Source organism: Micromonospora sp. CPM1 (genome assembly GCF_023896895.1).
In the GTDB taxonomy this organism is placed as follows: domain Bacteria; phylum Actinomycetota; class Actinomycetes; order Mycobacteriales; family Micromonosporaceae; genus Micromonospora; species Micromonospora tulbaghiae.
In genome coordinates, this window is record NZ_JAMHIU010000019.1 from 1 (window position 1) to 55362 (window position 55362).

The window sequence follows — 55362 nt, forward strand, 5'->3', positions numbered from 1 at the left end:
CGCCCTCATCTGCCTCGCCCGCCGTCGCTGCGACGTCCTGTTCGCCATGCTCCGCGACAAGATCCCCTACCAACCCCGCCCCACGACGCCGATCGCCGCTTGACGAACCCCATAGGGACACCCCCCCCCGGCGGGCGGAGCTGCTCGCCGACGCGGACTTTTCCGCGCAGGGCTTCGGGCATGTGATGGTCGACGAGGCGCAGGACCTGCACCCGGCGCAGTGGCGCGTGCTGCGAGCCGCCGTGCCGCCCCGGCCCCGGCAACCTCTCATCACCGGTGACCCTCACCAGCGCATCTACGAATCACGGGTGTCACTGGGCTCGCTCGGCATTTCGGTGACCGGGCGCAGCAGCCGGCTGCGCGTCAACTACCGCAGCACCGATGAGATCCTCACTTGGGCGACCCAGGTGCTTGTCGACGCCCGGGGCGACGAACTCGGCGGCGACGGAAAGGACAGTCTCGCCGGCTACCGGTCGCTGCTGCACGTCCGTAAACCCGAGGCCCACGGGTACGTGTCGCCGCAGGCCGAGGTAGCCGCGCTGGTCGAGCAGGTGCAGCACGACAACGACCTGCTTCGGGAACAGTGCCGGCTGTTCGTCGCCGCCACCCGCGCGGGAGGCGCTGTACGCGTCGTGGCGCGGCGCGCCAAGCCCGTACCTGGCGTTCGCCGCCAACGACCGACCCCGATAGGAGAGGCATGAGAGAACCCCTCACTCTCACCCAGATACTGATGGTGCTCGACGATCCCCGGTCAATTGCCGACCTGCGGCGTTACTTCCTGAAAGCCGGTGACGAGGCCTATGCCGGCGGGCAGTTCGAGCGGCTCGGCGGTGGCGGAAGCCGCCCCGACATCGCCAACATCGTCACTGCCGCGGATCTCATCGCGGTGGAGTTGCTAAGCGTTCATCTTCCCCCGCATCGGTTGCTCGACCTGTTGCAGGGGCATCTCGGTGAGCGGCTCGCGGCCGAGTTGGCAAGGATCCCCGTAGAGGTCGAACTGAGAGACATGGATGCCGTTCCGCTCATCGCCGTGGGCGGCCCTGCCGACATCGCGTGGCGAATGCTGCGCGACACGGACGGCATCGGCTGGGTTCTCGCCGGCAAGTTGCTCGCTCGCAAGCGACCGAAGCTGGTGCCGGTTTACGACTCGGTGGTGGCTTGCGCGCTACGTACCGGCACCGGTTTCTGGGAGTGGCTGCACGGCAGGCTCCGGGAGGACAACGGCTCGTTGGCGCAGCGTCTCCGTGTGCTGCACCGGCAGGCCAACTTGCCTGCGGAGGTAAGCCTCATCCGTGTCCTGGATGTCGTGTTCTGGATGCGGCACCACCACGAGCACCAGGGCAGTAATTGCCGGGGATTGGAGCTGTCGTAAGCAGTACGGGTACGGGGGGAAGCGGCAGGCAGCGAACCATCACCGTGGGCCTCCGCGACGTAGAGCCCGAGAAGTATGCGGACATCGCGAACGCCGTGTGGATGTTGCTGGAGGCGATCGGCTGCGACTTCACCGTCACACCGGACGGGCAAGATGACGCAACCGCTCTCGACAAGCGCTGGGACGACTACAGCGACGTGTCGTGGAAGCACGGCGACCGGGGTGGGACACCGCAGGCGAAGGCCGCCAAGGTCGATCGGCAGCGATAGGCCAAGCGGTAGCAGCCGGTTACGCAGACCTGCGACGTCACACAGGGCCACCTCTCTGCAACTCCGAGACGTATTGTTCGATGTCTTTGAGGCTGGCAGGGGAGCGTCGTGCAGCTGCTGTCAGTGGATCCCTCGCGGAAGTGGACCTTGACCAGATGCCGAGCGCTCTCGGCAACCACGGCGTGGCGTGGCCGTAGACCAGGTGGTGCTGCCTCGTCGTGGCGCCCATCCCGCACGAACGGTCCGACAACCAAGATCGGTCCGCGCGGACACCGATCATCGTCGATCGGGGGCCAGCGGCGTGCGCGTGCGCCACGTAGGGTGGGCTTCGGACGTCTCCCGGTAATCGGAGTGCATCTTGAGCCTCAAGTACTACCTCTACCTGTCGCATCTCAAGATCGGGCTCCTTGCGGCACAGGTCGCCTCCTCCGCGCAGCACGAGACCGAGCTCGCCGTGGACCTGAAGGTCGTCCGCTACAGCCGCAAGGCGGTCCTGCCCGAGCGCCATGACCTCGACAAGCTGGAGAAGGTCATCCGGCACCTGCAGGACGCCGACCAGATCGGCGCCGCGGACGAGGAGCGCCCCTACGTCCAGGCCTGCCTGGAGATGCGCTGGCAGGTGTTCCCGACGGCCGGCATCGTGGTCTTCGCGGGGACGCTCGACGACCAGGTCATCGTCCTCGGCGGGTCGGCGTCGCACGTGGTCGGTGGCGGTGACGCCGAACCGGTCGGATCGGTCCCGCCGTACCTGTTCCGCAAGCTTCAGGAACTGCGAGCCGACCCGGGCGAGTTCGACGACGAGCGCTTCCACGAGTCGCTGGCGCAGATCGGGACCGCGCTCCCGGGGCCGGCGCAACGGGTCGAGTTCGTCGCGAAGCGGCTGGCCGAGAAGCCGGGCCCGAACGGCACGCTGCTGGGCAGCCCGATCTACGTGGCGCTCGTCGGCTAGGGCCTCGGCGTGGACGCGGGGCAGGTCATCCGGTGGCGGCCGGGGGAGACCGTCCTCGACACGTTCCGCATCGAGGAGGTCGTCGAGACCGGCGGTACGGGGTTCGTCTACCGCGCGCATCACCTCGCCTGGGGCGTCGACCTGGCGGTGAAGACGCCGCGCCCCGACCTTGCAGCGGCACCCGGGATCCTCGACCTGCTCGCGCAGGAGGCGCAGGCATGGACCGAACTGGACCCGCACCCGAACGTGGTCGGCTGCAACTACGTGCAGCGCGTCGGGGCGTACCCGGTGGTCTTCGCCGAATGGGTCGCGGGCGGCGACCTGACGGCGGCGGTGCGGGACGGGCGGTGCCGCGATCTCCCGCGGGCCCTGGACGTCGCGATCCAGATGCTGCGCGGCATCGGCCACGCGCACGCGGCAGGGCTGGTGCATCAGGACATCAAGCCCTCCAACGTCATGTACGACGGTGAGACCGCACGGGTGACCGACTTCGGAACGGCCAAGGCGAAAGCGTCCGTGTCGCACAGCGCAGCGGGTGGCGTCGAGACCTCGTACGCGACGCTCGGCGGATTCACACCGCAGTACTGCTCCCCGGAGCAGGTCGATCCGGACGGAAGGATCGGCCGGACCAGCGACATGTGGTCCTGGGCGCTGACCGTGATCGAGCTGCTGCACGGGCGCCGGCTCTGGAAGTGGGGACACGACGGTGCGGATGCGCTGGCGTCGCTACGCGGCGATCTCCCGCGGCCGCTGCGCGACCTCCTGTCCGGCTGCCTGGCGCGCGACCCGCGGTCGAGGATCGGCGACACCGCCGAGGCGGAGGCCGTCCTGCTGAGCGTCTACGCGGACTGCGCATCGGGTCCCTACCCGCACCCCGACCGGGTGCCGCCGTCTCTCAAGGCCGACGGCTTGTCAAACAAGGCGCTGTCCCTGTGGGACCTCGGCGACCAACGCCGGGCCATCGAGATGTTCGAGCGGGCCAAGGCGATCGACCCGCACAACGTCCGCGCGGTCTACAACCACGGGCTCCTCAGATGGGCCGACGGCCTGGTCACCGACGAGACCCTCCTGTCGGAACTGCGCGCCACGGGCGACTCCTGGGAGGCGGACTACCTGGCCGCGATGGTGCACATGGAACGCGGCGACGGCGTCCTCGCGGCCCGGCACCTGGCTGAGGCGGACCGCAAGCATCCGGGTTCGCCGGAGATCGCGGCCGCGCGGGAGCGCTGTGCCCGACTGGAGCCGAGGGGCACGCTCGAGGTGTTCGGGCAGCTGTCCGGCCAGGTCGTCGCGATGGCCTGCGATCACGACGCGACCCATGTGGTGGTGGCCGAGAAATCAGGGCGGGTGCGGGTCTGGGACGCCCTCGCGGGCCGGGTGGTCGCGGAACTCGCCGCCGCCGGCCCGGCTCCCGTCGACGTCGCGATCGACCACGCCGGAGCGCGGGTCCTCGTCTGCTACCAGGATTCCCGCGTCGAGCGGTGGCGGCTCGCCGACGGCACGGCCCACCTCGAAGGCCGGCTGGACGGAGGAACAGCCGTGGCGCTCAGCCCCGAGGGTGGCTTCGCGGCTGTGGGTACGGCCGACGGCCGCGTCCTCGTCTTCCGCACCGGCGCGTGGGAGCCGGTCGCCGGCATCCGGCCCCACGACGGCACTGTCACACGGGTGATCCTCGGTCCGGACGCCGAGGTGTGCGTCTCCGCCTCGCTGGGCCGTCCCGGCTCCGCTGTCGACCACCGGGTGGAGCAGTGGTGGCCCCTGCGGGACACGAGGATGCGGGGCCTGCACATACCCGCCGACGAGATGGACGGCGACGGCCAGAAGGTCGCCCTGGCACCGGACGGGTCGACCGTCCTGAGGATCGGCTACCAGTCCCTGACGGTGGTGGACATGCGGGTCTGGGACGAACCGCGACGGTGGGAGGTCCCCTGGCTGACCGGATACCGCATGCTCGGCGTCTCCGGTCGGGCCGGTTGGGCGCTGCTCGACCCCGGGACCGGCGACCTTCAGGTTCTCGAACTCGCCATCCGCCGATGCGTCCGCACCTTCCCGAAGGACTGGGCGCGGGGTGCACGTCGCGACGCGACGGCGTTCAGCGGGGACTGCGGCTACGCGGTCATCGCCGAGTCGCACGGCTACAGTGGCCAGACCTCGCTCTCCCGACTTCCCATGCCGCTCAGCGGACACCTCGCTCCCTGGTCGTACGCGCCGCCCCGCCCGGTCGGTGCCCTCGCGCGCGACGAGCGGGCGTTCGACCAGGTCATGGAACGCGTCGAGGCGATGATCGCGGCCGGAGAGGATCGGCGCGCGGCAGACGCGATCCGCGAGGCGCGTGCCGTTCCCGGCCACGAACGTCACCCGCGGCTACGCCGGGCCTCCGGGGCCCTGAGCCGGAACCTGCGGCGCACCGGACTGACCGGCATCTGGCTGGAGCAGGAGCTGTCCGATGTCATGCTCGCCCGTGGCACCTTCGACGTCGGCGTCTCCGGCCGGTTGTTCGCCTTCCCGGCCAACGTCGACGAGGTCGAGATCTTCGACCTGGAGACGCTGGAGAAGGCAGGCGGGGTCACCGAGCGGCGGAACCCCGCCACCAGCCTGTCCTTCGCCAGGGGCGGCCGGGACGTGATCATCGGCTACTCGGACGGATCGGTGGCCTGCCACGACACCCGGACGTTCCAGCCCCGGTTCAAGGTGGCCGGCGCCCTGCCTCGCGACGACGGGAACACCACGCTCGACATCACGGGCGACCTGTTGGCGGTCGGCTTCGGCCATGGATTGGCGACGGTGTGGTCGCTGGAGGCGGCCGCCTGCGTCGCGACGGTCCGCACCGGACCCGGCACGATCGTCGGCGTCACGGCCGACGAGGTGTCCCGCTCGATCGCCGTGCAGCTGCTGACCCATGACGCGGCCGCGGCCACCGTGGAGGTCCGGTCGATGAACACCGGAAAGCCCGTGAAGACTTTTGCGGACGTCGACCCGCACACGGAGATCCGCTTCGCCTCGGGGATGCTGCTGCTGGCCGAGATGACCCGCCTGACCGCGTGGCGACCGGGGGACAGGCGCCCGTCGTACCGGCTCGACCGGGTCAAGCACAGCTCGTCGGCGGCGTTGGCCTTCGCGGACTCCCGTCGGCTCGCCGTCATCGCCGGGCTGACCGGCTTCGTCGTGTGGGACGCCGCGAGCGGAGAGCTGGTGTTCGACGGTAGGGCTCTCGACGGCCCGGCCGGAAGCCTCTCCGGGGTCGAGGAGGTGGTGGTGTCGCCCGACGGGAGGTTCGCGGTGGCCGGAGACCCGGGAGAGCAGACCGTCGACGTGTGGGATCTGCGCGCCGGACGCCGGATCCGCTCCCTGCACGGTCACCACGTCCGGGTCAACGCGATACGCGCCGACGACGCGTTCGGCACCGTCGTCACCGGCGACCACCAGGGCAACGTCCGCATCTGGGGCCTCGACTGGGACTACGGAGAGTGATCCGATGACCGGACGCCGCCAGCGCGATGAACTGCGAGCCGCGTTCCTGGCCAACCGCGAGCGCGTCAGAACCTGGCTCGACGCCTGGGAGATTCCCGAAGTCGTGTGGACCGACGAGTTCAACGAGATCCCTCTGCCCTGGATCGTGCGGGAGCGGGAAAGGGAGAGCTGGCTCAAGCGCCACGCACCCTTCCTGGACGCGTACGACTGGTTGTTCGTCGGACGGCCGCTGACCCCGGGGGTCCGCGAGGTGCGGGCACTGTGGCACTTCGGGCCGGCACACCGGTTCGCGGAACTCGATCTGACGATCACCAGCGTCTGTGACCCCGAGTACCTGGCCGAGAAGCTGACCCTGGCGGTTCACCATGCCGGCTTGAAGGGCTGGCGTGACGCCGACGCGCAGCCGCTCTATCAATGGCTCGTCGAGGGTGTGCACACCATGCCCCTCGACAACGGTGTGCGGGGCAGCAAACGTTCGGGGTTCGTCCTGTTGCGTTTCACCCGCTTTCCGACCTCCGACGGCGACGTGATCGTGCGTCTGACCGCAGCGGAGACCGATCGCGCCCTGGACGGCTCACCCCTCGACGACGACGGGGTGTCGGTTCCTGGCGGCTAGACCAGCGGCACTGTGCGGCATGGCCGTGATCGGTAACTGGGCTGGGCCGACCGCGTCCGCGTCCGGCGAATCAGGCGACCAGGCCGGTCCGGTACGCGTACACCACCGCCTGCACCCGGTCCCGCAGGTCCAGCTTCGTCAGGATCCGCGACACGTACGTCTTCACCGTCTCCTGGCTGATCACCAGCCGCGCCGCGATCTCGCTGTTCGACAGCCCGTCGGCGATCAGCCGCAGCACCTCCAGCTCACGCGGCGTGAGCCCGACGTCCGCAGGCGTCCCCTCGGCCGGGCGGATGCGCGCGGCGTACCGGCCGACGAGCTGCCGCGTCACCTCCGGCGCCAGCAGCGCGGCGCCGGATGCGACGGTGCGGATGCCGTGCAGCAGCTGCGCCGGTGGGGCGTCCTTGAGCAGGAACCCGCTCGCGCCGGCGCGCAGCGCCTCGTAGACGTACTCGTCGAGGTTGAACGTCGTCACCACCAGCACCTTGACCGGGTGGGCGACGCCGGCGCCGGCCAGCAGGCGGGTCGCCTCGATGCCGTCGAGCACCGGCATGCGGACGTCCATCACCACCACGTCGGGCCGCAGGCGGCCGGCGAGGTCGACAGCGGCGCGGCCGTCGCCGCACTCACCCACCGCCTCCATGTCCGGCTGCGCGCCGATGATGGTGGCGAATCCGGTACGGATCAGGGCCTGGTCGTCGCAGACGAGCACCCGGATCGGCGCGGTCACGACGCGCTCCCGGTGGGGATGCGGGCCCGGACGACGAAGCCGTCGCCCGCCCGGCGTCCGGCGTCGAACTCGCCGCCGAGCACCGTGACGCGCTCGCGCAGCCCGGCCAGGCCGCGTCCGCTGCCGCCCGGACCCGCGGCGCGCGTGCCGGGACCGTCCGTGCTGATCTCCACCGTGATCTCCCTGTCGCCATGGTGTACGTGGACGGCGGTGGGGCGGCCGTGGGCGTACTTGAGCGCGTTCGTCAGCGCCTCCTGCACCACCCGGTATGCGGCCACCTCCGCGCCGCCGGTCACCTCCGCCGGGGTGCCCTGCTGCGTGAACTCCACCGGCTGCCCGGCCCGGCGGGTCTGCTCCACCAGGGCGTGCAGGTCGCCGACCGACGGGGTGCGTGCCTCCGTACCGTGGTCGGGGTTGAGCACGTCGAGCAGCACCCGCAGGTCGCCGATGGCGCGGCGGCCGGTGTCGGTGACGGCGGTCAGGGCGGCGTCGAGGCGGTCGGGCGCGGCGGTCAGGTAGCGGGCCGCCTCGGCCTGCACCACCATCGCCGTCACGTGGTGCGTCACCACGTCGTGCAGCTCCCCGGCGATGCGGGCGCGTTCGGCGGCGCGGGCGGACTCGGCGACGTGCCGGCGGCGCTCGGCCTCGGCGGCGCGGTTCTGCCGCAGCCACGACCCGGTGCCCCAGGCGAGCGCCAGCAGCAGGTAGAACGTGGTGAAGCCGACCACCCCTTCGGTCGACCCCTGCCGGTCGAGGGCGACGGCCAGTCCGACGTACGCGAGGGAGCCGGCGAGCACCGTGGTACGGCGGCCCCGTTCCAGGTGGGCGCCCGCGCTCACCAGCGCGACGGCGAGCGCGGCGCCCGCGAAGGTGTGGTACGCGCGCATCTGGTCGATGGCGAAGCCGAGCGACACCAGGGCGAGGGACAGCGCCGGACGGCTGCGGCGCAGCGCCAGCGGAAGGCACTCCAGCGCGACCACCACCACTGTGAGCGCGTCGAACGGCCGCGCGGGCAGGTCGCCGAGCTGCGTACCGATGCCACGCAGCGGTGGGGTCACTGATGCGAGCGCGATCACCAGCGCGAGCGGGAGATCCCGGACCGTGACGGGCCAGTGCCGCCACGAGTCCGGGAGCATCCGTCGGATGATCATCAGGAGACCGTAACGCTCTCCGCCGGGGCCTCGACCGCGCGGCGGCGGCGCCGCACGATGTGGCCGCGGCGGTGGGCCAGCCAGAGGAAGGCCACAGTCAGCGCCGCCCCGGCGGCCACCGTGTAGAGGCTGCCCTCCGGCCCGAAGTCGCCGCCGCTGAGCAGCGTCGAACCCGACGTGCTGGCGTCCAGCAGGCCCGTCGACTCGCCGTTGCCGGAGACGACGACGCTGAAGACGCCGCCGGCGGCGAAGTTCCAGCCGAAGTGCAGCCCGATCGGCACCCACAGGTTGCGGGTCGCGGCGTAGCAGGCCGCCAGCATGAACCCGGCCTCGATCGCGATGGCGGTCGCGCCCCACAGGCTGGCGTCCGGGTTCAGCAGGTGCATCAGGCCGAACAGTACGCCGGTCAGCAGCAGCGAGAGCCACGTACCGAGCCGTTCCTCGACCAGACGGAACAGCAGACCGCGGAACATCAGCTCCTCGGTCACCGCCGCGGCGGCCATGAACCCGAAGATGCCCACCGCGCCGGGCACCGAGCCGAGGCCGTGTACGTGGTAACCGCCCATGAGGGCGATGTTGACGATGACCGCCGCGAACATGGCGAAACCGATCAGCATCCCGCGATTGAGCCGGGCCGCCGCGCCGTCCCGGGCCAGCTCCGTGACCTCGCGGCGTTCGGTACGGCGCACCACCCACCCGTACACCATGATCGCCGCCGCGGCGGTCGCGACGCCGAGGATCAGGCTGAGCCAGGCGTTGTCCTGTGCCGCGACGACCGCCCAGCTGCCGACGAGACTGACCGCGACGACGGCCAGGAGCTGCTTCACCACACGCATGACGATTCCTTCGAGAGGTCCGCGGCCGGAACGCCGCGGTTCACCTGGAACGCTATGGATTCGCAGGCCGGGAATCGTCACCGTGCGGTGGACACTTGCGGGTAGCTCGCACGGGGGACGAGCGCGGCGTTCGGGGCGGTTCGGGGCGTGCCCTGAGCAGAACGGCTGGCCTCGGGACGGCCGCGGCGGGCAGGCTGCCGGCATGGCGACGGGCTTCGGCGGTGAGGTGGCGACCTACTACGCACGGCATCGGCGCGGCTATCCGCCCGAGGTGCTCGACGCGCTGGCGGCAGCCTTCCGTCTCGGCGGCGACGACACGGTGGTCGACCTCGGCTGCGGCACCGGTCAGTTGAGCCTCCCGCTCGCCGATCGGGTGGCCACGGTCATCGGCGTGGATCCGGAACCGGACATGCTGGCGATCGCCCGGCGTACCGCCCTCGACCAGGGCATCGGCAACGCCACGTGGGTGCTCGGCAGCGACAGGGATGTGCCCGCGTTGTCCCGGCTGGTCGGCGAGCGGACGGTCGGTGCGCTGACCGTCGCCGTCGCCATTCACTTCATGGACCGCGACGCCCTGTTCGCGGCGGCCCGGCCGTTGCTGCGCCCCGGCGGTGGCATCGCCGTCGTCACCAACGGCGACCCCCTGTGGACGCAGGACGCCGATTGGTCGCGCGCGCTGCGCGGATGCCTGGAGCGGATGCTCGGCCACCCCGTCACGGCGAGATGCCAGACCGACGAGGACGGGCGTCGGCGCAACCGGGAGGCGCTCGTGCGTGCCGGCTATCGGTACGAGGAGACGTCGGTGCGGTACGACGCGCCGCTCACCGTCGACGACATGGTCGGCGGCGTCTTCTCCGCCATGTCCGCCGAACGGCTTCCGACTGACCAGCAACGCGAACGCTTCGCCGCCGACGTGCGCGACGCTCTCGGCGGAGTGGACGTGGTGACCGAGCGGGTCACCGTCCGGTTGCAGTGCGGGATCGCCGGCTCATAGCCGATCGCCGGACGGGGTTCAGCTACGTCACCAGGCGGTAGTTGGGGATGCCTCTGGTGCGTTCCTCGATCGGTGCGGCAGTGGACAGGGCCGTCACTCCGGCGGGAACCGGCGCCCGGGAGACGTGGATGCCCTCAAGGCAGGTGTCGCACCAGAACGAGACGTAGCCGTGCCCGGCGCCGGGCGGCGTGGTGAACACCATGCGCAGGGTCCGGTGACCGCAGTTCGGGCACTGGTGGTCGGACTCGGCCGGCAGGGCGCCATAGACGCTTCCGTTAGCGTCCAGCAACTCGTCGAATGTAGCCACCCTGTACTCCTCGGGTCTGACCGGCGGTTTCCGACCATCGGTCTCGTGAGCACCGGATCACCCCTGGAAAGTCCTAGGTAGGGATCTCGCTGAGCTTGTCCGCGGTGAGTGCGACGCTGCTGACCGTGCGACCGTTCTCGTCGGCGAACTCCACCTCGTAGGCGCTGTCGTGTCGGTGGCACACATGGACGGTGCCGACCGTGCCGGCTGGGAGGTTCTCCTCGGGCAGGGCCTCCTTGATCTGGACCACGTCGTGCAGACCCAGGGTCATCGCTATTCCACCGGTAACCTGTAGGTCGCCGCGACGAGTTCTCGAAGGTGTGCCACCACGTCGGATTTCTGGTCCGTCTCCGGCAGCTCCCGTTCGCCCTCCGCGACCAGAGCGGCACGCCAGTGGCTGACGACTTCGCGCCGGGCCTCCGGCGATAGGTCTTCCAGCCAGAACGAGCCGAGGTTGTTGTCGATGATCTCTTGGAGATGATCGGCGGCTCGTCTGTCCGACAGCCGGGAAACGAGAAATTCCAGTGTCCAGTCGAACAGACCCCCGGTCGCTGTCCAGTCGATCCCGGGCCGGAGGACGATGAGACCGGCCATCACTTCCCCACGATGAAGACGCGCGGGCCGAGCCCGCGATCGGCTATGAACACTTCGACCATGGCTGCCTGCTGGGCCGAGAATCTGGAGACGTCGACCGGAACGAGATCGGCCTTCTCCAGGTGCCTTTCGATCTGATACTGAAGTTGTGGCCACTGCCGGTCGAAATACTCACCGGGGAAGTTGCCCACCGCATCATAGGTGCGTCCTGCCTCGTCCACCCAGTCCGCAGAGGAGTCCGACGGTGCCCGCCGCAGCCGTACCCCGAGTTGCTGCTCGATCCTGACGGCCGTCTCGGCCTCGGCCGGCCGGAATCTGCCGGTCGCAGGGTCCATGCCCAGATCGCGAACCCGCTGTTCCTCATCCATTTTCGGGATCCGGGGAGGGGCCGTATCCCCGCCGGGTTTCGCCGGGCCGGGCGTCGGCTCCGGTGACCGGTGTGTCAGTCGGCGCAGCGCCTCCTTCAGCTTCTCGATCAGGTCGCCGAGGCGCCGCATCTCCGGCATCAGCCGCCGCAGACTCGCCAGCAATCCCCGCAACAACCGCCCGATCCGCGCCGCCCACGACGCCACAGTCGTCGTCACCTGCTCCACCACCAGCGGCGTCCCCAGCCCGGCCGTGGCGACCAGTTCGGCCGCGTACACGATCAGCCGGGACACGCAGGCGGCGATGGCGTCGTGGACCAGCAGCCGCACGGCCGCGACCAGGCCGGCGGCGCCCTCGGTGATCGCGGCCATCGCCTCGGCGCCCTGCGCCAGACCGGTGACGGCCTGCTGCTGCTCGGCCGCCCAGCGGCGGTAGCCGGTGGCGGCGGTGCCGGTCCAGCCGGTGACCTCGGTACGCACGGCGTGCGACAGCTCGGCGGCGTCCTCGCGCAGCGACGCGGCGACGTTGCGCCAGGTCTGCGCGTGCGCGGTGATCTCGGCGGGGTCGCCGGCGAGCCAGTCGAGGGCCTCGCTGAGCGGCTTGACGTGCTCGATGAGCCAGGCGATGCCGTACTGGAGGAGGACCCCGGCGGGGTCGGACACGAGGGCGAGCGCGTCGAGGCCGGCGCTGACGACGCCGAGGCTGCCGTCGATCCAGCTGCCGGTGCGGACGCCCTGGGCGATGAGTTCGATGTCCTCGCAGATCCACACGCCGGCCCAGGGACTCGGTCCGGAGTCCGCCGCGGCGGCGACCAGCGGGTTCGTGGTCACCGCCGCTGCCGTACCCGGTCGAGCAGGTCGGCGGCGTGCGCGTCGGACGCGCGGTAGCGCTCGGCGCTCGACCGCAGCCTCCCGGCGGTGTCCCGGACCGAGGCGGCGGCGGTGCCGATGCCGTCGGTCAGGGTCCGTTGGAGGCCGTCGAGCAGGACCGGCATGATCGCGCAGAGCTGCCCGTACGCGTCGGCGCTGAGCCGGACGTGCTGCCCGGCCTGCCGCGCGGTGTCGATGCTGTCGGCGCAGCGGCCGAGGTGGGCGGCGTGTGCGGTCAGGTCGTCCGGGTCGACCCGGAGGCCGTCACCGGCCGGCATCCGGCGTGCCCGGGTCTGGGTCGAGACGCCGCTGGTGGGTCTCGACGATGGCCCGCGCGGCCGGGTCGTCCGCGCCGAGGGCGTCGGTGGTCGCCTCGGTGAGCCGCCGCAGCAGGTCGGCCCGGGCGTCCCGGGTGACGGTCAGGATCTGCCGGGCGGTGTGTGCGGCGGAGTGCTGCCGGACGCGCTCGTCCAGGCGCAGATCCGCCAGCAGCCCGTTCGCGTCGACGGTGACCTCGATCAACCCGTCGGCGGTGCGGGCGGTGCCGGTGAGCGCCTGTGTGCGGGCGGACAGGTCGCGGGCGCGCTCCGCCCGTTCGGCCAGCGACGACTCCCATTCGTCGAGCCGTCGTGCCGCCGCGTCCAGCGCGGCCTCGTCCGCCCACATGACGACCCTCCCCAGAGGACTGCGGTCACCGGCACGGTAGCAACCGGTCGCGCTGCGTGTGGGCCCCGTGACGTCACGGCGACAAGCGCGCTCCCCTGTGGAGGGACGTCCCGGCGAGCCGGGCGTTGCTAGGGTCTGGTTGACCGTGACGGGGAGGCAACGGGATGACACAGGACGCCACGGCCGACGACTACGCGGCGCGTGTCTCCGGCTACCGCGAGGAGCTGGCGGCCCTGCGCGCCGGCGGGCCTGCTGCCGCCGGCGTCACCGCCGAGGCGCACGGCCGCGCCGCCGACGGCCAGGTCGAGGTGACGGCGGAGGACGGGCGGCTGCGCTCGGTGGAGCTGGCGGCGCCGTTGATGCGGCTGTCCGAGGACGAGTTGGGCCTCCTGGTCGAGCAGGCGGTGAACGACGCGCTGACCGCGTCCCGTAGCAGCCTGGCGAGCAGCGAACCGGCGCCCGACCTGCCCGCGCTGGCTGGAAGCCTCGGGGCCGTCCTCGCCGAGAGTGAGGCGGCGATGCGCCGTCTCCACGGCGCGATCGCCGAGGCCGTCGCCAAGGCCGGTCCGGCGACCGGGCTCGGCGGGGATCTTCCGGCGAACGGGCCGGCGGACCTCCTGCACCAGGTCATGGGCGTGCTGGGCGCGGCGACCGGCGCGACGGCCGACGACGGCGGGGCCGAGCGGTGGAGCGGGTCCGATGACGCCGGGACCGTGCGCGCGGAGGTCGACGGCTCGGCTCGGCTGACCCGGCTGGAGGTCACCCGACCGCCCCGCCGGCTGTCCTCGGCGGAACTCGGCGAGTCGGTGGTGGTCGCGGTCAACCGCGCGCTGGAGCAGATCCCCTCGGCGGCGGCGCCGCAGGGGATCGGCTCGGCCGCGCTCGACGCGCGGCTGCGCGAGCTTCAGGAGTCCAGCGTCCGCCAGATGTCCGCGCTCACCGGCGCACTGACCGGCGTGATGCAGTCCATCCGGGAGCCGGGACGATGACCGACGGAGAGGAGCGCTGATGGCTCGCGAGATCGAGATCGATCCCGAATCGATCATCGGGGCGGGTGACGACATCGTCGCCTCCGCGCAACGTCTGCGTGCCGCGCTGTCCGCGTTCGACGCCGAGCTGGCGGCCTTCGGCACCCCGTGGGGCAACGACGACCTCGGCTCGCTCATCGGGATGGTGTACGAGACGATCCGCGACCTGGCGCTGGAGAGCTACGACGCGAACCTCGTCGAGATCGAGGACATCGGCAAGCTGAGCCGGGTGATGGGCCTCAACTACCAGGAGACCGAACGCATGATCACTGAGAGCCTCGGCCGCTTCCGTGAGGTGCTCGGCTGACATGGGAATGACCCTGCCCGGAGAACTGGTGTCCCTGCTCGGCATGCTCGGCTACACCTGGCCGGAGGCCGACGAGACGAAGCTGCTGGAGATGGGCCAGGCGTGGCTCGCCTTCCCGGACCGGCTCCGTGCTCCGGTGGCCGACGCCGACCGGTCGGCGCAGCAGATGTGGACCCAGAACCGCGACGACGCCATCGAACGCTTCCAGACGAGCTGGCAGGCGGCCGACTCGGCGAAGACCAACCTGGACGACGGGGCCTCCGCGGCGGCGCTCATCGGGACCGGGCTCATGGTGTGCGCCGGGATCGTCCTGGCGTTGAAGATCAACGTGATCGTGCAGCTGACGCTCCTGGCCATCCAGATCGCGCAGGCGGTCGCCACGGCGGTGGTCACCTTCGGTGCCTCACTGCTGGAGATCCCGATCTTCAAGCTCATCACCGGTGTCCTCATCGACCAGTTGCTGAACATGGCGACCGAAGCGGTGCTCGGTGGGTAGGCGGGGAAAGGCCGGTCTCTTCACGCCGGTGGAGAAGTGGCTCCGGGCCCGGATGCGGCACCGCCGCTACGCGCACATCTTCCGCGGTCACGTGAACACCAACGCCAATCCGCCCCGGGGTACCGGCTTCCACCACCGGTTCATGGGGGAGAACCCGCCGGGTGCCCGGGTCCGCGTCGACGCGGACGGCCGCGAGATGATCCTCGAACGGCACGCCGACGGCACGTACCGCGCCCGCGTCGACGTGCAGGACGACGGCGGCGTCTGGCGTCAGAAGCGCGGTTCGAGCACCTTCTTCCCGGACAACTGGACGCCGCAGCGGGTCGACGAGACCATCGAGGGCGCGTTCCGGTCCGGCGGCCCGCACCCGGACGACCCGAACAAATGGCAGGGGAGGGCCAACGGGCTGCTCGTCGAGGGCTTCTACAATCCCGGTGGCACGACGTGGTACTCGGCTTGGCCGGTGGGGGGACGCTAGCTGTGGGTGACATCCAGTTCGGGCGCAATCAGAACGGCGCGCCCACCATGACCAGCGGCGACGCGCGTTTCCGCCCGTTCGCCTCCCAGCTCGTCAGCGACATCCAGACCTACGCCCCGGACTGCCTCGAGCTGCTGCAGTGCATCGACGACGTGATGTCCGGGCGCTCGGACTACGAGGAGTACGAGGGCAACTCCGCGGTGGTGCGCTGCACGCCGACCGGCGTCAACGTGGACAGCCTCGGACCGGTGCCGTCGGGGGCGTCGTACACGGTCGACGAGGCCCGCACGGTGATCCTGGCCTACTTCGACTTCCTCGCGCCTACGCCTGCGGAGAAGAAGCGTCACCTCGCCACCTGGGAGCGGGAGCACGGCGGCCCCTTCCCCGGGCGGCACCTGCTGCGTCTGGCCGGCTGACGCCGCTCAGCGGGCCAGCCGGGCGATCGCCGCCACCGACCGGTCCACGTCGGCCTCCGTCGTGGTCGCGTTCGACACCGAGATCCGCATCAGCCGCCGGCCCCGCCACGTCGTCCCGCCCGCCCAGCACGTCCCGTCGGCCTGCACGGCGGCCACCACCCGGTCGGTGCGCGCGTCGTCGCCGAACCCGACGAGCACCTGGTTGAGCACGACTTCGTTCGCCACCTCGAACCCGGCGGCGGTCAGCCCGTCGGCGAACCGCCGGGCCAGCGCGCAACACCGCTCGACAAGGGCGGCGACGCCGTCGCGGCCCAGCTCCCGCAGGCCGGCCCAGACCGCGAACCCACGGGCGCGGCGGGAGGACTCCGCGGTCAGGTCCGCGCCGGCGGGCACGCCACCGGAACCCACCAGGTACGCGGCCGTGTACGACATGGCCGCCGCGTGCACGTCGGGCCGGGCGCAGAACGCGAACGCGGTGTCGTACGGCACGTTCAGCCACTTGTGGCCGTCGCAGGCCCACGAGTCGGCCGCCTCCAGCCCGTCCACCAGGTGCCGGGTGGCCGGACTGGCGGCCGCCCACAGCCCGAACGCGCCGTCCACGTGCGCCCAGCCGCCGTACCGGTGGACCAGGTCGCAGGCGCGGCGCAGGTCGTCGCACGCGCCGGTGTTCACGTTGCCCGCCTGCAGGCAGACGATCGTCGGTCCGGGACCGGCGTCGCGCAGCGCCGCCGCCAGCGCGTGCGGGTCGATGGCGCCCTGCGGGCCGGTCGGCACCGGGCGCAGCGCGTCGGTGCCGAGGCCGAGCAGCCGCAGCGACCTGTCGATGGTGGCGTGCCGTTCGGCGCCGGCGAACACCCGGACCGCCGGTGCGCCGTGCAGCCCGCGTCGTTCCACGTCCCAGCCGGCGTCGGCGAGCACCTGGTGGCGGGCGGCGGCGAGCCCGGCGGTGTTCGCGGCCTGCCCGCCGGTGACGAACCCGGCCGACGCGGTCGCCGGGATGCCGAGCAGCTCTTTGAGCCAGGTGCCGGCGGCCGTCTCGACGGCCACCGCGGCGGGGGAGGTGACCGCGTTGAACGCGTTCTGGTCCCACCCGGCGGCCAGCATGTCGGCGGCGGTGGCGGCCGGCGAGGCGCCGCCGATGACGAAGCCGAAGTAGCGCGGCCCGGCGGTGGCCACGAGTCCCGGTTCGGCGGCGGCCACCAGCTCCGCGAGCACCTGCTCGGGCGGGGTGGGCGCGTCCGGCAGCGGGCCGGCGAACGCCCTGTGCAGCGCGGCCTGGTCCACGGGTACGCCGACCGGCCGGTCCGGCAGCGACAGCCGGTAGCCGGCCGCGTGGTCGGCGGCGCGCCGGAACAGGTGCCTCAGCTCGTCCATCGCCGCACCCTAGCCGAGGACACGCTCCTTGCGAGCCGCCCTCATGAACGGTCCTGGCCGTCGGACCCGCCGAGTGCGGCGCCGAGGCGGTCCAGGTGCGCGGCGACCGGCCCGGCGGTGAGCAGGCCGCTGCCGGCCCCGGCCAGCTCCGGCGCCGCCGGGGCGAGCGCGTCCCGCGCCCGGAGCATCGCGTCCCGGTCACCGAGCGCTATGGCAGCGCGGCCGGTCAGGCACCACAGCGCCTCCAGCAGCAGGTCACGCGGTGGCGCCGGGGTGCGGCGCAACGCCGTGGCGGCCTCCTTCCGGCGGCCGTCGGCGAGCAGGAGCAGCGGGCGGGCCCAGGGCGCGTACGGGCCCCAGTCGGTGTCGCCGGGGAAGACGGCCGGCAGGTCGTGCCACACCCGCAGGCAGAGCAGCGCCAGCGGCAGCAGTCCGCGTTCCACGCCGGGCATCCCGCAGCCGGCCAGCGCGGTCGCCCACGACCGGTACGCCGCCTCCGCCTGCGGGTACGCGGCGCCGGTGGCGGCGGTCCGCATGGCCCGGTAGCCGCCGGTGAACACGCCGACGAGCGGGCTCTCGTGCCGGGCGGCGAGCCGGTCCGCCGCGTCGGCGTGCGCGTCGGCGGCGGTGAAGTCGGCGAGCGCGCCGCGCGCTTGCACCCGGATCAGGTGCCCGAGGATCTCGGCTGTGGCCAGGCCGTGCCGGGCGGCGAGCGCGACCAGTTCGGCGCCGATCGCGTCCCGCTCGGCGGCCAGCCCGGCCCGGTGGAACGTCTGCATGTACACGCCGTTGAGCGCCTGCGCCAGCAGCGCCGGGTCGGCCACCCGGCGGGCGATCGCCTCCGCCTCCCGCGCCGCCTGCGCCGGGCCGGGCGACGCCGTACCGCGCGACTCGATGGCGACGGTGGCCAGCAGCCGGGCGCGGGTCGCCTCGGGCGCGTCCGGGCCCAGCCCGGCGAGGGCCCGCTGCGCCGCCGCGACCACCCGGGCGGCCTGCGCCGGGTCGTCCGAGCGGGTCCAGATCGCCGGTACGTCGTACCCGCCGATCACCCGCGCGGTGAACTCCGGGTCGCCCAGGTGCTCGGCCGCGGTGATGGCCGCCTCACGCTGGTCCCGGGCGGCCTCCAGTCCGCCCGGCCCGGTGACGGCGAGGCTGCGCAGCATTCCGACCGTCGACTCCAGCCGGGCCCGCGCGCCGGGCACCACACTGCGCTCGTACGCGGCGGCGGTCTCCGCCCAGACCCGCGCCGGGCCGGTCGGTTCGGGTTCGGCCTGGCGCAGCAGGTCGGTCTCCAGCCGCCGCAGCCGCGGTCCCGGGTCCAGGCCGAGCTGGTCGCGCAGCAGTTCCCGGGCCCGGCGCAGCACGGCGAGCGCGTCGGCCTGCCGCCCGGCCCGGTAGAGCGCCGACGCCAGCAGCGCCCACCCCTCTTCCCGCCACGGGTACGCCGCGACGTGGGCGTCGAGATCGGGTACGGCGTCGGCGGCCCGGTCCAGTGCCAGCAGCGCCTCGGCCCGCCGCTCCACGGCCGTCAGCCGGATCTGGTCGAGCCGGGACCGTTCGGCGTGCGCCCACGGCTGGTCGAAGTCGGCGTACGCGGGTCCGCGCCACCAGCTCAGCGCCTCGTCGAGCCGGTCGAGCGCGGCCCGGGGCAGCGCCTCGGCAGTCGCGGTGACGGTGTCCTCGAACCGCCAGGCGTCGACGGTGTCCGGGGCGGCGCGCAGCGCGTACCCCGGCCCGTCGGTGACCAGCAGCCGGGCCGGCTCGCGTGGCGGACGGTGCGGTTCCAGGCGGCGGCGCAGCGCCGCGACGAACGTGCGGACCGCGCCCACCGCACCGGCCGGCGGGTCGTCCCACAGGTCGTCGACGATCTGCCCGACCGGCACGGTCCGGCCCCGGGCGGCGACCAGCCGCGCCAGCACGGCCCGGTGCCGGGGCCCCTTCAGGTCGACCGGCGCACCGGCGTCGTCCCAGGCCGTCACCGGACCCAGCACACCGAAACCGACAGTCACCGACCCCCCTCGACCAGGGGTCACCGTATCGCGCTCATCGGTTGCTCATCCGGCGCCGCCACGCTGGACCGGTACGACGAGACGAAAGAGGGATCGAGATGAGCACCGCCATCGCGGGATTCGACTACCAGCGCGTTCCGGTCGCCGAGGGCGTGACGCTGAACGTGGCAGTGGGTGGCTCGGGCAGCCCGGTCGTGCTGCTGCACGGCTTCCCGCAGACCCACCTGATGTGGCGGCACGTCGCCGCCGACCTGGCCGGCGAGCACACGGTGATCTGCCCGGACCTGCGCGGCTACGGCGCCAGCGACAAGCCGGCCGCCGCCACCGAGGACACGTACAGCAAGCGGACCATGGCCGCCGACGTGGTGGCGGTGGCCCGCGCGCTCGGCCACGAGCGGTTCGCGCTCGCCGGGCACGACCGGGGCGCCCTGGTCGCGGTCCGGGCCGGTCTGGACCACCCGGACACCGTCACCCACCTGGCGTCGCTGGACGTGCTGCCCACCCTCGACATGTGGGACGTGCTGCACGGCGTGTCCGCGTCGGTGGCGTTCCACCTCTACCTGATGGCCCAGCCGCCCGGCCTGCCCGAGAAGATGATCGCGGGCAGCGCCGACGCGTTCTTCGGGCACTTCCTCGACGCCTGGGCCGGTGACCCGGCGGCCATGCCGGCCGAGGTGCGTGCCGAGTACCTGCGAGCCTCCCGGGAGGCGGTCGACTCGATCGTCGCGGACTACCGGGCGTCGGCCGGGATCGACGTGGCGCACGACCGGGCGGACCGGGACGCCGGGCGACGGCTGGCCATGCCGGTCACCGTCATCCAGCAGGACTGGGGCGCCGCGCTCGGCTACGACGCGGCGGCGGTGTGGCGGGCGTGGGCCCCGGACCTGGAGCACCGCACCACCACGGCCGGGCACTTCATGGCCGAGGAGGCGCCGGGCGAGATCGCCGAGGCGCTGCGTGCGCTGCTGAAGCGGTAGGTACGGCGGTCCGGGCGCGCGTGGCGCCCGGACCGTCCGCCCCCGTCGGCTCAGCCGGCCCGTCTCCGGACGTGCCACAGGCCGAACGCCGCCAGCAGACCGGCCGCGCCGAGGTGGAGCGCCAGCTCGATCCACTGGAACGCCCAGAACCGGCGGTTCGGCTGGTAGGCCAGGTCCACGTGCAGGTCGAGCTTGCCGAGGCAGACCGCGGTGTCGCCGAACGTGCCGCTGGCGCCGGTGCGCGGCGGGTCGCGGAAACAGGTGCCGAACGCCGCGTCGGAGAGCTGCCGCCCGTCGGCGGTCCGCAGCGGGCTGATGTCGGTGACCCACGCGCCCGGCACGTCCAGCCCGCCGACGACCGGCGAGCCGGTGATGCTGCCCAGGTTGCGGGCCCGGTTGACCGCCTCCGCGGTCATCGGCACGGTGACCCGCTCCGGTGGCAGGTAGTGCGGGCGCAGCAGGTTCGGCACCGCGAGCTGCACCACGACCACGGCCAGGAACACCACGGCCATGGCCGGCAGCGTGCGGCGCAGCACCAGCCCGGCCACCACGCCGAGGACGAGGCCGAACACGGCGTACCCGGCCGGCGCGATGCCGCGCGCGCCGAACAGCACGGTGCTGAACCGGTCGCCGGCGACCCGGTCGACCGGCGCGGCCGCCCAGGTCAGCAGCGCGCCGAGCACACCGGCGACGAGCGCGGCGGCCACCGACGGCACCGCCAGCTTGACCGCCAGCCAGCGGCGGCGCGGCACGCTCTGGTTCCACACCAGCCGGTGCGTGCCCTGCTCCAGTTCCCGGGCCACCAGCGGCGCGCCCCAGAACGCGCCGATCAGCGCGGGCACCAGCGCGAACCCGCCGGCGAGGAACAGCATCGTCTGCGCGTACCGGTCGGGTAGCCGGGCCGGATCGGGCACGGCCCGGATGTCCGCGCCGAGACGCAGCAGGTAGGCGCCGGCCAGCACCAGCGCGACGGCGCCGACGAGCGCCGGAAGGCGGAACTGCCGCAGCGTCATCCGGATCATCGGGTCACCGCCGGGCGGGCGGCGGCCCGGGACAGGTACGCCAGGACCAGCTCCTCCAGCGTGACCGGCGCGCCGTCACGTACCGCCGGGCCCCGGACCACGACGCGGCCGGGCTCGGCCCAGACCACCTCGGCCCCGGCGGGCGCGGCGGCAGTCTTGCGGTGCGTGGCGAGCAGGTCCGGGACCGGGCCGGCCACCTGGACCCGGGCGGCGCAGAGCACGACCAGGTGGTCGCAGACCTGCGCCACGTCGCCGAGCAGGTGCGAGGAGAGCACCGCCCCGGCACCGAGTTCCCGCACGAAGCCGGCCAGCCCGTGCATGAACTCGCGGCGGGCCAGCGGGTCCAGCGCGGCGGCCGGCTCGTCGAGGATCAGCAGCTCGGGACGCTTCGCGGCGGCCAGCGCGAGGGCCAGTTGCGCGCGCTGGCCACCGGAGAGCCGGCCCGCCTTCTGCGCCGGGTCGAGGCCGACCTCGGCGACGCGCCGCCGGGCCAGCGCCGCGTCCCAGGACGGGTTCAGCCAGGCGCCCATCCGCAGGTGCTCGGCGACGGTGAGGGAGGCGTACACCGGCGTGTCCTGGGCGACGAAGCCGACCCGGGCCAGGTGCGCGGCGTCGGCGGCCGGCGGCGAGCCGAGCACCGTCAGCGAACCCGAGGTGGGCGCGATCAGCCCGCAGGCCAGTTGCAGCAGCGTGGACTTTCCGGCGCCGTTGGGGCCGACCAGGCCGACCACGTGCCCGCGCGGAACGCTCAGGTCGCAGTCGGCAAGCGCGGTGCGGCGGCCGTACCGTTTGGTCAGCCGCTCGGCGTGCAGGGCGAGTGGTGGATGCATGCGGCTCATCCTGGGCACGCCACGACCGGCGGGCATCGGTCCGGAGCAGGGTCCGGCGCGCGGGGGCCCCTACTTTCGGCCGGTTCGACGCCGGCCCGCGATCTCCTAGCGTGCTGGGCATGGCTACCGAACGGCTCACCCGGGTGGCGGCGACGGCGGGGCTCGCCGTGGTGCTGCTCGCCGCGATCGGCGTCCAGGCGGTCGCGATCGCCGCGAGCTGGGGACTGCGGTACTGGCTCGCCGGCGGCACGGCCGCCGTCGTGGTCGGCGCGCTCGCTCTGGTACGCCACCGGCAGCGCGTCGTCACGGCCGTTGCCGGACTCGTCGTCGCCGGGTCGGCAGTCGCCGCGGCCCGGCTTTTCGACCTGCCGACCGAACCGGGGCCCGCGCTGGCGCTGGCGTCGGCCGTCCTGGTCGGATCGGCGGTACGCGCGCTGCCGCCGCTGCCCGCCGGGCTGATCGCCGCGGGTGGGCTCGTGGTGGCGGCCGGGGCGTGGCCGGCCGCCCGGCCGGGGGCTGGCGGGTCCGGGGTGGTGGCGCTCAACGCCCTGTGCTGGCTCGGCGGGGTCGCCGCCGGGCTCACGTTGCGGCTGCTCGACGAGCGGGCGAAGGTCACCGCCGAGCGGGTACGCCGCGACGAGCGGCTGGAGCTGGCCCGGGAACTGCACGACGTGGTGGCCCACCACGTCACCGGCATGGTGGTGCAGGCGCAGGCCGCCCACCTGGTCGGGCGCCGGGATCCGGCGCTTGCCACGGAGTCGCTGGCCGGCATCGAGGCGGCCGGCGGCGAGGCGATGCGGGCCATGCGCCGCCTGGTCGGGCTGCTGCGAGACACCGCTGACGCGCCCCCGGCCTCGGCCGGTCCGGAGCAGATCGAGGAACTGGTCGAGCGGTTCCGCCGGCAGGGCCCGCCGGTGCGGCTGCGGCTGCCGGAACAGACGGCCTGGCCGCCGGAGGTCACCAGCACCGTGCACCGGATCGTCCGCGAGGCGCTGACGAACGTGGCCCGCCACGCGCCGCACGCCGCCCAGGTCACTGTGGACGTGGCGCGGGAGCCGGACGCCGTCGTGGTCGAGGTGACCGACGACGCGTCCGGCGCGCCCGCCGAGTCCCGGGGCGGATACGGCCTGATCGGCCTGCGCGAGCGGGTCGAGGCCCTCGGCGGCACGCTGCGCGCCGGTCCCCGCCCGGATAACTCCGGGTGGTCGGTGCGGGCGGTAGTGCCGAACGGGAGGGCGTGATGACGATCCGGGTGCTGCTCGCCGACGACCAGGCGATGGTCCGCGGCGGGCTGCGGCTGATCCTGGAGGACCAGCCGGACATCTCGGTGGTGGCCGAGGCGTCCGACGGCGTCGACGCGGTCGCCCAGGCCCGCCGGCTGCGCCCCGACGTGTGCCTGGTGGACATCCGGATGCCGCGGCTCGACGGGCTCCAGGTGACCCGGGCGCTCGCCGGGCCCGGGGTGGCCGACCCGCTGCGCGTCGTCGTGGTCACCACGTTCGACCTGGACGAGTACGTCTACGGCGCGCTGCGCGGGGGAGCGGCCGGGTTCCTGCTCAAGGACGCCGGACCGGCGCTGCTGGTGGAGGCGGTGCGGGCGGCGTACCAGGGCGACGCGCTCGTGTCCCCGTCGGTGACGGTCCGGCTGCTGCGTCACCTGACCCCGCCCGCGCCGCCGCGTGACGAGCGCCGCCCGGCGCTGTCGGAGCGGGAGGTCGAGGTGGTACGCGAGATCGCCCGGGGCCGGACGAACCTGGAGATCGGCGCGGAGCTGTTCATCTCGCTGAGCACCGTCAAGAGCCACGTCTCCGCGGTGCAGACGAAGCTCGGCCTGCGCAACCGTACCGAGATCGCGGTCTGGGCCTGGGAGCACCGCATCGTCGACTGAAATCATTGGCGGACGGCCTACCGTACGTTGTACGTTAGTGCCCTCGTCGACGGAGGGGGCACAGACGTGGAACACGCGATCCTCGCGGAGGGGCTGCGCAAGCGGTACGGGGACACGGCCGCGCTGGACGGATTCGACCTGCGGGTGCCACCCGGCACCGTGTGCGGGCTGCTCGGCCCGAACGGCGCCGGTAAGACAACAGCCGTACGCATCCTGGCCACGCTGCTGCGCTTCGACGCCGGGCGGGCCGAGGTCGCCGGCTTCGACGTGGCGGAGCAGGCCGATCGGGTACGCCACCGCATCGGCCTGGTCGGGCAGCACCCGGCCGTGGACGAGGCACTGAGCGGGCGGGAGAACCTGGTCATCTTCGGCCGCCTGTTCCACCTGGACCGGGCCACTGCGAGACGGCGCGCCACCGAACTGCTCGACCGGTTCGGGCTCGCCGACGCCGGCGGGCGGCCGGTACGCACGTACTCCGGTGGCATGCGCCGCCGGCTCGACCTGGCCGCCGGCATGATCCTCGCGCCGTCGGTGCTGTTCCTCGACGAGCCGACCACCGCGCTCGACCCGCGCGGGCGCAACGAGGTGTGGGAGGCGGTACGCGACCTGGTGCGCGCCGGCACCACGGTGCTGCTCACCACGCAGTACCTGGACGAGGCCGACCAGCTCGCCGACCGCGTCTGCGTGCTCGACGCCGGCCGGGTGATCGCCGAGGGCACCCCGGACGCGCTGAAGTCCCGCCTCGGCGGCGACCGGATCGAACTGGTCGTCCGCGACGTCGCCGACCTCGCCACCGCCGCCGGGCGGCTGCGCGCGGTCGCCCACGCCGAACCGGCGGTCGACCCGGACCGGCGGGCGGTCAGCGCCCAGGTCGGCGACCGGGCCGGCGCGCTGACCGAGGTGCTGCGCGCACTCGACGCCGACGGCGTGGGCGTGGCCGACGTGGCGCTGCGGCGACCCACACTGGACGAGGTGTTCCTCCAGCTCACCGGCGCGCCGTCCGCCGCCCGTACCGGCGTGGAGGTGACCGCGTGACCGCGACGGTGACCCCGGCCCGGCGCCCGTCCCTGGCCGGTGACGGCCTGACGCTCACCGGGCGCGCGCTGGCGCACTGGCGGCGCGAGCCCGGCCCGCTGATCGGCTCGCTGGGCTTCGACATCCTGATGGTGCTGATGTTCGCGTACCTGTTCGGCGGCGCGCTCCAGGTGCCCGGCGGCGGCAGCTACCGCGAGTTCCTGATGCCGGGCATGTTCGCCATGACCATGGTCTTCGGCATCAGCATGACCACCATGGCGGTCTCGGCGGACCTGGACCGCGGCGTCACCGACCGGCTGCGGTCCATGCCGGTGTCCCGGCTGGCCCCGCTGCTCGGCCGCGCGGCCGCCGACCTGATGTTCGCGGTGGTGACGCTCGCCGTCATGCTGGGCGTCGGCCTGGCGGTCGGGTGGCGGGCGCGCGGCGACCTCGGCGACACGCTCGCCGCGCTCGGGCTGATCCTGCTGCTGCGGTTCGCGCTGGTCTGGGTGGGCATCTTCCTCGGCCTGACCGTGAAGGGGCAGAGCGCGGTCACCGCCGTGCAGACGCTGGAGTTCCCGCTCGGCTTCCTGTCCAGCGCGTTCGTGGCGCCGTCCACCATGCCCGCGTGGCTGGGCGCGGTCGCCGAGTGGAACCCGCTGTCCGCGACCGTCGGGGCCACCCGGGAGCTGTTCGGCAACCCCGGCTGGGGCGGCGACTCGTGGGTGGCCGCACACCACCCCCTGCTGGCGGTGCTGTGGCCGCTCGTGCTCGTCGCGGTGTTCCTGCCGCTGTCGCTGCGCCGCTACCGGGCGCTGAGCCGCTGAGCCGGACCCCGGGGGCGGCAGCGTGCCGCCCCCGGGGCGCCGGTCACGGCCCGGTGAGCACGACCAGCTCGCCGGTGGCCCGGGTCATCGCGACGTACCGGTCCACCGCCCCGGCGATCCCGTCGCCGAACGACTCCGGGTCGACCAGCACCACCAGGTCGAACTCCAGGCCCTTGGCGAGCACCGGGCTCAGCGACCGGACCCGGTCCGAGGCCGGGAACGCCGGATCGCCGATGACGCACGCGACGCCCTCGGCGTGGGCGGCGAGCCAGCCGTCCACCACCGCGCGCAGCTCGGCGCGGTCGCCGTACCGCACGGGCGCGCCGTCGCGGATGGACGTGGGCACGTTGGCGTCCGGGAGGACGGCCCGGATCACCGGCTCGGCCGCCGCCATCACCTGCGCCGGGGTGCGGTAGTTGACGGTCAGCGTCGCCACCTCGACCCGGTCGAACCCGGCCCGCGCCAGCCGCTCCGGCCACGACTCGGTGAACCCGTGCCGCGCCTGCGCCCGGTCACCGACCACGGTGAAGCTGCGCGACGGGCAGCGCGCCAGCAGCATCTGCCACTGCGCGTCGGTCAGCTCCTGCGCCTCGTCCACCACGACGTGCGCGAACGGCCCCGCCAGCAGGTCCGGATCCGCCGCGCTCAGCGCGCTGGAGTCGACCAGGCTGGTCCGCATGTCCTCGCCGTACAGCATGGTCATCAGACCCTCGCCGTCGTCGTAGGCGTGCGACGCGATCAGCGCGTCGACCACCGTGTCCATCTCGACGCGCTGCGCGGCCAGCACCGCCTCGTCGCGGCGCCGCCGCAGCGACGCCTCCGGGTCACCGACCCGCCGCCGGGCCGCGTCCAGCCACGGCAGGTCAGCCACCGTCCAGGCCCGGGCGTCGGCCCGCCGCAGCGTACGGATCTCCTCGACGCTCAGCCAGGGTGCGCACCGGCGCAGGTAGGCCGGCACCGACCACAGGTCGGCGACCACGTCGAGCGGGTCGAGCAGCGGCCACGCCCGGCCGAACGCGGTGGCCAGTTCGCGGTCGCGCCCCAGTGCCCGGCGCACCGCCTCCTCCGGCTCGTCGCCGCGGTACTTCTCCACCAGGATCGTCAGCAGTTCCTCCCACACGTCGTCGCGGGCCTCGTTGTGCGGGACGCCGGGCCCGGCCGCCTCGAACGCCGTCGTCCAGTCGTCGGCGGTCAGCCGCAACTCGGCGTCCCCGACGCCGACTGTCATCCCGGTCCCGGGCGGCTCCTCGTAGAACCGGACCGCGGCGTCGACCGCCCGCACCGGGTCCGCGGACGCCTTGAGCCGGGCCACCTCCGGGTCGGTCTCCGGCGCCGCCGCCGCGCCCTCCGGCACCAGGTCGGCCAGGGTGCAGATCTGCACGTCCTCCTCGCCCAGGCTGGGCAGCACGTCGGAGACGTAGTTCAGGTACGGCTGGTGCGGCCCGACCACCAGCACCCCGCCCCGGCGCTCGCCCAGCCGCGGGTCGGCGTGCAGCAGGTACGCGGTGCGGTGCAGCGCCACCACCGTCTTGCCGGTGCCGGGACCGCCGTCGACCACCAGCGCGCCCCGGGAACCGGCCCGGATGATCGCGTCCTGGTCGGCCTGGATGGTGCCGAGCACGTCGCGCATCCGCACCGACCGGGTCGCGCCCAGGCTGGCGATGAACGCCGACTGGTCGTCCAGCGCGGCGTGCCCGGCCAGACCGTCGGCGGTGAACACCTCGTCCCAGTAGTCGGTGATCCGGCCTCCGCTCCACCGGTACCGGCGGCGGCTGACCAGGCCCATCGGGTCGGCGTGGGTCGCGCCGAAGAACGGCTCGGCGGCGGGGGAGCGCCAGTCCAGCAGCAGCCGGCCGCCCGCGCCGTCGGTCAGGCCCAGCCGGCCCACGTACACCGGGGGCGCGCCGTCCGCACCGACCATCCGGCCCAGGCACAGGTCCAGGCCGTAACGGCGCAGCGTACGCAGGCGCGCGCTCAGCCGCCGGACCTCCTGGTCCCGGTCGACCGCCTGCCGGCCCCGGCCGCCCGCGGCCCGGCGCGTCGCGTCGAGCCGGTCGGTCAGGTCGGCGATCGAGCGGCGCAGACTCTCCGCGATGGCGGCGAAGTGCCGCTCGTCGGCGGCGATCAGGTTCGGGTCGGCCTTCGCCGACAGACGCTCAGGAAGATCGAAAACGCTTGTGGTGGGCAGATTCAACTCGTCTCCGATCACGGGCACGGCCGAGCCTCCGCTCTTCGCGGCTTTTCGAATGCCTCGGCAATGGGTTACGGCCGGCAATTGTGCGCCGTCACCCGGGTCTTGCGGCAAGACCGGGGGTGCGCTATATGTTGGTAGTGGCGGGAGAACCCGCCATTCTTTTTGCGCGAACAATTCTCGGGCTCTCCCTTTCCGGCGTCCCGCCGGCGGCCGGTGCCCGGCGCGGCCGGTAGGATGACGGCACCATGTCGAAGGAGCGCCGGCGCAAGGCCGATCCCGCCCGCAGCCTGGCCCTTCTCTGGCGTACCCGGGAGCCGGCCAGCCGCGGCGCCGGTCCCGGCCTCAGCGTCGACCGGATCGTGCGCACCGCGATCGAGATCGCCGACGCCGAGGGCATCGACGCGCTCACCATGCGCCGGGTCAGCGAGGCGCTCGGCGTCGGCACCATGTCCGTCTACACGTACGTGCCGGGCAAGGCGGAACTGCTCGACGTCATGGTGGACACCGTCCTCGGTGACCTGCCGCGCCCCGCCGACGTCGCGGGCGGCTGGCGCGGCCGGCTGGAGCGCATAGCCCGGGACAATCTCGCGCTCTACCGGGCCCACCCGTGGCTGCTGCGCGCCGAGACGACCCGGCCGGTGCTCGGCCCGAACGTGCTCGCCAAGTACGACTACGAGCTGCACGCCGTGGCGGACATCGGGCTCGACGACGTGGAGATGGACGCCGTTCTCACGCTCCTGCTGGGGCACGCCAAGAACGCGGCCCGGGGCGCGCTGGACGTGGCCGAGCTGGAACGTGAGACCGGGATGACCGACGACCAGTGGTGGCAGACGCACGGGCCCTGGCTGGAGAAGTTCATGACCGCCGGCAGTTTTCCGCTCGCCGCGCGGGTCGGCACCGCCGCCGGGATGGCGCACGGCGGGGCGTACGGACCGGACCACGCCTTCGAGTTCGGTCTCCAGCGGGTGCTCGACGGCATCTCGGTGGTGGTGGCCGCCCGTGCCGCGGACGAGCCGGAGCCCGGGAAGACCTTGTAATCCTACTAGTTAAGTAGGAAACTCTCACTGGGTCGATGATCCCCCGTCACCCGTCGCCTCCGGCTGCCCTCCGTCGCCCGCGCGTACCCGTAGGAGCCCCTCATGAGCACCGCGCCCACGCCACCCGAACCGCCCACCGCAGGCACGTCCCGGCTCGCCTTCAGCGAGGACTGGGCCGCCACCGTCCTCGGCCTCGCGCTGCTGCTCCTGGTGCTGGCCGGCGCGATCCCCGCCGGGCTGGTGCCGTGATGGCCGCCGCCCCGGAGCCCGCCGTCCACACCACCGCCGCCGGGCCGTCCGCGGCCTCCACCGCGGACGCCCCGGCCACCGCGACCCCGGTGGACCGACCCGCCGGTACGCCCGCGGTCGCGCCACCCCGGGCCGACCTGCGTACCGGCGCGTTCTGGGCCTGGACCGGCCTGGGCCTGCTGGTGGTGCTCGGTCTCGCCGCGCTCACCCGGTACCTCGAACAGAACGTGCCGGTCTGGGCCGAGGGCAGCGCGATCGAGGACGTGGCCGGCGCGGTCGAGTACCCGGTCTACGCGATCCTGCTCGGCCTGCTCGGCAACCTGGTCGTCACAGTGACCGGGCTGCGGGACCGGATCTCCGCCGCGTTCCGTACCGAGTTCTTCATCAAGACCGGTCTGGTGCTGCTCGGCGCCTCGATCAACCTCGCCGTCATCGGGAGCGCCGCCGGACCCGCCATCGCCCAGGCGCTGCTGCTGATCAGTGGCGTGTTCCTGTTCACCTGGTGGCTGGCCGGGCGGTTCGGCCTGGACGAGAAGCTGCGGGCGCTGCTCGCCTCGGCGGTGTCGATCTGCGGTGTCAGCGCCGCCATCGCCGCCGCCGGCGCGGTACGGGCACGCCGGGAGCAGCTCGCGTACACGGCCAGCCTGGTCATCGCGTTCGCGCTGCCGTCGATCTTCCTGCTGCCGTGGCTGGCCGACGTGCTCGGCCTCTCCGACGCGGTCGCCGGCGCCTGGATCGGCGGCAACATCGACACCACCGCCGCCGTCACCGCGGCCGGCGCGCTCGCCGGTGAGGACGCGCTCCAGATCGCCAGCATCGTCAAGGTCACCCAGAACGCGCTGATGGGCGTGGTCGCGGTGGCGCTCACCGCGTACTTCGCGCTGCGCGTGGAGCGCCGACCGGACGCCCCGCGCCCCGGGCTCGGCGAGCTGTGGCGCCGGTTCCCGAAGTTCGTCCTCGGGTTCGTCGCCGCCTCGGTGATCGCCACCTGGTATCTCGACGCGGCCGGGTCGGACGGCAAGGCCACCATGGCGATCGTCACCGACCTGCGGGTCTGGTTCCTCATCCTGGCCTTCGTCAGCATCGGCCTGGAGGTCCGCGTGTCGTCGCTGCGCGAGGCCGGCTGGCGGCCGGTGACCGTGTTCGGCGCCGCCACCGTGTTCAACCTGGTGCTGGCCCTCGGGCTGGCGTCGGTGCTGTTCCACGGCTTCACGGTCTGACCGCCGTCCGTCCCCGTACACCTTGGAGGAACGTCGTGCCCGAGCCCGCCGACACCCCGGTCGACGCCGACGCCGACGCGCTGCGGACGCTGCTGCGCCACCAGGCCAGCACCGTCACGGTGGTCACCGCCGCCGGCCCGCCCGCGGCCGGGTTCACCGCCACCTCGTTCACCGCGGTGTCGCTGCGACCGCCGATCGTCTCGTTCTGCCTGGACCTGGGCTCGTCGAGCTGGCCGGTGGTGTCCCGGGCGCGGCACGTCGGTGTGCACCTGCTCGGGCACGGCCAGCACGAGGTGGCCCGGAGGTTCGCCACCAGCGGGATCGACCGGTTCGCCGAGCCGACCCGGTGGCGGCCCGGCCCGGAAGGGGTGCCGGTCCTCGACGACACGCTGGCCTGGCTGCTGTGCCGGGTGGTGGACCGGGTCGTCGTCGGGGACCACGCCGTCGTGCTGGCCGAACCGGAACTGCTGCGGCACGCCGACGTCGGTTCGCCGCTGCTCTACCACCGGGGGCGGTACGCCGGGCTCGCCGACACGACCGACCCCGGCGACCGCCGCTCCGCGGCCTGAGCGCCCGGGACCGGGCGTCGCTATCGTGGCCGCGTGATCACCTGCGTCGTGCACTACACGATCGACCCCGCGCAGATCGAGGCGTTCGAGCGCTTCGCCCGCGCCTGGATGCGGCTGGTGGCACGGCACGGCGGCGTGCACCACGGCTACTTCCTGCCCGCCGAGGGCGCCAGCGACCGGGCCGAGGCGCTGTTCAGCTTCGAGAGCCTGGCGGCGTACGAGCAGTACCGGTCCCGGTTCGGGGTGGACCCGGAGTTCGTCGCCGCCGACCGGATACGCGACGAGTCGGGCTGCGTCCTGCGGTACGAGCGCACGTTCATGCGTCCGCTCCTGCCCACCGACTGACACCCCGACCGGCCCGGCTACCGAGGCGGGCCCGGGGGCTCCGCCGCGGCGGCGTAGCGGCGGGCCAGGCGGGCGAACGCCTCCCGCAGCTCCGGCGGCCCGATCACCTCGATGTCGGCGTCGTAGCGGCCGAGCACGGCGGCCAGCCCGGGCCACGACCAGGCGCCGAGCACCAGCCGGCAGCGGTCCGGGCCCAGTTCCTCGACGATCCCGTCGCGGGTCCACCCGGACACCACGCGGGCGGGCAGGTCGAGGATCACCTCGCCCCGGCAGGGCCAGTCACCCGGCCCGGTGGCGCCCTTGAACCGGCCGGCGACGTACGCGGCCACGTCCCCGCCGGGCAGCGCACGAGGCGTGAACCGGGGGCCGGTGGGCGTACGCGGGCTGATCCGGTCGACCCGGAACGTGCGCCAGTCGTCGCGGTCGAGGTCCCAGGCGACGAGGTACCAGCGCCCACCCCAGGTGACCAGGTGGTGCGGCTGCACCCGGCGCGGCGGCCGGTCCGGATCCGGTGGCGCGGTGGACACCGCCTCGTAGTCGAAGCGCAGCTCCTCGCGGGCGTGCACGGCGGCGCTCAACGTCATCAGCAGCGCCGGTTCCACCCGGTGCCGGACCGGTGTGCCGGCGCGTTGCACGTCGACCACCCGCAGCGCGTCCACCCGGTGCCGCAGCCGCGCCGGCATCACCTGCCGCACCGTGGTCAGCGCCCGCGCCGCCGCCTCCTCGATGCCGGTCACGCCGCCGGCGGCGGTCTGCAACGCCACGGTGAGCGCGACCGCCTGCTCGTCGTCGAAGAGCAGCGGCGGCAGCGCCGAGCCGGCGCCCAGCCGATAGCCGCCGTCCGGGCCCTTGGCGCTCTCGATCGGATAGCCCAGCTCCCGCAGCCGGTCGACGTCGCGGCGCACGGTACGCGGGCTGACCCGCAGCCGTTCGGCGAGCAGCGATCCGGGCCAGTCGCGTCGCGCCTGCAACAGGGACAGCAGGGAGAGCAGTCGGGCGGAAGTCTTCGGCACGACACGCATTCTGCCGCGAGAAGAGGACACTTCCTGACCGCTGTGCCTGCGAGGGTGGACCCGTACCCGATCAGGACCGGAAGGAACGATGACGATGACCGGCACCACCACGACCCCCACCACCCTCGACGCCGAGCGGGCCGACCTGTTGGCCGAGCTCGCCGACGCCCGGAACATGCTGATCAACACGGTGCGCGGCCTCACCGACGAGCAGGCCGGGCAGAAGCCGACCGCCAGCGCGCTCTGCCTGGGCGGGTTGATCAAGCACGTCGCGTCCACCGAGGAGGCGTGGCTGCGGTTCGTGGTCGAGGGCCCCTCGGCGATGTCCTTCGCCATGCCCGAGGGCGTCACCTGGGAGGACTTCATGTCCGGGCAGGCCCGCGAGCTGCCGCAGTGGGCGATCGAGCGGGGACGGGACTTCCAGATGCTGCCCGAGGACACGCTGCCGGCCATCCTGGACCGGTACGCCCGCATCGCCGCCCGTACCGAGGAGATCGTGGCCGGCGTCGAGGACCTGTCGGCGACCTGGCCGGTCCCGGACGCGCCGTGGAACGAGCCCGGTTCGGTCCGCAGCGTCCGGCGGGTGCTGATCCACGTCATCGCCGAGACCACCCAGCACGCCGGGCACGCCGACATCCTGCGCGAGAGCATCGACGGGCAGACCACCACCTGAGCCGGCCGGAGACCGGGACCGTGACAGTGCTCGACCGGCGCGCGCTCAACCGGGCGACGCTCGCCCGGCAACTGCTGCTCGACCGCGCCGACCTGCCGGTGGCCGACGCCGTCACGCACCTGTGCGGGTTGCAGGCACAGGAGCCGCAGGAGCCGTACGTCGGGCTCTGGTCGCGGCTGCGGGCCTTCGATCCGGCGGTCCTGTCGGACCTGCTGGTGCGCCGCCGCCTGGTGCGTACCCACCTGATGCGCCGCACCGTGCACCTGCTCGCCGCGGACGACGTGCTGGCCTGGCGGTCCCGGCACGACGCGATGCTGCGGCAGCGGGTGCTGGGCGTCTACCGCGGCGAGTTCGACGGGGTCGACCTCGACGAACTCGCCGCGGCGGCCCGGGACGTCCTGGCCGACGGCGAGCCGCGCACCACCGCGGAGATCGTGGGGGCGCTCGCCGCGCGCTGGCCGGCGGTGGATCGCCGGGCGCTCGGCGAGATCGTGCTCGCGCTGGTGCCGGCCGTGCAGGCGCCGCCGCGCGGACTGTGGCGGACCACCGCCGGCGTCCGTACCGTCGCTCTGGCCCGGTGGCTGGGCCGCGACGCCGACCCGCCCGGCCCGGACGGCGACGACCCGGCCGGGCGGGCGCTGGTGCGGCGCTACCTGGCCGCGTTCGGGCCGGCCGCGTCGGCGGACCTGCGCGCCTGGTGCGGCCTCGCCGGGCTACCGGCCGCGGTGGCCGCGGTCCGCGACGAGCTGGTGACCTTCCGGGACGCGCGCGGCCGCACGCTGCTCGACCTGCCGGGCGCGCCCCGGCCCGACCCGGACACCCCGGCGCCGGTACGGTTCCTGCCCGCCTTCGACAACGCGGTGCTCGGCTACCATGACCGCACCCGGATCATCGACGACGCCCACCGCGACCTCTCCGTGGCGGGGGCCCGGTTCGTGCTCGTCGACGGCCGGGTCGCCGCCACCTGGACTGTCGACGCGGGCGTCGTGGTGGTCACGCCGCTGCGCGCCCTCACCCGCGCCGAGCACGCGGCCGTCACCGCCGAGGGCGGCGCCGTGGCGTCGTTCCTGTCCGAGGGCGACAACCAGGGGGTACGCGTCGTCGCCCGTTGAGCCGCTTCACCGGCTGCGGCGCGTCTAGCCGACCGTGAGTGCCAGCTTCCCGACATAGTGATCATCCAGGGCGCGATGCGCCTCCTCGGCCCGCTCCAACGGGAAGGTCCGGGCGACGTGGACCTCGAAGGAGCCCGCTTCGATGATCGCGTTCAGCCGATCGGTGGCGGCGCGGCTCCGATCCCCGTCGTAGTGGTGCACCGGCGCACCCGGCGGCGACGCGAGCGCGGGCAGGACGCCGTTCGGCCAGGCGATCCGCCCCGAGTTCCGGACGGCGCGGAGAGCGCGTTCGGCGGCTTCGCCGCCCACGGTGACCAGAGCCGCATCCAGCCCGCCTGGTGCGAACTCCAGCGCCGCGGCCGGGACATCGTCCCTGCGGCCGTCGACCGCGTCGTCAGCACCAAGCCTCCGGGCCAGGGCGACGCCGTCGTCACCGGAGGCCACGGCCAGCACCCGGATGCCGCGGTGCCGCGCCAGTTGCACCGCCATGTGCCCGATGCCCCCGCTGGCTCCGAAGACCATGAGTGTCTCGTCCGTCCGCAGGCCGAGGAGGTCGAGGCCGCTCAGTGCGGTCAGGGCGTCCCAGGCCATCGCGCCGGCCTGTCCGGTCGGCATCCGGTCGGGCACGCGCGCGACGAACTCCGCCCCGACGACGGCGTACTCGGCGTAGAAGCCGCCGCGCGGCACCGGCATCGTCGCGGCGTAGACACGCTCGCCCACCGCGAACCCTGTGACGTCTCGTCCGACCGCTGCCACCGTGCCCGAGCCGTCCCAGCCGAGGACGTAGGGGAAGCTCGACGGGACACCGAAGACGCCGTCGTATTCCCCCTCCCGCTCGCCCGCGTCCCAGGACCCGACCCCCGCGGACTCCACCCGGATGAGGACGTCGTCGTCGCCGACCTCCGGGAGCGGTATCCGGCGCGGCGAGAGTTCGCCGACTCCACCGAACCGATCCAGGACGACCGCGTTCATCTGCGGCCCCGCGACCGCGCCGCCCGCTGTGTGCTCGGCTCTGCCGTCCATCCGACCCCCCTGTTGTTTGAGTGAATCAAGGATCATTGGAGCACAGCTGTTTGAGCGAATCAAGCAACTGTCCTACGCTGGGGCCATGGCACTGCCGAGCGGACCCGTGACCACCTCGTCGGAGGCCGAGGCCGCCTTGTTCGACCTGGTCGACGTGTACGACCGCGCCTACGAGACGGCCGCGGCCGAGTTGTCGCTGAGTCCGGCCCAGGCATGTGTGCTCGGACGGCTCGACGCGCGGCGCGGCATGGGTGCTCTGGCCGAGGAACTGGGCTGCGACGCCTCCAACATCACCCAGATCGTCATGCGGCTCGAAGCGCTCGGCCTCGTCACCCGCGAACCGAATCCCCGGGACCGCCGCGCGCGGCTCGTCGCGCGAACCCCCCGTGGCGATGAGATCTACCAGCGGTTCACCGCCGCCTTCACCTTCGCCCGTTCGGCTGTCGGACGACTGTCACCCCAGGAACAGGACCAGCTGACGGCGCTGCTGCGCAAAGCCCTGGGCTGACACGCACCCGGGGGTCTCCCGCACACGCTCTCAGGCGCGCGTCGCGCGGCCCATCCGGGTGACCGCCTCGGTGAGCACGGCGGGGGAGGTGGCGAAGTTGAGCCGCACGAACCCGGCACCGCCGGAGCCGAAGACGTGCCCGGAGCTGAGCGCCACCCGGGCCCGGTCGAGGAACATCCGCGCCGGACCGGCCACGTCGCTCGCCACGCCCGGTCCGTCGCCCGCCTCGGTGGGTACGCCGAGGCGCCGGCAGTCCAGCCAGGCCAGGTACGTGCCCTCGGGCGGCCGCCACGAAACCGTCGGCAGGTGGTCGGCCAGCAGCGATCCGAGCAGCGACCGGTTCGCGTCGAGGCCGTCGAGCAGCCGGTCCAGCCACGGCCCGCCGGCGCGGAACGCGGCGGTGTGCGCGAGCACCCCGAGGTGGCTGGGGCCGTGGCTGACCTCCTCCGGCATCCGGGCCAGGTCGTCCGCCGCGTCCGGCCCGGCGACCGCCAGCGCCGCCTTGAGCCCGGCCAGGTTCCACGCCTTCGACGCCGACAACAGCGCGAACGCGTTCTGGGCGCCCGGCACCGTCAGGTACGGGGTGAACCGCGCACCGGGCAGCGCCAGCGGCGAGTGGATCTCGTCGGCCACCACCCGTACGCCGTGCCGGGCGGCCAGCTCGGCGACCGTGGCCAGCTCGTCGGGCCGGTGCACCACACCGGTCGGGTTGTGCGGGTTGCAGAGCAGGAACGCCGGCCGGTCGCCGATCGCGCGGGCGCGCCGGAACGCCTCCTCCAGCGCGGCCGGGTCGAGCCGCTGGTCCGCGCCGAGCGGCGCCTCGATCACCTGCCGGTCGGCGTGCGTGACGAACGCGTAGAACGGCGGGTAGACCGGGGGAGTGACCACCACCGCGTCACCGGGGCCGGTGACCAGGCGCAGCACCTCGACCGTACCCATCATCACGTCCGGCACCAGCGAGGTCCGGCCGACCGGGAAGTCGGCCCAGCCCCACCGCTGCGCGACGAACCCGCCGACCGCCTCGGCGTACGCGGTGCCGTACGAGTAGCCGGTGTCGCCCAGCTCGACCGCCCGGCGCAGCGCCTCGGCCACCGGCGGCGCCAGCGGCACGTCCTGCTCGGCGACCCACAGCGGCAGCACGTCCGGCGGGTACAGCCGCCACTTCACGCTGGTGCGCTGCCGGAGCTGGTCGAGCGTGAGCTGAGTGAGCGGGTTGCCGTCCTCGGCGGAAACGACCATGCGACCCACCCTAGGTTCCTCCTACGATCGCCCGATGACCCACCCGGTGTACCCGGTGCGCACGTCCCGGCTGCTGCTGCGCCCGGTCACCGTCGACGACCTCGACGACGTGCACGCCTGGCAGCGCCGCCCGGACGTGGTCCGCTGGATGGCGGGCGCCGCGCCGCGTACCCGGGCGGAGTCCCTGGCGTCGGTGACCGCGATGGCCGGCGAGGACGCGCTGCGCGCGGAGGGCGACTGCCTGACGCTCGCCGTGGTGCGCGACGGGCGGGTGATCGGCGCGGTCGAGCTGGTCTGGCGCAGCGCGGCGGACCGCACGGCCGAGCTGGGGTACGTCTTCCACCCCGACCACGGCGGCAGTGGGCTGGCCACCGAGGCGGCCGGCGCGCTGCTGGACTGGGGTTTCGGCGGGTTCGGGCTGCACCGGGTGATGGCCCGCTGTCACGCGGACAACGCGCCGTCGGCCCGCCTGATGGCCCGGCTCGGCATGCGGCGGGAGGCGCGACACGTGCGCAGCTACCGGTTCCGGGGCGGCTGGGCCGACCAGCTCGTCCACGCGATCCTGGCCGACGAGTGGCGTCGCCGCTGAGCCGCCGGATCAGGAGACGGCGACCGGGTCGCCGGCCCGGATCTCGCCGGTGGTCAGCGGGACCAGGCGGACGCCGAACCAGGTCTTGCCGTCGTGGCGCCGGTGCCGGGCCAGCGTGCGGATCGGCTCCTTCCCGCCGGCGAGGGTCTCCGGGTCGATGAGCGTCACCGAGCAGCGGTCGCAGCGTTCGGAGACCCGGAAGTCCACCGCGCCGATGCGCACCCGCGTCCAGCCGTCCTCGGCGAACGGTTCGACCGGCCCGTCCAGCACCACAGTCGGCCGGAACCGGGCCATCGCCAGCGGCTCCGGCGCGGGCTCGCCGCGTTCCAGCGCGCCCTCGACGATCCAGTCCCGCAGCCGCCGCAGCGACGGCAGTGTGGCCACCAGCAGCGGTCCGGCGTCGGACAGGTTCAGCGGATCACCGGGCCCGCCGCCGTGCTCGGCCGACATCGGCCGGCGGCGCGGGTCGTCCAGCCAGGCCAGCCGTACGGGTCGGCCCAGCCGCGCGGAGAGCCAGTCGTGGGCCTCGTCGGCGGCGAGCCGGACCGTGTCCAGCCGGGACACGTCGGTGGCGACCGGCGGCCCGTCCACCGGTTCGGTAACTGTCAGCGACGAACCGTCGCGGGCGGTGAGCGTGATCGACCCGGGGCCGGGGGCGGCGGTCAGGCCGAGCAGCGCCGGTAGGGCGGTCGAGCCCAGTTTGCCGCCGTCGGGGCGCAGCACCAGCCAGCGGCGGTCGTGACGCAACCCCCACGGCTCGACGTCGGCCCGGTCGACGTCGACGCCGCCGAGGGACTTGACCGGGTACAGGTGCACCGAGGCGAGTCGCGTCACCACGCCCTCAGCCGATCTTCGGGGTGGCGCGGTCGATGATCGCTGCGAGGTCCAGCCCGCCCGGCAGCGTCCCGTACGCCTGACCGTGGTCGCCGTCGAGCCGGGAGGCGCAGAACGCGTCGGCGACCGCCGGGTGGCCGTGGCGCACCAGCAGCGCGCCCTGGAGCACCAGCGCCAGCCGCTCCACCACCCGCCGGGCGCGCAGCTCCAGGTCGGTGTGGTCGGCGAGTTCGTCGCGCACCCGGCGCACCGCGGCGTCCAGCCTGGCGTCCGCGCCGGCCGCGGCGGCCACCTCCGCCTCGTACGCGGCGAGCACCTGCGGTTCCCGGGTGAGCGCGCGCAGCACGTCCAGCGCGGCGACGTTGCCGGAGCCCTCCCAGATCGAGTTCAGCGGCGACTCGCGGAACAGCCGCGGCATGCCGGACTCCTCCACGTAGCCGTTGCCGCCCAGGCACTCCAGCGCCTCGGCGGCGTGCCCCGGCCAGCGCTTGCACACCCAGTACTTGCCGACGGCGAGGGCGAGGCGCTTGAACGCGGTCTCGCCGTCGTCGCCGCGCGCCGACCGGTCGGTCGCCCCGGCCAGCCGCATCATCAGCACTGTGGCGGCCTCGGACTCGACGGCCAGGTCGGCCAGCACGTTGCGCATCAGCGGCTGGTCGGCGAGGTAGTCGCCGAACGCCCGCCGGTGGGTGGCGTGGTGCACGGCGGTGGTGACGCCGTGGCGCATCCCGGCCGCGGCGCCGATCACGCAGTCGAGCCGGGTCAGGTTGACCATGTCGATGATGGTGCGCACGCCCCGGCCCTCGTCGCCGACGCGCCACGCCACCGCGTGCTCGTACTCGACCTCGGCGGAGGCGTTGGAGCGGTTGCCGAGCTTGTCCTTGAGCCGCATCAGCCGCATCGGGTTGCGGCTGCCGTCGGGCAGCACCCGGGGGACCAGGAAGCAGGTGAGGCCGCCGGGCGCCTGCGCGAGGGTGAGGAACAGGTCGCACATGGGCGCCGAGGTGAACCACTTGTGCCCGACGAGCCGGTAGCTGCCGTCCGGCTCCGGCCGGGCCGTGGTGGTGTTGGCGCGGACGTCCGAGCCGCCCTGCTTCTCGGTCATCGACATGCCGGCGAGCAGCCCGCGCTTGGTCTGCGGCGGGCGGAGCCCGAAGTCGTACTCGCGGGTGGTGAGCAGCGGCTCGTAGCGGGCGGCCAGGTCCGGGTTGTGCCGCAGCGCGGGCACCGCCGCGTACGTCATCGAGATCGGGCAGCCGTGCCCGGCGTCGGGCCGCCACAGGTAGAAGCCGGCGGCCCGGGCCACGTGCGCGCCCGGCCGGTCGTCGGCCCACGGCGCGGCGTGCAGACCGTGCCCGACGGCGGTCCGCATCAGCTCGTGCCAGGACGGGTGGAACTCCACCTCGTCGATCCGGTGGCCGTACCGGTCGTGGGTGCGCAGCACCGGCGGGTGCTCGTTGGCGAGCCGCCCGTGTTCGGCGGCCTCCTCACCACCGGCGAGCCGGCCCAGCTCGTGCAGCCCGGACAGCGCCCAGCCGGCGCCCTCGCGGGCCACGCCGTCGCACAGCGCCGGGTCGTCGGCGGTGTCGTGGCCGACCATCGGCGGGACCTGGTTGACGACCTCGTGTGTGGTCACGGCGGCAACTCCCAGCGCTGGTGGCGGATCAGGTCGGGGCCCGGATTGAACCACCGTTCACTCCGCACCGGCAAGCACTCGACGACAAGTCAATTTGGCTGGATTCGTTTGACATGATCCGGCTCGGAGAGAAGACTCGCCGAAACTTTCTTTTGTCCGGGAAGTCGCTAGGGGGGCCTGTGTCCAGGAAGAAGCTCGGCGCGCTCGGCGCCGCACTCACACTGACAGTCGGCGTCCTGTCCGGATGCACGGGCGGCGAGGCGGTCGACGTCGGTGGCGGGGGGAACGCCGGCGGCGCCGGCGGGGTCCTCAACGCCGCGATCGGCGGCGAGCCGGACCAGCTCGACCCGCACAAGACCTCGGCGTACTACAGCTTCCAGGTGCTGGAGAACGTCTACGACACGCTCGTCGAGCCGGACGCCGACCTGAAGATGGTGCCGTCGCTGGCGACGAAGTGGACCACCAGCGCCGACCAGCTCACCTGGACGTTCACGCTGCGCGAGGGCGTCACGTTCTCCGACGGGTCGCCGCTGACCTCCGAGGACGTCGTCTACTCCTTCGAGCGGATCATCAAGGAGAAGCTGAACAACGCGTACAAGTTCGCCACCGTCAAGTCGGTCGCCGGGCCCGACCCGGCCACGGTGGTGGTGACGCTGAGCGCGCCCACGCCGAACCTGCTGGCGAACCTCGGCGGGTTCAAGGGCGTGGCGATCGTGGAGAAGTCCAACGTCGAGTCCGGCAAGGTGAAGACCGCACCGGTCGGCAGCGGCCCGTTCAAGGTGGCCGGCTACACCTCCGGCGACAGCGTGAAGCTGGTGCGCAACGACTCCTACTGGGGCGAGAAGCCGAAGCTGGACGGCGTCACGTTCACCTTCGTCAAGGACCCGACTGTGGCGTTGCAGAACCTGCGCAGCGGCCAGGTCCAGTGGACCGACAACCTGCCGCCCCAGCAGGTCGGCTCCCTTAAGGACGACGGCGACATCACGGTGAAGTCGGCGCCGTCGACCGACTACTGGTACGTGGCGCTCAACGAGGCCCGCAAACCGTTCGACAACCCCGAGGTGCGGCGCGCGATCGGGTACGCGCTGGACCGCGAGGCGATCACCAAGGCGGCGAAGTTCGGGCTGGCCACCGTCAACCAGACCGCCATCCCGAAGGCGAGCGCGTTCTACTACGACTACGCGCCCTACAGCCACGACCCGGGCAAGGCGAAGCAGATGCTCGGCCAGGCCGGCGTGAGCAACCTGACCATGGACCTGATGGTCACCAGCGAGTACCCGGAGACGGTCACCGCCGCGCAGGTCATCGCCGCGCAGCTCAAGGCCGTCGGCATCACCGTCAAGATCCGTACGCTGGACTTCGCCCAGTGGCTCGACGAGCAGGCGAAGGGCAACTTCGACGGGTTCATGCTCGGCTGGCTCGGCAACATCGACCCGGACGAGTTCTACTACGCCCAGCACCACAGCGGCGGCACGTTCAACTTCCACAAGTACAAGAACCCGGCGGTCGACAAGCTGCTCGACGACGCCCGCACCCAGACCGACCAGGGCGCCCGCAAGCAGGCGTACGAGCAGGCCGCGAAGCAGATCGTCGACGACGCCAGCTACCTCTACCTCTACAACCCGGACGTGGTGCAGGGCTGGTCGAAGAAGGTCTCCGGCTACGACGTGCGCACCGACCGGGCGATCCGGTTCCGGTCGGTCGCCCTGGCCAAGTGATGGCCCGCTTCGTCCTGCGGCGGGTCCTCCAGTCGGCGGTCGTGCTGGTCGGTGTGACCCTTGTGGTGTTCCTGCTGCTGCAACTGGTGCCGGGCGACCCGGTGCGGGTGGCGCTCGGCACCCGGTTCGACCCGCAGACGTACGAGGCGCTGCGGGAGCGCGCCGGCCTCGACCAGCCGCTGCCGGTGCAGTACGTCAGCTATCTCGGGCACGCGCTCACCGGTGACCTGGGGGTCAGCTTCCGCACCGGCCAGCCGGTGAGCGCGATCGTGCTGGAGCGGCTGCCCGCCACGCTGTCACTGGCCGTCACCGCCGTGGTGTTCGCGCTGCTCGTCGCGTTCCCGCTGGGCATCGTCGCCGCGGTACGCAGCGGCTCCGCGGTCGACCACGCGGCCCGCGTGTTCAGCCAGTTCGGCGTCTCCGTGCCGGACTTCTGGATGGGCATCATGGGCATCCTGCTGTTCGCCGGGGTGCTCGGCTGGCTGCCCCCCTCGGGTTACGTGGCGCTCACCGACGACCCCGGCCGGTGGGCCACCCACGTGGCGCTGCCGGCGGTCACCGTCGGCCTGGTCACCGCGTCGATCCTCACCCGGTTCATCCGCTCGTCCGTGCTGGAGGTGCTCTCCGCCGACTACGTGCGCACCGCCGAGGCGAAGGGCCTGCGCAACCGGGTGGTGATCCTGCGGCACGTGCTGCGCAACGCACTCATCCCGGTGGTCACTGTGGTCGCGGTGCAGCTCGCCAGCCTGCTCGGGGGCGTCATCGTGATCGAGGTGCTGTTCGCCTGGCCCGGCATCGGCCGGCTCACCTTCGACGCCGTGCAGGCCCGCGACTATCCCGTCCTGCAGGGCGCGGTGCTGCTCGTGGCGGCACTGTTCCTGCTGGTCAACCTGCTGGTGGACATCCTCTACGCCCGCCTCGACCCGAGGATCACGGTCAAGTGAGCGCCACGACCGAGAGCACCGGACGCCGCGTCCTCGACGCGCTGCGCCGCGACCCGCTCGCCGTCGGCGGCACGATCGTGCTCGTGCTGCTGGTCGTGGTGGGCGTGGCCGGCCCGTGGCTGGCACCGGCCGGCGTCAACGACGTCGACGTGGACCAGATGCTGCGCCCACCCAGCGGCGCGCACCCGTTCGGCACCGACGAACTGGGCCGCGACGTGCTCAGCCGGGTGCTCGTCGCCGCCCGCGTCTCGCTTCAGGTCGGCGCCGTCAGCGTCGGCATCGCGCTGGTCGCGGGCGTGACGCTCGGGCTGTTCGCCGGCTACTACCGGGGCTGGCTGGACAGCGTGCTCATGCGCTGCATGGACGTGCTGTTCGCGTTCCCGGTGCTGCTGCTGGCGGTGGCCATCGTGGCGGTGCTCGGCCCCGGCCTGCTCACCGCCATGGTCGCCATCGGTGTGGTCTACACGCCCATCTTCGCCCGGATCACCCGCGCCGGCGTGCTGTCCGTACGGGAGCAGGTGTTCGTCCGGGCCGCCGTCTCCATCGGCGCGTCCGACCTGCGCATCATGCGCCGGCACGTGCTGCCGAACATCGCCGCGCCGCTGATCGTGCAGACGTCGCTGTCGCTGGCGTTCGCGATCCTCTCCGAGGCCGCGCTGTCCTTCCTCGGCCTGGGCATCCAGCCGCCCGCGCCGGCCTGGGGGCGGATGCTGTTCGACGGGCGCGGCTTCGTCACCGACGCGTGGTGGCTGGGCGTGTTCCCGGGCGCGGCGATCTTCCTCACCGTGCTGGCGTTCAACCTGGTCGGCGACGCGCTGCGGGACGTGCTGGACCCGCGGCAGCTCACCCTGGGCGAGGCCCGCAGGAGCACCCCATGAGCCATTCGACAGTGCTGTCAGTGGACGACCTCACCGTGACCGTCGGCACCCGCCGCGGCCCGGTCCGTGCCGTCGCCGGGGTGTCCTGGCAGGTACGGCCGGGAGAGACGTTCGCCCTGGTCGGCGAGTCCGGCAGCGGCAAGAGCATGACGCTGCTCGCCGCCACCGGCCTCGCCCCACGCGCCGCCACCGTCACCGGCCGGGTCCGGCTGCTCGACACCGAGCTGACCGCGCTGCCCGACGACCGCCGCCGCAAGGTACGCGGCCGGCACGTCGGGTTCGTGTTCCAGGACCCGATGACCTCGCTCAACCCGGTGCTGCCGGTGGGGCGGCAGGTCACCGAGGCCGCCGAGGAACACCTCGGGCTGACCCGCCGCGCCGCCCGCGACCGGGCGGTGGAGCTGCTGGACCTGGTGGGCATCCCGTCGGCGGCACGGCGCGTCGACGCGTACCCGCACCAGTTCTCCGGCGGCATGCGCCAGCGCGTCGCCATCGCCATGGCGCTCGCCTGCGAGCCGGACCTGCTGATCGCCGACGAGCCGACCACCGCGCTCGACGTCACCACCCAGGCGCAGATCATCGAACTGGTCGCCGACCTCCAGGCGCGGCTGGGCACCGCCGTCGTCTGGGTCACCCACGACCTGGGCGTGGTCGCCGGCATCGCGGACACCGTCGCGGTCATGTACGGCGGACGCATCGTCGAGCAGGGCCCGGTCGACGCGGTGTTCGACACGCCCACGCACCCGTACACCCGGGCGCTGCTGGCGGCCCGGCCGGACCCGTCCCGGCGCGGCGAGGACCTGGTGGCCATTCCCGGGTCGCCGCCGAGCCCGCTGGACCTGCCTCCGGGCTGCGCGTTCTGGCCACGCTGCCCGGTGCGCGCCGATCCCCGCTGCGAGCACGAACTGCCCCCGCTGACGCCGGTCGGCGACGGGCACACGGTCCGCACCTTCTACCGTGGAGAGGCCGGATGAGCGCCGACACACCGGACGTGGTCGCCGAGCTGGACGACCTGAAGGTGCACTTCCCGACCCCGGCCGGAACGGTCCGCGCGGTCGACGGCGTCAGTCTCGCCGTACGCCGGGTTGAGACGCTCGGGCTGGTCGGCGAGTCGGGCAGCGGCAAGTCCACAGCCGGCCTGGCGCTGCTGCGGCTGGTCGACCCGACCGCCGGGCGGGTCCGGGTGGCGGGCGAGGACGTGACCCGCTGGTCGCGCCGCCGCCTGCGGGCGACGCGGCGCCACGTCGCGATGGTGTTCCAGGACCCGCAGGCGTCGCTGGATCCACGCCGGACGGTCGGTGACAGCGTCGCCGAGCCGCTGATCGTGCACCGGCTCGCCACGTCCGCCGCCGCCCGGCGGGCCCGGGTCGCGGAGCTGCTGGACCTGGTCGGCCTGCGCGCCGACACGGCGGGCCGCTATCCGCACGAGCTGTCCGGCGGCCAGCGCCAGCGCGTCGGCGTGGCCCGGGCGCTGGCCGGGGAGCCGGACCTGATCGTCCTGGACGAGCCGATCGCCTCGCTCGACCTGAGCGTGCAGGCGCAGATCATGAACCTGCTCCGGCACCTGCAACGCGACCTCGGGCTGACCTACCTGTTCATCGCGCACGACCTGGCCGCCGTCGAGCACATGAGCGACCGGATCGCGGTGATGTACCTGGGCCGCATCGTCGAGACCGGCCCACCCGAGCGGATCTACCGGCGCCCGGCGCACCCCTACACGGCCGCGCTGCTGTCGGCGGTGCCGGTGGCCGATCCGCGCGTCGAGCGGGAGCGCCGCCGGATCGTGCTCACCGGCGACATTCCCAGCCCGGTGGACCCGCCGAGCGGCTGCCGCTTCCGTACCCGATGCCCCCAGGCCCGACCCGCGTGCGCCGAGACCGATCCGGCGCTCGCCGAGGTCGGCCCCGGCCACCACGCGGCGTGCCTGTTCCCGCTCGACGGCGAGCGCGACGGCGGCCCGGGGGAGGAGGGCGCGACGACGCGCGCCGACACCGCCGGCGCGGCGTAGGCTCACCGCCGATGACGTTCACCACCCGGCCCACGCTGCGCGGCACGTTCGGCATGGTCTCGTCCACGCACTGGCTGGCCAGCCAGTCCGCGATGGGCGTGCTGGAACGCGGCGGCAACGCCTTCGACGCCGCTGTCGCCGCCGGGTTCGTGCTGCACGTCGTGGAACCGCACCTCAACGGCCCGGCCGGCGAGGTGCCCGCGATCCTCGCCACCGCGACCGACCCCACGCCGCGGGTGCTGTGCGGTCAGGGACCGGCCCCGGCCGCCGCCACCGTGGCGCACTTCCGCTCGCTCGGCCTGGACCTCGTGCCCGGCGCCGGCCCGCTCGCCGCCGTGGTGCCGGGCGCTGTCGACGCCTGGCTCCTGCTGCTGCGCGACCACGGCACCCGCACGCTCGCCGAGGTGCTGGAACCGGCGATCGGCTACGCCGCCGCCGGCCACCCGCTCGTCGGCGCCGCCGGGCAGACCGTGGCGCGGGTCCGGTCGCTGTTCACCGACCACTGGCCGACCTCCGCGCGCCTCTGGCTCCGCGACGGCCGCCCGCCCGCGCCGGGGGAGATGGTCACCAACCCGGCGTACGCGGACACGCTGCGCCGCCTCGTCGACGCCGGACGGGCCGCCGGTACGGACCGCCAGGCGCAGATCGAGGCGGCCCGGCGCGCCTGGCGGGAGGGGTTCGTCGCCGAGGCGATCGACGCGTTCAGCCGGCTGCCGTTCCGCGACTCCAGCGGCCGCGCCCACGCCGGGCTGGTCACCGGCGACGACCTGGCCCGCTGGCCGGCGACCTGGGAGGAACCGGTCACGCTGGACTGGCACGGGCACACGATCGCCAAGACCGGATTCTGGGGCCAGGGCCCGGTGCTGCTGCAGACGCTCTCGATCCTGGACGCGCTCGACGACCCGGCCGTCTACGATCCGTCCGGCCTGGACGGCATCCACGCGCAGGCCGAGGCGCTGAAGCTCGCGTTCGCCGACCGCGAGGCGTGGTACGGCGACACCGACGTGCCGGGCTCCGCGCTGCTGTCGGCCGGTTACGCCCGCGCGCGGGCCGCGCTGGTCGGCGACCGCGCCGACACGTCGCTGCGCCCCGGCAGCCCGGCGGGTGAGTCACCCCGGCTGCCGTCGCACCTGCGCGACCACGCCGCCGGGCGGGCCGTCCCGCAGGACCCGAGCACCGGCGAACCCACGGTCCGGGCCGACGGAGTGACCCGCGGCGACACCTGCCACGTCGACGTGGTGGACCGGTGGGGCAACATCATCTCCGCCACGCCCAGCGGTGGCTGGCTGCAGAGTTCACCCACCATCCCGGAGCTGGGCTTCCCGCTCGGCAGCCGGTTGCAGATGTGCTGGCTGGAGGAGGGGCTCGCCTCGACGCTGCGGCCGGGCCGGCGCCCGCGTACCACGCTCAGCCCGACGCTGGTGCTGCGCGACGGCGAGCCGGTGATGGCCTGCGGCACGCCGGGCGGCGACCAGCAGGACCAGTGGCAGCTGCTGTTCCTGCTGCGGCACCTGGCCGGCGGGCAGGAGCTGCAGGAGGCGATCGACGCCCCCACCTGGCACACGACGAGCTTCCCGGCGTCGTTCTACCCGCGCGAGGTCGAGCCCGGCGTGCTGGTGCTGGAGGACCGGATCGACGGCGACGTCCTGGCGGGCCTGCGCGCAAGGGGCCACACCGTACGCGTGTCCGACCCGTGGAGCCTGGGCCGCATGTGCGCCGTGGCCCGCGACCCGGCCACCGGAGTCCTCTCCGCGGCGGCGAACCCCCGAGGCGCCCAGGGCTACGCCACAGGCCGCTGACCCCACCCTCCCGCCCCTCGCCTGCGTTGATCTTGCACTTGTGGCCCCGGCGTAACTGGCATAACGGGCGTTCGCCGGGCCGCAAGTGCAAGATCGCCGGGGAGGGGGCAGGGCGGGGGCGGGTCAGTCGTTGATCCGGGTTATGTTGCGGATCTTGTTGGCGGCGTCGAGGGCCGCCACCTTGTACGCCTCGGCCAGGGTCGGGTAGTTGAAGACCGCGTCCAGCAGGTAGTCGACCGTGCCGCCGCAGCCCATCACCGCCTGCCCGATGTGGACGATCTCGGTGGCGCCGGTGCCGAACACGTGCACCCCGAGCAGCCGGCCGTCCTCGGGTGAGACCAGCAGTTTCAGCATCCCGTACGAGTCGCCGACGATCTGCCCCCGGGCCAGCTCCCGGTAGCGGGCGATGCCCACCTCGAACGGGACGGACGCCTCGGTCAGCTCCTCCTCGGTCTTCCCGACGAAACTGATCTCCGGAATGGTGTAGATGCCGATCGGTTGCAGGTCCGACATGCCGCGCGCCGGCTCGCCGCAGGCGTGCTGGGCGGCCAGGCGGCCCTGTTCCATCGAGGTGGACGCCAGCGCGGGGAAGCCGATCACGTCGCCGACGGCGTAGATGTTGTCGACGGCGGTGCGGTAGTCGGCGTCGACGGTGATCCGGCCCCGATGGTCGGCGGTGAGCCCGGCCGCCTCCAGCGCGAGGTCGTCGGTCTGCCCCTGGCGGCCGGCCGAGTACATCACCGTGTCCGCGACGATCTTCTTGCCGCTGCGCAGGATGCAGAGCGCGGCGCTGCGGTGCTTCTCCACGGCGGCCACCTCCTCGCCGAAGCGGAAGGTCACCGACAGGTCCCGCAGGTGGTACTTCAGCGATTCGACGATCTCCTCGTCGCAGAAGTCGAGCATCCGCGGGCGGCGCTCGACCACTGTCACCTTGGTGCCGAGCGCGGCGAACAGGGACGCGTACTCCATGCCGATCACCCCGGCGCCGACCACGACCATGCTGCGCGGGACTGCCTGGAGGTTGATCACGCCGTCGGAGTCGACGATGGTCCGGTCGTCGAAGTCGACGCTGTCCGGGCGGGCCGGGCGGGTGCCGGCGGCGACGACCGCCTTGTCGAAGCTGACCCGGGTCTCCCGGCCGGAGCCGGCGTCCACCCAGACGGAGTGGGCGTCGGCGAACCGGCCGGTGCCGGTGATCAGCGAGACCTTGTTGCGGGCCAGCTGGTTGCGGATGACGTCGGTCTGCCGGGTGATCACGTGCTGGGTGCGGGCGGCCAGGTCGGCGACGGTGATGTCCTCCTTGACCCGGTAGCTGCTGCCGTAGAGGTCGCGCTGGCTCAGGCCGGTCAGGTAGAGCACCGCCTCGCGCAGGGTCTTGGAGGGCACGGTGCCGGTGTTGATGCACACGCCGCCGAGCATGTCGCGGCGGTCCACGATCGCGACGCGGCGGCCCAGCTTGGCCGCGGCGATGGCCGCCTTCTGTCCACTCGGTCCGGAGCCCAGCACCAGCAGGTCGTAGTCATACACGAGCGACAGCCTGGCAGGGTCTCGCAACCGGTGCCAGCCGAGACGCCCCCACGAAAGCTGATCACTGCCGTAGGGTGCGCTGATGCGCCGCCCCGTAACCCTGATCATGCTCCTCGGACCGCTGCTCGTCGCCGGGTGCACCACGACCCCCGCCGCCCCGGCCGCGACCCCCTCCGCCTCCACCCCGCCGAGCCCGACCGCCCCCGCCGTCGACTACGCCGCCTGGCAGGCGGGGCGGTCGACGCCGGTGGCCGACCCGGTCTATCCGGCCCGGGGCACCGACGCGCTGGACGTCCTGCACTACGACCTCGCGCTGGAGTGGGCGCCGTCGACCACCACCCTCACCGGCACCGCCACGCTGCGGATCCGGCCGGTGAAGGACGCGCCGAACCTGGTCCTCGACTTCATGCCCTACCAGGTCGACAGCGTCACACTGGACGGCGCGACGGTTCCCGGCGCGGTGACGAAGGAGAAGCTGACCGTGTCCGCCCCGGTGGTGGCGGACGAGCCGGTGACCCTGGTGGTCACCTATCACGGCCGGCCGAAGACGACTCCGATGCCGTCGCACCGCAAGGACACCGAGGCCCTGGGTCTCACCGTCACCAAGGAGGGCGGCCTCTGGACCATGCAGGAGCCGTTCGGGGCGTTCACCTGGTACCCGGCGAACGACCAGCCGTCGGACGAGGCGCTCTACGACATCCGGGTGACGGTGCCGGCCGGCTGGTCCGCGATCGCCGGCGGCACGCCCGCCGGTCAGTCCGGCACCACGTTCAGCTACCGCAGCACCGACCCGGTCGCGACGTACCTGACCACCCTCGCCGTGGGGAAGTACCAGAAGCTGACCGCGGCGGGGCCGCGCGGCGTGCCGCTGACCTACTGGTACCGCAAGGGCGCGGACGACAAGCTGCTGCCGTACCTGAAGAAGTCCCCGCAGTACCTGACGTGGCTGGAGAAGAAGTTCGGCCCGTACCCGTTCCCCTCCGGCGGCGTCGTGGTGGTGGACTCGGCGTCGGGCATGGAGACCCAGCAGATGATCACGATGGGCCGGAAGATCGAGAACACCGCGGCCCGCCGCGACCGCTGGGGCAGCGACCTGCTGCACGAGTACGCCCACCAGTGGTTCGGCAACTCGGTCACGCCCACCACCTGGCGGGACCTGTGGCTGAACGAGGGCTGGGCGACGTACATCCAGGATCTGTACACCAAGGAGACGCAGAAGCTCAGCGAGGCCAGCCTGGACCGGTACCTGCGCGAGGGTGACGCCGTCCTGCGCAAGAAGCTGGGCCCGCCCGGCCGGCCCGACCCGAAGCGGTTCGCCGAGGGCAACGTCTACCTGTGCCCGGCGGCGATGCTGCGCGAGATCCACCGGACGGTCGGCGACGCGGCGTTCTTCGCGCTGGCCCGCGCCTGGGTCCAGGAGCAGCGCAACACGCCGCAGGACCGGGCCTCGTTCATCGCCTTCGTCAACAAGCAGACCGGCCGGGACTTCACCGCGCTGATCAACGCCTGGCTGGACTCGCCGACCACGCCGAAGAAGATCACCCCGAAGAAGATCGCCTGACCCGGCGCGGGGCCCCGGCCGTCCGGCGGGGCCCCGCGGCGCGTCTCAGCGGCCCTGGAGCGAGCGGACGTTGTCGCCGAACGTCCAGCCCTTCGACCCGTCCCAGTTGACCGACCAGGTCATCAGGCCCTTCAGGCGTCCCTGGTAGGTGTTCCACGCCTGGGCCACCAGTGCCGGGCTCATGTAGCCGCCGCCGGCGCCGACCTGTGCGGGCAGCCCGGGAACCTGCCGGTCGAGCGGTACGCGGACGGTGGTGCCCTGCACGACCAGGCCGGTGTCGAGGCAGTTGGTCTGCGCGACGAAACCGGCCACCGTGCCGGCCGGGTACGAGTCACCGGCGCAGCCGTACATCGAGCCGTTGTAGTACTGCATGTTCAGCCACCACAGCCGCCCGTTGTCGGCGTACTTCTTGACGATCGGCAGGTACGCGCCCCAGATCGAGCCGTAGGTGACGCTGCCGCCGGTGACGTACGCGGTCTCCGGCGCCATGGTGAGCCCGAAGCCGACCGGCATCTGGGCCAGCACCCCGTCGATGATCCGGATCAGGTTGGCCTGCGAGGGGGAGAGCTGGTTGATGTTCCCGCTGCCGGTGAGGCCGGTCTCGATGTCGATGTCGATGCCGTCGAAGTTGTGCCGCTTGAGGATCGGCACCACTGTGGCGACGAACCGGTCGGCGACCGCGCTGGAGCTGAGGTCGATCCCGGCGGTGGCGCCGCCGATGGACAGCAGCACGGTCAGCCCGGCGGCCTTGGCCTGGCACACCTGCGCGGGGGTGGGCACCTTGACGCCGGCGTCCATGCCGTCCTCCCAGAGCACTGTCCCGTCGGCGCGGATGACCGGGAACGCGGCGGTCACCACGTTGTAGCCGTGCCCGGTGATCCGGGAGTCGGTGATCGGGATCCAGCCGAGTCCGGGGTGCACGCCGTTCGCGGCGCCGTCCCAGTTCTCCCAGTAGCCCTGGAGCACCTTCCCGGACGGCCGGGACCGCAGCGCGCAGGTGTCCCCGCCCGGCGTGGTCGGGCTGGACGACACAGTGGGCGTGGGGGTAGGCGTCCGCGTCGGGGAAGCCGTCGGGGAGGGGGAGGCGGACGGCGTGGGCGACGGCGGCCGGGTGGTGGGGCTCGGCGACGGCGTGCCGCCGGTGCAGGCGCCGAGGTCGGTCCAGAGCGCCGGTACGGCGGCCGGGGTCCAGCCCGCGCCGGCCGGCGGGGTGTGCGTGACGAGCGCCTGGTAGAGCCGGCCGCCGTAGGTCACCCGGCTGCCGGCGGTCCAGGTGACGCCCTCGGCCCAGGCCGGCGCGTCGCAGGCGACGAGCGTGCCGACGGCGCCGGTCGGTGTGGCGGCGGTGGCGGGCAGGGCGGCGGCGGTGGCGGCGAGCAGCGCGACGCCACCGAGCAGAGCGGTCATCCCACGTCCGAGTCGCATGACATACCTCCTCATCGATGCGCCGGAGGTTATCAGTTAACTTTGTTAAGTGTAAATGCGGCGTACCCTGTCACCACCCCGTTCAGGGCGTGAAGCAGGAACGAAAGCCGCCCGCGGGCGGCCGGGGAAAGGACGGCGGCGGACGTGGACGCCAGACGCACCACGGTGCGCGACATGCGCCGGGCCAACCGCTCGGTCCTGCTGACCCGGATCTGGCTGGACGGCCCGCTCAGCCGGCACGAACTGGGCCAGTCCACCGCGCTGAGCCTGGCCAGCGTCAGCAACCTGGTCGGCGAGATGATCAACGAGGGCCTGGTCGAGGAGGCCGGCTCGGTCGAGTCCGACGGCGGCCGTCCCCGCGTGCTGCTGCGCGTCGCGCCCGGCTACGGCTACCTGGTCGGCGCCGACGTGGGCGAGACCCGCGTCCAGGTGGAGTTGTTCGACCTGAGCATGACCGCGCTGGCCAAGGCGGAGTACCCGATCACCGCGGCCGATCCCGACCCCGCGCGGGTCGCCGCTCACCTGCGGCACGGCCTCGCCGCCGTCACCGAGCAGGCGGGCGTCGACCCGGCCGCGGTGCTCGGCTTCGGCGTCGCCGTCGCCGGCACCGTCGAGCGCACCGCCGACGCCGTGGTGCACGCCCAGACGCTCGGCTGGGACGGCGTCCCGCTCGGCGCGATGCTGCGCGCCGGCACCGACGTGCCGGTGCACGTGGACAACGGCGCGAAGACGCTCGGCCAGGCCGAGATGTGGTTCGGTGCCGGCCGCGGCGTCCGGCACGCGGTGGTCGCCCTGGTCGGCTCCGGCGTCGGCGCGAGCGTGGTCGCCGACGGCGTCGGCTACCGCGGCGCGCACAGCAGCGCCGGGGAGTGGGGCCACACCACCATCGTGTACGGGGGCCGCCGCTGCCGCTGCGGCAACCTCGGTTGTCTGGAGGCGTACGTGGGCGCGGAGGCGGTGCTGGACCGGTTCCGCCAGGCCAACCGGGGCCGCCCGGCGCCGGGCGCGGACGAGGAGACCGCCTTCGGTGAGCTGCTGCGCTCCACCGGCCGCACCGCCGCGAAGGTGATCGACGAGACGGTCGGCTACCTGGGCGCCGGGGTGGCGAACCTGGTGAACCTGTTCAACCCGGAGCGGGTGGTGCTCGGCGGCTGGGCCGGGCTGGCCCTGGGCGAACGGCACCTGCCCGCGATCCGCGAGGCGACGGCGCGGCACGCGCTGCGCCAGCCGTACGCGCAGACCTCGATCGAGCTGTGCCGGCTCGGACCGGACGCGGTCGCGATGGGCGCGGCCACCCTGCCGATGACCCGGCTGCTGCGCGACGGCGGCGTGCCCCGCGACCCGGCCGCCCGCCCCGGCCCGGCGTGGGGGCCGGGCCGCCGCCACTGACCGGCCCGGCCCTCACGCCGGCGTCAGCGCTGCCCGCGGACCCGCCGCACGGTGTCGCGGTACCACAGCGCGCTGCGCTTGGGGGTGCGGCGCTGCGTGTCGTAGTCCACCCGGACGATGCCGAACCGCTTGTCGTAGCCGTACGCCCACTCGAAGTTGTCCAGCAGCGACCAGGCGAAGTAGCCGCGCACGTCCGCCCCGGCGGCCCGGGCGCGTGCCACCGCCCGCAGGTGCTCGGTGAGGAAGCCGACCCGGTCGTCGTCGTTCACGAACCCGTCGGCGTCCGGCTCGTCGTCGAACGCGGCGCCGTTCTCGGTGATCACCATGGGCGTGCCCGGGTAGTCGCGGTGCAGCCGCACCAGCAGGTCGGTGAAGGACTCCGGCACGATCTCCCAGTCCATCGCGGTACGCGGCAGGTCGCGGCGGACCACCCGGCGCACCGGCTTGCCGTCGTCGTCGCGGTCGCGGCCCTGCTCGTCCACCCCGGAGTGCAACTGCCCGAAGTAGTAGTTGACCCCGAGCACGTCGATCGGGGTGGCGATGACCTCCAGGTCACCGTCCTGCACGGGGATCCGCACCCCCTCGGCGGCCAGGTCGGCCACCACGTCCTGCGGGTACTCCCCGCGCAGCACCGGGTCGAGGTAGAGCCGGTTGGCCAGCCCGTCGGCGGCCCGCGCCGCGTCCCGGTCCGCCGCGCTGCCGGTCTCCGGGTCGGCGGTGGACAGGTTCAGCGTCAGGCCCAGCTCGATCGGGGACCGGGCCGCCTCCCGCAGCCGCCGGGTCGCCAGCCCGTGCCCGAGCAGCAGGTGGTGCGCCGCGGCGATGCCGTCGCCCAGGTTCCGCCGGCCCGGGGCGTGGTCGCCGTAGGCGTATCCGAGCATCGCCGAGCACCACGGCTCGTTGAGCGTGGTCCAGGTACGGACCCGGTCGCCGAGCGCGGCGAAGACCAGCTCCGCGTAGTCGGCGAACCGGTACGCGGTGTCCCGGTTCGGCCAGCCTCCCGCGTCCTCCAGCTCCTGCGGCAGGTCCCAGTGGTAGAGCGTCACCCACGGCTCGACGCCCCGGCCGAGCAGCTCGTCCACCAGCCGGTCGTAGAACGCCAGCCCGGCCACGTTCGCCGGACCGCGCCCGCCCGGCTGCACCCGCGGCCAGGCCACCGAGAACCGGTACGTGTCCAGCCCCAGGTCCGCGATGAGCGCGACGTCCTGCGGCATCCGGTGGTAGTGGTCGCACGCCACGTCGCCGTGGTCACCGTTGGCGACCGCGCCCGGCACCCGGCAGAACGTGTCCCAGATCGACGGTGTGCGGCCGTCCTCGGCCACCGCGCCCTCGATCTGGTACGACGACGTCGCCACCCCCCACCGGAAGGTCGGCGGCAGCGTGTCGATCGGGTCCGGACCGGCCACTGGTGACGGACGGGTCAGGTCGGTGTCCATGGTTCTCCTCGCGGGTAGCGGGTGGTGGTGTCGGGCGGGTCAGCGGGACAGGGGCGCGACGGCCGGGTGCAGCCGGCACGCCACGGCCCGCGCCGGGTCGTCGACGCGCGGGGCGCCGAGCACCGGCACCTGCTCGTCGCACCCGTCGAACGCCTTCGGGCAGCGGGGGTGGAACGCGCAGCCGGACGGCATGGCGCGCAGGTCCGGTGGGGAGCCGGGGATGCCGGTCAGCTCGCGGCGGGGACCGTGCAGCGCCGGGAACGAGTGCAGCAACCCCTCGGTGTACGGGTGCAGCGGCTCCCGGTACAGCCGGGCGGCGGGCGCCTCCTCGACGATCCGGCCGCCGTACATGATCGCGATCCGGTCGGAGAACTCGACCAGCAGCGACAGGTCGTGCGTGATGAACAGCACCGCGAAGCCGAGGCGTTCGCGCAGCTCGGCGAGCTGGCCGAGGATCTGCCGCTGCATCACCACGTCCAGCGCGGTGGTCGGCTCGTCCATGATGACCACCTGCGGTTCCAGCGCCAGCGCCATCGCGATCATGACCCGTTGCCGCATGCCGCCGGAGAGCTGGTGCGGG

General features: G+C 73.4%; 57 protein-coding genes (1 of these 57 only partly in view). 34 read left to right on the plus strand and 23 right to left on the minus strand.

The features are described from left to right. Nucleotides 1-140: 140 nt before the first annotated feature. The 6 genes from M8C11_RS22090 to M8C11_RS22115 all read left to right on the plus strand — a co-directional run bounded on the left by M8C11_RS22090 (nucleotide 141) and on the right by M8C11_RS22115 (nucleotide 6677). On the plus strand, nucleotides 141-701 hold the full coding sequence (locus M8C11_RS22090; RefSeq protein WP_256487308.1) for a UvrD-helicase domain-containing protein: 561 nt from the start codon (nucleotides 141-143) through the stop codon (nucleotides 699-701). A gap of 29 nt (nucleotides 702-730) precedes the next feature. Further along, on the plus strand, nucleotides 731-1372 hold the full coding sequence (locus tag M8C11_RS22095; protein ID WP_252452661.1) for a DUF6308 family protein: 642 nt from the start codon (nucleotides 731-733) through the stop codon (nucleotides 1370-1372). Between the two features lie 44 nt (nucleotides 1373-1416). Continuing rightward, complete coding sequence (locus tag M8C11_RS22100) at nucleotides 1417-1641, plus strand: hypothetical protein (RefSeq protein WP_252452664.1); 225 nt, start codon at nucleotides 1417-1419, stop codon at nucleotides 1639-1641. 358 nt (nucleotides 1642-1999) lie between these two features. After that, nucleotides 2000-2590: an SAVMC3_10250 family protein gene (locus M8C11_RS22105; protein WP_252452667.1), complete on the plus strand. Its 591-nt coding sequence runs from the start codon at nucleotides 2000-2002 to the stop codon at nucleotides 2588-2590. Between the two features lie 9 nt (nucleotides 2591-2599). Then, nucleotides 2600-6061, plus strand: coding sequence for a protein kinase (locus tag M8C11_RS22110; protein WP_252452670.1), 3462 nt, complete (start codon nucleotides 2600-2602; stop codon nucleotides 6059-6061). Between the two features lie 4 nt (nucleotides 6062-6065). Then, the gene (locus M8C11_RS22115) at nucleotides 6066-6677 is read left to right on the plus strand and encodes a hypothetical protein (RefSeq protein WP_252452672.1); all 612 of its coding nucleotides are present in this window, start codon (nucleotides 6066-6068) and stop codon (nucleotides 6675-6677) included. Between the two features lie 70 nt (nucleotides 6678-6747). Here M8C11_RS22115 and M8C11_RS22120 read toward each other — a convergent pair whose 3' ends face one another. Genes M8C11_RS22120 through M8C11_RS22130 form a run of 3 tightly spaced genes read right to left on the minus strand, consistent with a single transcriptional unit; the run spans nucleotide 6748 to nucleotide 9394 of the window. Further along, nucleotides 6748-7407 (minus strand): response regulator transcription factor, encoded by a 660-nt coding sequence (locus M8C11_RS22120; protein ID WP_252452674.1) that lies wholly within the window; start codon nucleotides 7405-7407, stop codon nucleotides 6748-6750. Further along, a complete protein-coding gene (locus tag M8C11_RS22125) occupies nucleotides 7404-8558 on the minus strand; it encodes a sensor histidine kinase (RefSeq protein ID WP_252452676.1) in 1155 nt (384 codons plus the stop codon). Before M8C11_RS22125 ends, M8C11_RS22120 begins: the two co-directional genes overlap by 4 nt. Beyond that, nucleotides 8558-9394 (minus strand): CPBP family intramembrane glutamic endopeptidase, encoded by an 837-nt coding sequence (locus tag M8C11_RS22130; protein ID WP_252452678.1) that lies wholly within the window; start codon nucleotides 9392-9394, stop codon nucleotides 8558-8560. The genes M8C11_RS22125 and M8C11_RS22130 overlap by 1 nt, the downstream gene beginning before the upstream one ends. Before the next feature lie 202 nt (nucleotides 9395-9596). On the opposite strand from M8C11_RS22130, the gene M8C11_RS22135 reads away from it, so the two are divergent. Continuing rightward, complete coding sequence (locus M8C11_RS22135; RefSeq protein WP_252452680.1) at nucleotides 9597-10388, plus strand: class I SAM-dependent methyltransferase; 792 nt, start codon at nucleotides 9597-9599, stop codon at nucleotides 10386-10388. Nucleotides 10389-10410: 22 nt separating this feature from the next. Here the strand turns inward: M8C11_RS22135 and M8C11_RS22140 are convergent, their stop codons facing one another. The 6 genes from M8C11_RS22140 to M8C11_RS22165 all read right to left on the minus strand — a co-directional run bounded on the left by M8C11_RS22140 (nucleotide 10411) and on the right by M8C11_RS22165 (nucleotide 13190). Beyond that, on the minus strand, nucleotides 10411-10695 hold the full coding sequence (locus M8C11_RS22140) for a hypothetical protein (protein ID WP_252452682.1): 285 nt from the start codon (nucleotides 10693-10695) through the stop codon (nucleotides 10411-10413). A 73-nt stretch (nucleotides 10696-10768) separates the two neighbouring features. Next, nucleotides 10769-10966, minus strand: a complete 198-nt coding sequence (locus tag M8C11_RS22145) for a DUF4926 domain-containing protein (RefSeq protein ID WP_252452684.1) — start codon at nucleotides 10964-10966, stop codon at nucleotides 10769-10771. Nucleotides 10967-10968: 2 nt separating this feature from the next. After that, entirely contained in the window at nucleotides 10969-11289 is a 321-nt protein-coding gene (locus M8C11_RS22150) for a hypothetical protein (RefSeq protein WP_252452686.1), read from the minus strand. Beyond that, on the minus strand, nucleotides 11289-12485 hold the full coding sequence (locus tag M8C11_RS22155) for a WXG100 family type VII secretion target (protein ID WP_252452689.1): 1197 nt from the start codon (nucleotides 12483-12485) through the stop codon (nucleotides 11289-11291). The genes M8C11_RS22150 and M8C11_RS22155 overlap by 1 nt, the downstream gene beginning before the upstream one ends. Next, the gene (locus M8C11_RS22160; RefSeq protein WP_252452692.1) at nucleotides 12482-12802 is read right to left on the minus strand and encodes a type VII secretion target; all 321 of its coding nucleotides are present in this window, start codon (nucleotides 12800-12802) and stop codon (nucleotides 12482-12484) included. Before M8C11_RS22160 ends, M8C11_RS22155 begins: the two co-directional genes overlap by 4 nt. Then, nucleotides 12789-13190: a YbaB/EbfC family nucleoid-associated protein gene (locus M8C11_RS22165; protein ID WP_252452695.1), complete on the minus strand. Its 402-nt coding sequence runs from the start codon at nucleotides 13188-13190 to the stop codon at nucleotides 12789-12791. Before M8C11_RS22165 ends, M8C11_RS22160 begins: the two co-directional genes overlap by 14 nt. A gap of 164 nt (nucleotides 13191-13354) precedes the next feature. On the opposite strand from M8C11_RS22165, the gene M8C11_RS22170 reads away from it, so the two are divergent. Genes M8C11_RS22170 through M8C11_RS22190 form a run of 5 tightly spaced genes read left to right on the plus strand, consistent with a single transcriptional unit; the run spans nucleotide 13355 to nucleotide 15915 of the window. After that, entirely contained in the window at nucleotides 13355-14179 is an 825-nt protein-coding gene (locus M8C11_RS22170; protein WP_252452698.1) for a hypothetical protein, read from the plus strand. 19 nt (nucleotides 14180-14198) lie between these two features. Then, on the plus strand, nucleotides 14199-14525 hold the full coding sequence (locus M8C11_RS22175; protein ID WP_120569993.1) for a hypothetical protein: 327 nt from the start codon (nucleotides 14199-14201) through the stop codon (nucleotides 14523-14525). Nucleotide 14526: 1 nt separating this feature from the next. Continuing rightward, nucleotides 14527-15021 (plus strand): hypothetical protein, encoded by a 495-nt coding sequence (locus tag M8C11_RS22180; RefSeq protein ID WP_120569992.1) that lies wholly within the window; start codon nucleotides 14527-14529, stop codon nucleotides 15019-15021. Between the two features lie 28 nt (nucleotides 15022-15049). Then, complete coding sequence (locus M8C11_RS22185; RefSeq protein WP_120569991.1) at nucleotides 15050-15499, plus strand: EndoU domain-containing protein; 450 nt, start codon at nucleotides 15050-15052, stop codon at nucleotides 15497-15499. Between the two features lie 2 nt (nucleotides 15500-15501). Then, nucleotides 15502-15915, plus strand: a complete 414-nt coding sequence (locus M8C11_RS22190; RefSeq protein ID WP_121684952.1) for a hypothetical protein — start codon at nucleotides 15502-15504, stop codon at nucleotides 15913-15915. 6 nt (nucleotides 15916-15921) lie between these two features. Here M8C11_RS22190 and M8C11_RS22195 read toward each other — a convergent pair whose 3' ends face one another. Both M8C11_RS22195 and M8C11_RS22200 read right to left on the minus strand, forming a co-directional pair. Further along, nucleotides 15922-17289 carry a pyridoxal-dependent decarboxylase gene (locus tag M8C11_RS22195; protein WP_252452701.1) on the minus strand — a complete coding sequence of 456 codons (1368 nt, stop codon included), beginning with the start codon at nucleotides 17287-17289 and terminating at the stop codon, nucleotides 15922-15924. Between the two features lie 41 nt (nucleotides 17290-17330). Next, on the minus strand, nucleotides 17331-19298 hold the full coding sequence (locus M8C11_RS22200; protein WP_252452704.1) for a BTAD domain-containing putative transcriptional regulator: 1968 nt from the start codon (nucleotides 19296-19298) through the stop codon (nucleotides 17331-17333). Between the two features lie 98 nt (nucleotides 19299-19396). On the opposite strand from M8C11_RS22200, the gene M8C11_RS22205 reads away from it, so the two are divergent. After that, entirely contained in the window at nucleotides 19397-20275 is an 879-nt protein-coding gene (locus M8C11_RS22205) for an alpha/beta fold hydrolase (protein WP_252452707.1), read from the plus strand. Nucleotides 20276-20325: 50 nt separating this feature from the next. Here the strand turns inward: M8C11_RS22205 and M8C11_RS22210 are convergent, their stop codons facing one another. Next, nucleotides 20326-21297: an ABC transporter permease subunit gene (locus tag M8C11_RS22210; RefSeq protein WP_252452709.1), complete on the minus strand. Its 972-nt coding sequence runs from the start codon at nucleotides 21295-21297 to the stop codon at nucleotides 20326-20328. Beyond that, a complete protein-coding gene (locus tag M8C11_RS22215; protein WP_252452711.1) occupies nucleotides 21294-22127 on the minus strand; it encodes an ABC transporter ATP-binding protein in 834 nt (277 codons plus the stop codon). Before M8C11_RS22215 ends, M8C11_RS22210 begins: the two co-directional genes overlap by 4 nt. Nucleotides 22128-22246: 119 nt before the next feature. Here M8C11_RS22215 and M8C11_RS22220 point away from each other — a divergent pair, with 119 nt between their 5' ends. The 4 genes from M8C11_RS22220 to M8C11_RS22235 all read left to right on the plus strand — a co-directional run bounded on the left by M8C11_RS22220 (nucleotide 22247) and on the right by M8C11_RS22235 (nucleotide 25856). After that, nucleotides 22247-23368: a sensor histidine kinase gene (locus M8C11_RS22220; protein WP_252452713.1), complete on the plus strand. Its 1122-nt coding sequence runs from the start codon at nucleotides 22247-22249 to the stop codon at nucleotides 23366-23368. Next, nucleotides 23368-24015 (plus strand): response regulator transcription factor, encoded by a 648-nt coding sequence (locus M8C11_RS22225; protein ID WP_252452715.1) that lies wholly within the window; start codon nucleotides 23368-23370, stop codon nucleotides 24013-24015. The genes M8C11_RS22220 and M8C11_RS22225 overlap by 1 nt, the downstream gene beginning before the upstream one ends. A gap of 66 nt (nucleotides 24016-24081) precedes the next feature. Beyond that, nucleotides 24082-25050, plus strand: a complete 969-nt coding sequence (locus M8C11_RS22230; RefSeq protein WP_252452717.1) for an ATP-binding cassette domain-containing protein — start codon at nucleotides 24082-24084, stop codon at nucleotides 25048-25050. Further along, nucleotides 25047-25856 (plus strand): ABC transporter permease, encoded by an 810-nt coding sequence (locus tag M8C11_RS22235; protein ID WP_120569983.1) that lies wholly within the window; start codon nucleotides 25047-25049, stop codon nucleotides 25854-25856. Before M8C11_RS22230 ends, M8C11_RS22235 begins: the two co-directional genes overlap by 4 nt. 43 nt (nucleotides 25857-25899) lie before the next feature. Here M8C11_RS22235 and helR read toward each other — a convergent pair whose 3' ends face one another. Further along, nucleotides 25900-28071, minus strand: coding sequence for an RNA polymerase recycling motor ATPase HelR (helR, locus tag M8C11_RS22240; protein ID WP_252452719.1), 2172 nt, complete (start codon nucleotides 28069-28071; stop codon nucleotides 25900-25902). A gap of 224 nt (nucleotides 28072-28295) precedes the next feature. Between helR and M8C11_RS22245 the strand changes: the two genes are divergently transcribed. From M8C11_RS22245 to M8C11_RS22265, 5 genes are all read left to right on the plus strand, one after another. Further along, nucleotides 28296-29087 carry a TetR/AcrR family transcriptional regulator gene (locus tag M8C11_RS22245; RefSeq protein WP_252452721.1) on the plus strand — a complete coding sequence of 264 codons (792 nt, stop codon included), beginning with the start codon at nucleotides 28296-28298 and terminating at the stop codon, nucleotides 29085-29087. 102 nt (nucleotides 29088-29189) lie between these two features. Continuing rightward, complete coding sequence (locus M8C11_RS22250; protein WP_252452723.1) at nucleotides 29190-29336, plus strand: hypothetical protein; 147 nt, start codon at nucleotides 29190-29192, stop codon at nucleotides 29334-29336. Beyond that, entirely contained in the window at nucleotides 29336-30556 is a 1221-nt protein-coding gene (locus M8C11_RS22255) for a YeiH family protein (RefSeq protein WP_252452725.1), read from the plus strand. Before M8C11_RS22250 ends, M8C11_RS22255 begins: the two co-directional genes overlap by 1 nt. Before the next feature lie 35 nt (nucleotides 30557-30591). Continuing rightward, nucleotides 30592-31125 (plus strand): flavin reductase family protein, encoded by a 534-nt coding sequence (locus M8C11_RS22260; RefSeq protein ID WP_120569979.1) that lies wholly within the window; start codon nucleotides 30592-30594, stop codon nucleotides 31123-31125. Nucleotides 31126-31158: 33 nt separating this feature from the next. After that, a complete protein-coding gene (locus tag M8C11_RS22265; protein WP_252452728.1) occupies nucleotides 31159-31470 on the plus strand; it encodes an NIPSNAP family protein in 312 nt (103 codons plus the stop codon). A 17-nt stretch (nucleotides 31471-31487) separates the two neighbouring features. Here M8C11_RS22265 and M8C11_RS22270 read toward each other — a convergent pair whose 3' ends face one another. Continuing rightward, nucleotides 31488-32492, minus strand: a complete 1005-nt coding sequence (locus tag M8C11_RS22270) for a YafY family protein (protein WP_252452731.1) — start codon at nucleotides 32490-32492, stop codon at nucleotides 31488-31490. Nucleotides 32493-32577: 85 nt separating this feature from the next. Here M8C11_RS22270 and M8C11_RS22275 point away from each other — a divergent pair, with 85 nt between their 5' ends. Next, nucleotides 32578-33156 carry a DinB family protein gene (locus M8C11_RS22275; RefSeq protein WP_252452734.1) on the plus strand — a complete coding sequence of 193 codons (579 nt, stop codon included), beginning with the start codon at nucleotides 32578-32580 and terminating at the stop codon, nucleotides 33154-33156. 20 nt (nucleotides 33157-33176) lie between these two features. Further along, nucleotides 33177-34268: a winged helix DNA-binding domain-containing protein gene (locus tag M8C11_RS22280; RefSeq protein WP_252452736.1), complete on the plus strand. Its 1092-nt coding sequence runs from the start codon at nucleotides 33177-33179 to the stop codon at nucleotides 34266-34268. A 24-nt stretch (nucleotides 34269-34292) separates the two neighbouring features. On the opposite strand, the gene M8C11_RS22285 is transcribed toward M8C11_RS22280, so the two are convergent. Beyond that, nucleotides 34293-35291: an NADP-dependent oxidoreductase gene (locus M8C11_RS22285; protein ID WP_252452738.1), complete on the minus strand. Its 999-nt coding sequence runs from the start codon at nucleotides 35289-35291 to the stop codon at nucleotides 34293-34295. A gap of 85 nt (nucleotides 35292-35376) precedes the next feature. Between M8C11_RS22285 and M8C11_RS22290 the strand changes: the two genes are divergently transcribed. Continuing rightward, entirely contained in the window at nucleotides 35377-35799 is a 423-nt protein-coding gene (locus M8C11_RS22290; protein WP_252452740.1) for a MarR family winged helix-turn-helix transcriptional regulator, read from the plus strand. Between the two features lie 30 nt (nucleotides 35800-35829). Here the strand turns inward: M8C11_RS22290 and M8C11_RS22295 are convergent, their stop codons facing one another. Then, nucleotides 35830-37038 carry a MalY/PatB family protein gene (locus M8C11_RS22295; RefSeq protein WP_252452742.1) on the minus strand — a complete coding sequence of 403 codons (1209 nt, stop codon included), beginning with the start codon at nucleotides 37036-37038 and terminating at the stop codon, nucleotides 35830-35832. A gap of 34 nt (nucleotides 37039-37072) precedes the next feature. On the opposite strand from M8C11_RS22295, the gene M8C11_RS22300 reads away from it, so the two are divergent. Then, nucleotides 37073-37627: a GNAT family N-acetyltransferase gene (locus M8C11_RS22300; protein ID WP_252452743.1), complete on the plus strand. Its 555-nt coding sequence runs from the start codon at nucleotides 37073-37075 to the stop codon at nucleotides 37625-37627. Between the two features lie 9 nt (nucleotides 37628-37636). On the opposite strand, the gene M8C11_RS30610 is transcribed toward M8C11_RS22300, so the two are convergent. After that, nucleotides 37637-38464 carry an MOSC domain-containing protein gene (locus tag M8C11_RS30610; RefSeq protein WP_252452745.1) on the minus strand — a complete coding sequence of 276 codons (828 nt, stop codon included), beginning with the start codon at nucleotides 38462-38464 and terminating at the stop codon, nucleotides 37637-37639. A 4-nt stretch (nucleotides 38465-38468) separates the two neighbouring features. Further along, nucleotides 38469-40097, minus strand: coding sequence for an isovaleryl-CoA dehydrogenase (locus tag M8C11_RS22310; RefSeq protein WP_252452747.1), 1629 nt, complete (start codon nucleotides 40095-40097; stop codon nucleotides 38469-38471). A 179-nt stretch (nucleotides 40098-40276) separates the two neighbouring features. On the opposite strand from M8C11_RS22310, the gene M8C11_RS22315 reads away from it, so the two are divergent. Genes M8C11_RS22315 through M8C11_RS22340 form a run of 6 tightly spaced genes read left to right on the plus strand, consistent with a single transcriptional unit; the run spans nucleotide 40277 to nucleotide 47444 of the window. Beyond that, nucleotides 40277-41815 (plus strand): ABC transporter substrate-binding protein, encoded by a 1539-nt coding sequence (locus M8C11_RS22315; protein ID WP_252452749.1) that lies wholly within the window; start codon nucleotides 40277-40279, stop codon nucleotides 41813-41815. Then, nucleotides 41815-42759 (plus strand): ABC transporter permease, encoded by a 945-nt coding sequence (locus M8C11_RS22320; protein ID WP_120569970.1) that lies wholly within the window; start codon nucleotides 41815-41817, stop codon nucleotides 42757-42759. Before M8C11_RS22315 ends, M8C11_RS22320 begins: the two co-directional genes overlap by 1 nt. Beyond that, nucleotides 42756-43637: an ABC transporter permease gene (locus M8C11_RS22325; RefSeq protein WP_013476858.1), complete on the plus strand. Its 882-nt coding sequence runs from the start codon at nucleotides 42756-42758 to the stop codon at nucleotides 43635-43637. Before M8C11_RS22320 ends, M8C11_RS22325 begins: the two co-directional genes overlap by 4 nt. Beyond that, nucleotides 43634-44611, plus strand: a complete 978-nt coding sequence (locus M8C11_RS22330) for an ABC transporter ATP-binding protein (RefSeq protein ID WP_120569969.1) — start codon at nucleotides 43634-43636, stop codon at nucleotides 44609-44611. Before M8C11_RS22325 ends, M8C11_RS22330 begins: the two co-directional genes overlap by 4 nt. Beyond that, nucleotides 44608-45645 (plus strand): ABC transporter ATP-binding protein, encoded by a 1038-nt coding sequence (locus tag M8C11_RS22335; protein ID WP_252452751.1) that lies wholly within the window; start codon nucleotides 44608-44610, stop codon nucleotides 45643-45645. The genes M8C11_RS22330 and M8C11_RS22335 overlap by 4 nt, the downstream gene beginning before the upstream one ends. Before the next feature lie 11 nt (nucleotides 45646-45656). Then, the gene (locus tag M8C11_RS22340; protein ID WP_252452753.1) at nucleotides 45657-47444 is read left to right on the plus strand and encodes a gamma-glutamyltransferase family protein; all 1788 of its coding nucleotides are present in this window, start codon (nucleotides 45657-45659) and stop codon (nucleotides 47442-47444) included. A 123-nt stretch (nucleotides 47445-47567) separates the two neighbouring features. Here the strand turns inward: M8C11_RS22340 and sthA are convergent, their stop codons facing one another. After that, nucleotides 47568-48971, minus strand: coding sequence for a Si-specific NAD(P)(+) transhydrogenase (gene sthA / locus M8C11_RS22345; protein WP_135240096.1), 1404 nt, complete (start codon nucleotides 48969-48971; stop codon nucleotides 47568-47570). Between the two features lie 82 nt (nucleotides 48972-49053). Here sthA and M8C11_RS22350 point away from each other — a divergent pair, with 82 nt between their 5' ends. Further along, nucleotides 49054-50532, plus strand: a complete 1479-nt coding sequence (locus M8C11_RS22350) for a M1 family metallopeptidase (RefSeq protein ID WP_252452755.1) — start codon at nucleotides 49054-49056, stop codon at nucleotides 50530-50532. Nucleotides 50533-50577: 45 nt separating this feature from the next. On the opposite strand, the gene M8C11_RS22355 is transcribed toward M8C11_RS22350, so the two are convergent. Continuing rightward, on the minus strand, nucleotides 50578-51957 hold the full coding sequence (locus M8C11_RS22355) for a carbohydrate-binding protein (protein ID WP_252452757.1): 1380 nt from the start codon (nucleotides 51955-51957) through the stop codon (nucleotides 50578-50580). Nucleotides 51958-52101: 144 nt separating this feature from the next. On the opposite strand from M8C11_RS22355, the gene M8C11_RS22360 reads away from it, so the two are divergent. After that, complete coding sequence (locus M8C11_RS22360; RefSeq protein WP_252452759.1) at nucleotides 52102-53346, plus strand: ROK family transcriptional regulator; 1245 nt, start codon at nucleotides 52102-52104, stop codon at nucleotides 53344-53346. A 23-nt stretch (nucleotides 53347-53369) separates the two neighbouring features. On the opposite strand, the gene M8C11_RS22365 is transcribed toward M8C11_RS22360, so the two are convergent. Together M8C11_RS22365 and M8C11_RS22370 are read right to left on the minus strand one after the other, a co-directional pair. Beyond that, nucleotides 53370-54782 carry a GH1 family beta-glucosidase gene (locus M8C11_RS22365; RefSeq protein WP_252452761.1) on the minus strand — a complete coding sequence of 471 codons (1413 nt, stop codon included), beginning with the start codon at nucleotides 54780-54782 and terminating at the stop codon, nucleotides 53370-53372. A gap of 39 nt (nucleotides 54783-54821) precedes the next feature. After that, nucleotides 54822-55362, minus strand: partial view of an ABC transporter ATP-binding protein gene (locus M8C11_RS22370; protein ID WP_252452763.1) — the 3' portion only. It continues 467 nt past the right edge of the window; 541 of the gene's 1008 nt are visible here — the last part of the coding sequence; the start codon falls outside the window, past its right edge — the gene reads right to left on this strand; its stop codon occupies nucleotides 54822-54824.

What these genes read in the sequence shown, in the direction of transcription:
- M8C11_RS22130 (WP_252452678.1), bottom strand. Translation starts at nt 9,394, where the DNA reads ATGCGTGTGGTGAAGCAGCTCCTGGCCGTCGTCGCGGTCAGTCTCGTC.
- M8C11_RS22125 (WP_252452676.1), bottom strand. Translation starts at nt 8,558, where the DNA reads ATGATCATCCGACGGATGCTCCCGGACTCGTGGCGGCACTGGCCCGTC.
- M8C11_RS22175 (WP_120569993.1), top strand. Translation starts at nt 14,199, where the DNA reads ATGGCTCGCGAGATCGAGATCGATCCCGAATCGATCATCGGGGCGGGT.
- M8C11_RS22205 (WP_252452707.1), top strand. Translation starts at nt 19,397, where the DNA reads ATGAGCACCGCCATCGCGGGATTCGACTACCAGCGCGTTCCGGTCGCC.
- M8C11_RS22165 (WP_252452695.1), bottom strand. Translation starts at nt 13,190, where the DNA reads ATGTGGGCGGACGAGGCCGCGCTGGACGCGGCGGCACGACGGCTCGAC.
- M8C11_RS22300 (WP_252452743.1), top strand. Translation starts at nt 37,073, where the DNA reads ATGACCCACCCGGTGTACCCGGTGCGCACGTCCCGGCTGCTGCTGCGC.
- M8C11_RS22275 (WP_252452734.1), top strand. Translation starts at nt 32,578, where the DNA reads ATGACCGGCACCACCACGACCCCCACCACCCTCGACGCCGAGCGGGCC.
- M8C11_RS22145 (WP_252452684.1), bottom strand. Translation starts at nt 10,966, where the DNA reads ATGACCCTGGGTCTGCACGACGTGGTCCAGATCAAGGAGGCCCTGCCC.
- M8C11_RS22195 (WP_252452701.1), bottom strand. Translation starts at nt 17,289, where the DNA reads ATGGACGAGCTGAGGCACCTGTTCCGGCGCGCCGCCGACCACGCGGCC.
- M8C11_RS22285 (WP_252452738.1), bottom strand. Translation starts at nt 35,291, where the DNA reads ATGGACGGCAGAGCCGAGCACACAGCGGGCGGCGCGGTCGCGGGGCCG.
- M8C11_RS22340 (WP_252452753.1), top strand. Translation starts at nt 45,657, where the DNA reads ATGACGTTCACCACCCGGCCCACGCTGCGCGGCACGTTCGGCATGGTC.
- M8C11_RS22270 (WP_252452731.1), bottom strand. Translation starts at nt 32,492, where the DNA reads ATGCGTGTCGTGCCGAAGACTTCCGCCCGACTGCTCTCCCTGCTGTCC.
- M8C11_RS22350 (WP_252452755.1), top strand. Translation starts at nt 49,054, where the DNA reads ATGCGCCGCCCCGTAACCCTGATCATGCTCCTCGGACCGCTGCTCGTC.
- M8C11_RS22335 (WP_252452751.1), top strand. Translation starts at nt 44,608, where the DNA reads ATGAGCGCCGACACACCGGACGTGGTCGCCGAGCTGGACGACCTGAAG.
- M8C11_RS22355 (WP_252452757.1), bottom strand. Translation starts at nt 51,957, where the DNA reads ATGCGACTCGGACGTGGGATGACCGCTCTGCTCGGTGGCGTCGCGCTG.
- M8C11_RS22215 (WP_252452711.1), bottom strand. Translation starts at nt 22,127, where the DNA reads ATGCATCCACCACTCGCCCTGCACGCCGAGCGGCTGACCAAACGGTAC.
- M8C11_RS22160 (WP_252452692.1), bottom strand. Translation starts at nt 12,802, where the DNA reads ATGCCGGCCGGTGACGGCCTCCGGGTCGACCCGGACGACCTGACCGCA.
- M8C11_RS22245 (WP_252452721.1), top strand. Translation starts at nt 28,296, where the DNA reads ATGTCGAAGGAGCGCCGGCGCAAGGCCGATCCCGCCCGCAGCCTGGCC.
- M8C11_RS22365 (WP_252452761.1), bottom strand. Translation starts at nt 54,782, where the DNA reads ATGGACACCGACCTGACCCGTCCGTCACCAGTGGCCGGTCCGGACCCG.
- M8C11_RS22170 (WP_252452698.1), top strand. Translation starts at nt 13,355, where the DNA reads ATGACACAGGACGCCACGGCCGACGACTACGCGGCGCGTGTCTCCGGC.
- M8C11_RS22095 (WP_252452661.1), top strand. Translation starts at nt 731, where the DNA reads ATGGTGCTCGACGATCCCCGGTCAATTGCCGACCTGCGGCGTTACTTC.
- M8C11_RS22290 (WP_252452740.1), top strand. Translation starts at nt 35,377, where the DNA reads ATGGCACTGCCGAGCGGACCCGTGACCACCTCGTCGGAGGCCGAGGCC.
- M8C11_RS22225 (WP_252452715.1), top strand. Translation starts at nt 23,368, where the DNA reads ATGACGATCCGGGTGCTGCTCGCCGACGACCAGGCGATGGTCCGCGGC.
- M8C11_RS22115 (WP_252452672.1), top strand. Translation starts at nt 6,066, where the DNA reads ATGACCGGACGCCGCCAGCGCGATGAACTGCGAGCCGCGTTCCTGGCC.
- M8C11_RS22180 (WP_120569992.1), top strand. Translation starts at nt 14,527, where the DNA reads ATGGGAATGACCCTGCCCGGAGAACTGGTGTCCCTGCTCGGCATGCTC.
- M8C11_RS22250 (WP_252452723.1), top strand. Translation starts at nt 29,190, where the DNA reads ATGAGCACCGCGCCCACGCCACCCGAACCGCCCACCGCAGGCACGTCC.
- M8C11_RS22255 (WP_252452725.1), top strand. Translation starts at nt 29,336, where the DNA reads ATGGCCGCCGCCCCGGAGCCCGCCGTCCACACCACCGCCGCCGGGCCG.
- M8C11_RS22135 (WP_252452680.1), top strand. Translation starts at nt 9,597, where the DNA reads ATGGCGACGGGCTTCGGCGGTGAGGTGGCGACCTACTACGCACGGCAT.
- M8C11_RS22295 (WP_252452742.1), bottom strand. Translation starts at nt 37,038, where the DNA reads ATGGTCGTTTCCGCCGAGGACGGCAACCCGCTCACTCAGCTCACGCTC.
- M8C11_RS22330 (WP_120569969.1), top strand. Translation starts at nt 43,634, where the DNA reads ATGAGCCATTCGACAGTGCTGTCAGTGGACGACCTCACCGTGACCGTC.
- M8C11_RS22220 (WP_252452713.1), top strand. Translation starts at nt 22,247, where the DNA reads ATGGCTACCGAACGGCTCACCCGGGTGGCGGCGACGGCGGGGCTCGCC.
- M8C11_RS22210 (WP_252452709.1), bottom strand. Translation starts at nt 21,297, where the DNA reads ATGATCCGGATGACGCTGCGGCAGTTCCGCCTTCCGGCGCTCGTCGGC.
- M8C11_RS22150 (WP_252452686.1), bottom strand. Translation starts at nt 11,289, where the DNA reads ATGGCCGGTCTCATCGTCCTCCGGCCCGGGATCGACTGGACAGCGACC.
- M8C11_RS22320 (WP_120569970.1), top strand. Translation starts at nt 41,815, where the DNA reads ATGGCCCGCTTCGTCCTGCGGCGGGTCCTCCAGTCGGCGGTCGTGCTG.